Raw genomic sequence first — 49,305 nt, 5'->3', positions numbered from 1 at the left:
CTGGTGGTCAAGCAGCGCAAGGCGCAGGCGCTGGCGGTGCTGGGCCGGCTGTACGGGGCGCAGGCCGCGCAGGACACGCTGGGGGAGATCGAGGCCTCGCTGTCGGCCGACCACCACCGGCCGCGGCTGTCGGACCTGGTGAGCAAGGCCACCGGCAAGATCCGTCCGATCGTGTGGGTGGGCATCGGCCTGGCCACGTTCCAGCAGTTGGTGGGCATCAACGTGGTGTTCTACTACGGGGCGGTGCTGTGGCAGGCGGTGGGGTTCTCGGAGGCCGACGCGCTGCTGATCAACGTGCTGACCGGTGCGCTGAGCATCGGCGCGTGCCTGGTGACGGTGGTGCTGATCGACAAGGTGGGGCGCAAGCCGCTGCTGTGGGTGGGCTCGGCGGGCATGGCGGTGAGCCTGGCGCTGGTGGTGTGGGCGTTCGCCAGCGGGTCGCTGGTGGACGGTCACCTGCAGTTGTCCGATGCGATGGGCACGCTGGCGCTGGTGGCGGCCAACGTGTACGTGGTCTTCTTCAACGTGTCGTGGGGCCCGGTGATGTGGGTGATGCTGGGGGAGATGTTCCCCAACCAGATCCGCGGCTCGGGGCTGGCGGTGGCCGGCGCGGCGCAGTGGACGTCCAACTTTGCGATCACCATGAGTTTCCCGATCCTGCTGGCGGGGATCGGGCTGGCCTCGACCTACGCCCTGTACCTGGTGGCGGCGGTGGTGTCGGTGTTCTTCGTCCTGCGCTTCGTGCGCGAGACCAAGGGCATCAAGCTCGAACAGATGGAGGGGTGACCCGGCGCCTCCCGGCCCCCTCGCGGGGCTGGGAGGACGGCCCGGACACGCAAAAGCCCCGCCATGGCGGGGCTTTTGCGTCGGGCAACAAAAAACCCCGCGAGCGGGGTCTTCGGTGCTTCGCCGCACCTGGGTGGCGCTCCCTAGGGGACTCGAACCCCTGTTTTAGCCTTGAGAGGGCCACGTCCTAACCACTAGACGAAGGGAGCGTTGCGGGTGTCGCCGGCGAAGGCGCGCTAGTATATTCACGCGCCAGCCGGTCGGCAATCGCCCGGCCCGTCCCCGTTCACGGAAGTACGCCCATCGACCCGCAAGCCCTCCCGCTCCTCGCTCCACGCGCCATCCCGCGCGACCAGCACACGATCTCCCGCCGGGACATCAGCCCCAACGCGCTGCGCGTGCTCTACCGCCTGCGCGAGGCCGGCTTCGGCGCGTACCTGGTCGGCGGCGCGGTCCGCGACCTGCTGCTGGAACTGCACCCGAAGGACTTCGACGTGGCCACCGACGCCACGCCCGAGCAGGTGCGGCAACTGTTCCGCAACTGCCGGCTGATCGGCCGCCGCTTCCGCCTGGCCCACGTGGTCTACGGGCGCGAGATCATCGAGGTGGCCACCTTCCGCGCCAACAGCGACGACGGCAGCGGCGACCGCGAGCTGGAGGACGGCCGCCTGGTGCGCGACAACGTCTACGGCAGCATCGAGGACGACGCGGTCCGCCGCGACTTCACCTGCAATGCCCTGTACTACGCCATCGAGGATTTCTCGGTGCGCGACTACGTGGGCGGCTTCGAGGACGTGCAGGCGCGGACCATGCGCCTGATCGGCGACCCGGAGACCCGCTACCGCGAGGACCCGGTGCGCATGCTGCGCGCGGTGCGGCTGGCGGCCAAGCTGGATTTTTCCATCGAGCCGGCCACCGCCGCGCCGATCCCGGTGCTGGCCCCGCTGCTGGGCGAGGCCGCGCCGGCGCGGCTGTTCGAGGAAATGCTCAAGATGTTCCTGGCCGGGCACGCGGTGCCCAGCTTCGAGGGCCTGGAGCGGCACGGCCTGCTGGCCACGCTGTTGCCCGATACGGCCGCGGCCCTGCGCTCCAACCGCAGCGGCGCGCTGCGGCGGATGCTGCTCCAGGGCCTGGCCCAGACCGATGCGCGGGTGGCGGCCGACGAGCCGGTCTCGCCCGCGTTCCTGTTCGCCTTGCTGCTGTGGCCGGCCTATTGCCGCACCCTGGCCGGGCTGCAGGCCCAGGGCATGCCGGTGGAGGAGGCGCAGCGCCGCGCCGTCGACCGGGTGACCTTGCACCAGGTGCAGACCATCGCGCTGCCCAAGCGTTTCTCGCTGCCGATGCAGGAGATATGGCTGCTGCAGTCGCGCTTCTCCAGCCGCCAGCGCAAGCGCGTGTTCCGGCTGCTGGCGCATCCGCGTTTCCGTGCCGCCTACGATTTCCTCGTGCTGCGCCTGGTCGCTTCGGATGCGCATGCCGCCGACGTGGAGTTCTGGACGCAGGCGCAGGCCAGTTCCGGCGATGCGCTGTCGGCCAGCCTGGAGGCGGCCAGCGCCGCCGGCACCGACGAGGATGCCGAACCCGCGGCCCGCCGCCGGCGCCGGCGCCGGCGCCTGCCCGCCGCCGCCGCGGAATGACGGCCCAGGCCAACGCCTGCATCGGCCTGGGGGCCAACCTGGGACATCCGGAGGCGGCCCTGCGCCGCGCCGTCGACGCGCTGGCCGCCTTGCCCGACACCCGCCTGCTGGCCGTGTCCCGCTTCTACCGGACCGCGGCCTGGGGCCGCACCGACCAGCCGGACTTCATCAACGCCGCCGCCCTGCTGCGGACCGGGCTGGCGCCCCAGGCCCTGCTGGCGCAATTGCTGGAGATCGAGCGCCAGGCCGGCCGCCAGCGCGACGGCGATGCCGCATCCACGCGCTGGGGACCACGGGTATTGGACCTGGACCTGCTGCTGTACGGCGGCCAGGTGGTCGACGAGCCGGGCCTGCGCGTGCCTCACCCCTGCCTGCACGAGCGCGCCTTCGCCCTGCTGCCGCTGGCCGAGATCGCGCCGGCAGAACCGTTTCCCGGGCATGGCAGCGTGGCCGACGCACTGCGTGGCGTCGATACCGAAGGCGTGCTGGCGCTGGACGATGCCTGATCGGGGACGCTGCATGCCGCCGGCCGCACCGGCCCGTGCGGGGTTTTGCGCGATAATGCCGCGCCCGCCCCACCGGAAGCCGAAATGAGCGTACATGCCGAGCAAAAGCCATGGACCGTGCCGGCCCTGGCGCAGGCCAAGCGCCAGGGGCGCCGGCTGGCGATGCTGACCGCCTACGACGCCGGTTTCGCCCGGGTCATGGACCGCAACGGCATCGACCTGGTGCTGGTGGGCGACTCGCTGGGCATGGTGGTGCAGGGCCACGGCTCGACCCTGCCGGTCACGGTGGCCGACATCGCCTACCACACCGCGGCCGTGGCCCGGGGGCTGGACCAGGCACTGCTGCTGGCCGACCTGCCGTTCCAGGCCGACGCCACTCCCGAGCGGGCGCTGGACGCCTCGGTGGCGCTGCTCCAGGCCGGCGCGCAGATGGTCAAGCTGGAGGGCGCCGGGCCGAAGCTCGACGTGATCCGGTTCCTGGCCGAGCGCGAGATCCCGGTGTGCTCGCACCTGGGCCTGACCCCGCAATCGGTGCTGCGGCTGGGCGGGTTCAAGGTGCAGGGGCGCGAGGAGAAGGCCGCCGCGCAGCTCCTGGACGACGCGCGCGCGGTGGCCGCGGCCGGCGCGTCGCTGCTGGTGCTCGAATGCGTGCCCACCGGCCTGGCGCGCAGCATCACCGCGGCCGTGGACATCCCCACCATCGGCATCGGCGCCGGCCCGCATTGCGACGGCCAGGTGCTGGTGCTGCACGACCTGCTCGGCCTGGACAGCGGCCACCGCCGGCCGCGCTTCGTCAAGGACTTCCTCGCGCAGGGCGGCTCGGTCGCCGGCGCGGTGCGCGCCTATGCCGGGGCGGTGCGCGACGGCAGTTTCCCCGACGCCGAACACGCCTACGCCTGAGCACCGAATGATCGAGACCATCACCGCCCTGGACGCCCTGCGCGAACGCCTGCGTGGCTGGAGACGCGAGGGCCTGAGGGTGGGCTTCGTGCCGACCATGGGCAACCTGCACGCCGGCCACTACTCGCTGGTGGCCCTGGCCCGGCAGCATGCCGACCGCGTGGTGTCCAGCGTGTTCGTCAATCCGACCCAGTTCGGGCCGAGCGAGGACTTCACCCGCTACCCGCGCACCCCCGACGCGGACACCTCCGGCCTGGAGGCCGCCGGCTGCGACGTGCTGTGGCTGCCCACGGTCGAGTCGATGTATCCGTTCGGCGTGGAACTGGCGGCCAACGTGCACGTGCCGGGCGTCAGCGGGGTGCTGGAGGGCGAGTGCCGCCCCGGCCACTTCGACGGCGTATGCACCGTGGTCACGCGCCTGTTCAACCAGGTGCAGCCGGACGTGGCCGCCTTCGGCAAGAAGGACTACCAGCAACTGGCGGTGATCCGGCAGATGGTGGCCGACCTGCATTTCCCGATCCGCATCCTGGGCGGGGCGATCGTGCGCGAGGACGACGGCCTGGCGATGAGTTCGCGCAACCAGTACCTGGGCGCCGACGAGCGCCCGCGCGCCAGCGCGATCCATCGCCTGCTGCACCACATGCGCCAGGCGCACGAGGCCGGCACGTCCCGTGCCGTGCTGGAGCGGCAGGCCACCGCACGGCTGGACGAGCAGGGTTTCACGGTCGACTACACCGCGCTGCGGCGCCCCGACCTGAGCCTGCCGGACGACGGCGAGCCGGGGCCGCGGGTGGCACTGGTCGCCGCGCGGCTGGGCAACACGCGGCTGATCGACAACCTGGAGTTTTGAACGCCCGGCGGCCTGGCCGCATCGGACCGCTGCCGGTCCGGGGCGCCGCCGCCGATGCCGGACGCGCGCAAGATGCACGCCGCGCCGGCGGTTTCCGGCGCAACGCCGCGCGCGTTGCTAACATCCACGACGCAAGAGTTGAACGCACGATGCACCTGACCCTGTTGAAAGCCAAGATCCACCGCGCCACCGTCACCCATTCGGAGCTGAACTACGAAGGCTCGGTGGCGATCGACGGGCTGCTGCTCGACGCCACCGGCATCCGCGAGTTCGAGCAGGTGCACGTGTGGGACGTCAACAACGGCAGCCGCTTCTCCACCTATGCCATCCGCGCCGAGGAGGGCAGCGGGATCATCTCGCTCAACGGTGGCGCCGCGCGCCACGTGCAGGTGGGCGACCTGGTGATCATCGCCGCCTTCGCCCAGCTCAACGCGGCCGAGGTGGAGGGCTTCCAGCCCAACCTGGTGTACGTGGACGCCGCCAACCGCATCACCCATACCAACCATTCCATCCCCAAGCAGGCCGCCTGATGACCGCATCCTCTCCCGGTTTCGAACTTCTCCAGTCCCATGCCCAGCGCCTGTCCGGCACCGGCATCGCGCAACTGCTGGAAGCCGAGCCGGGACGGGTGCGCGAGCAGGCGCTGCGGGTGGGGCCGCTGTACGCGACCTTCGCCCGCCAGCGCTACGACGCCCGGGCCTGGGATGCGTTGCTGGCGCTGGGGCGCGGGCGCGACCTGGCCGGCGCCTTCCGGCGCCTGTTCGATGGGCACAAGGTCAACGTCACCGAGGACCGTGCCGCGCTGCACACCGCGCTGCGCGGCGACCTGTCGCCGGCCGCCGCCGCGCGCGAGGCATTCCGCACCGCGGCCGAGGTGCGCCAGCGCATGCACGGGCTGATCCAGGCGCTGGAAGCCGGCGACGTCACCGACATCGTCAGCGTCGGCATCGGCGGCTCTGACCTGGGGCCGCGGCTGGTGGCCGACGCGCTGCGCGGGCCGCTGCCGGGCCGTTTCCGCGTGCACTTCATCTCCAACGTCGACGGCGCCGCCGCGCAGCGCACGCTGGCGCCGCTGGATCCCGAGCGTACCGCCGCCATCTTCATCTCCAAGACCTTCGGCACCCAGGAGACCCTGCTCAACGGCGCCATCGTGCGCGACTGGCTGGGCGGCAGCGAGCGCATCTACGCGGTCAGCGCCAACCCGGAGCGCGCGGCGGCGGCGTTCGACATCGCCGCCGAACGGGTGCTGCCGATGTGGGACTGGGTGGGCGGGCGCTACTCGCTGTGGTCGGCGGTGGGCTTCCCGATCGCGCTGGCGATCGGCTTTGAGCGCTTCGAGCAGTTACTGGAAGGCGCGGCGCAGTTCGACGCGCATGCGCTGGAAGCGCCGCTGGAATCCAACCTGGCGGTGCGCCACGGCCTGACCGCGGTCTGGAACCGCAACGCCCTGGGCCTGGCCTCGCACGCGGTGATGACCTACGACCAGCGCCTTTCGCTGCTGCCGGCCTACCTGCAGCAACTGGTGATGGAGTCGCTGGGCAAGCGGGTGAGGCTGGACGGCAGCGCGGTGGCCGCCGACACCGTGCCGGTGTGGTGGGGCGGGGCGGGCACCGACGTGCAGCACAGTTTCTTCCAGGCCCTGCACCAGGGCACCGGCATCGTGCCGGCCGACTTCATCGGCACCGTGCGCAACGACGATCCGTACGCGCAGAACCACGAGGCGCTGCTGTCCAACCTGCTGGCCCAGACCGAGGCGCTGGCCAACGGCCAGCCCAGCGACGACCCGCACCGCGCCTATCCGGGCGGCCGCCCGAGCACCACGATCCTGCTCGATGCGCTGACCCCGCAGTCGCTGGGCGCGCTGCTGGCCATGTACGAGCACAGCGTCTACGTGCAGTCGGTGGTGTGGGGCATCAACGCCTTCGACCAGTTCGGCGTGGAGCTGGGCAAGCAGGTGGCCAGCACCCTGCTGCCGGCGCTGCGCGGGGAGTCGCAGGCGGCCGACGCGGTGACCGCGGAGCTGATCGCGCGCCTGCGCGGCTGAGGCCGGCCCTAGAGGGAGCGGGCCCGGGCGGTGCGGCGGTCAGCCGGTTCCGCGGCGGTCGAGGTATTCCTGCAGCAGCGCCAACTGCGCCTGCGCCTCTGGATGGCCGTCGGCAGCCGCGGCGCGGACCTGTTCCAGATCCGGGTGGCGCACCACCAGCACGATGTCCTCGCAGCGCGGGCACAGGTACTCGCTCAGGTCCTCGTGCGGCTGCAGGGCCGCCTCGCGGCTACCAATGCCGGGAAGCGGCCGGCCTGTCGGCGCAGCCAGGGGCCAAGGCCGACCGAGGTCTGGGCATGGCCGTCGCGGCCGCGTTCGCCCGAGCCGTGCAGGAACAGCACCACCGGCAGTGGCCTGGCGTCGGCGTCGGCCGGGACGAACACGGCGTAGTGGAACCGTGCGCCCTCGAAGTGCAGTTCGCACTCGACGAAGCGGCCGCCATCGGGCCGCTCGGACCGGGGCTGGCAGGCGCCCATCAGGGCCGGCAGGAGCAGCAGGGTGAACAAGGACCGGACGGAGTGCAGGCGCATCGTGGGGGTTCCAGGCGAGGCTACAGGGGAGGGTACGCAGCGGAGCGCGACCATACGCCGCTTCGGACCGGAGCGGGGCAAGGCGTCCGTGCTGCGCGGCCGCGTTCGGCGCCGCGCCTCAGTCCTCCGGGGGCTTCAGCAATTCGAGCACGTCGACCTCCAGTGCCGTCGCCAGCCGGTTCAGGCCGTCGATGCTGATGTTGGTCACGCAGCGCTCCAGTTGCGAGACGTAGGTGCGGTGGAAGTCGGCGCGTTCGGCCAGTTGCTCCTGGCTGAGCCCGTGGGCCTTGCGCAAGGCTTTGATGTTCCTGGAAATCCGCTGCCTGGCATCGTCCGGCGGCTGGCTGTCGGTGGTGACCATGCCGACCAGAGTCAGTGACTACCGCTTGACGATCTACAGCGTATTTAATCTAATTTTTTAAATCTCATCCGGCTTGGCCCGTTCTGGGTGGAGCCGGCACCGTGGCGGGGGAAGGCCGCCACCCAATCGAAAGAAGGAAACTCTCGATGATGATCGACTCCAAGGCCGGCTGCCTGGCCGTGCTTGCGACGCTGGCCATGGCGGTTCCGGCCCATGCGCAGAACTCCCCCTGGTGGGACGGGCACAAGGACGAAGCCGCCGTGCCCGGAACCGCGCAGTCGCAGGCCGCCGCCGCGCCCGGTCGTGCCGCACCGGCCGCCGCGGGCCCGGGCTACACCTATGTCGAAGCCGGCGCGGCGCGGCTGGACGTGGACATGTACGGCCTCGACGAGAGCGGCAACGGCGGTTACGCGCGCGGTTCGGTGGCCCTGCCGGACACCGACGGCTTGTACCTGTTCGGCGGCTACGACCGGGTCTCGCAAAGCTGGAACGCCGGCGACGAACGCCTGAAGGTGGCCATCGACCAAGCCGAACTCGGCTTCGGTGCGCGCCTTTCGCTGTCCTCGCGCACCGACTTCTTCAGTGAACTGTCGCTGCTGCGGCTGGGGGCGCGAGTGGACTACGAGGACCGCGCCTACCCACAGGAGGGCATCCGTGGCAGCGACCACCTGCAGGCCGGCAAGCTCATGCTGGGCATCCGCGGCAGGCCCTCGCCGCACGCCGAGCTATGGGCCAAGGCCGGCTACGTGCGGGTGGACGACAACCTGTTGATCGAAAGCTCGGCCGTCGGCAACGTCGGCGTCCAGTTCAAGATCACCCCAACCTGGGGCCTGGTGGGCGAGGCCGAGTTCTACGACGACCTGCGCTTCTACCGGCTGGGCGTGCGCGCCAGCTTCTGAGGCGGTGGCGGGCCGGCGTCGCACCGATGGGTGCAACGCCGCACGTCACCGAATCCCGCCTGTGCCGGGAACGGCGCAGGCAACGCGCCCGGCGCTCAGCGCACCGGATCGGGTGGCGGCGGTTCGTCGCGCACCCGTACGAAGCGGGCGAAGCGCGGCAGGCCGGTGGAGGTGAAGCCGTTGTAGCGGTACGTCACCCAGCTTCCCGGCGCAGGCGGCGCGATACGCTGGGCATCGGTGAAGCCGCTGCCGATGCGGAAGCTACGCCCCTCCGGCGTGCGTACCTGCAGGGCTCCCATCAGGCCCTGGTACTTCCCCTTGCCGGGCCGATGCGCGACCACCTGCGCTTCGGCGTCCTGGTGAGGCTTGTACTTGAGCAGCGCATCGCTGCGCCCGGCACGGTACAGGGCATCGTGCCGGTGGAGCATCAGGCCCTCGCCCCCCGCCGCGACCACCCGGGCCAGCTCGGCATCCAGTTCGGCGGCGGTGCCGAAACGCCGCTGGGGGATCATCGCCAGTGCCGGGTTGCCGGCGGCCGCCACCAGCCCGTGCATGCGTGCGACCCGGTCGGCGAACGGGCCCGGGTGCGCGGGCAGGTCGAACACCATGAAGCGCATCTCGCGCCAGGCCCGCGGGTCGGCCTCGACGCGGCGGACGGTGGCGCTGGCCTCGTCGAACCGGCCGCGCCCGATCCACAGTTCGCCATCCATCGGCTCGGCCGGCCAGCCGCGCGTGAACGCGGCCGGAGGACGGATCCGCGCGCCGCCGCGGGTCCACAACATCCGGCCGTCCCAGCGGCCGCGCACGCCGTCGAGCTTCTCGCTGACCAGGAACGCCGATACCGGCACACCGTCGCGGTAGGAGGTGGCCAGCATCGGTTCGGGCGGCGGTGCCGACAACACCGGGCAGGCCGGAAGGCACAGCAGGAGAAACAGCAAGGCGCGCATGGCGGCGCTCGGGAATGGGCATGGCCGCAGCTTCGCGTCCGCTGCCGGGCGCCGCCATCGGCGTACGCCGCCGCCGTGCGTAGGAAAAGCCCCGCCGCGATGCGGTTTCAGCGCAGCAGGAGCAGGGTGGCCAGCCCGAGGAAGGTGAAGAAGCCCATGGAATCGGTGATGGCCGTGAGGAAGATGCCGCTGGCCAGCGCCGGGTCGAAGCCCATCCGCTTCAGGGTCAGCGGGATCAGCACGCCGGCGGAAGCGGCCAGCAGCAGGTTGCAGGTCAGGGCGACGAAGATCACCACCGACAGGCCGATGTTGTGGAACCAGGCCAGCACGATCAGGCCCAGCACCGTACCCATCAGCACCCCGTTCAACAGGGCCACGCGCAATTCCTTCCACAGCAGGGTGCGCACGTTGGATGCGCCCACCTGGCCCAGCGCCAGCCCGCGCACCATCAGCGCCAGCACCTGGGTGCCGGCGTTCCCGCCCAGCCCGGCCACCATCGGCATCAGCACCGCCAGCGCCACCAGCTTGTCGATGGTGCCCTCGAACTGGCCGACCACGTTGGCGGCCACGAAGGCGGTGCACAGGTTGACGAACAGCCACACCAGCCGCCGCCGCATGGCGCGCCAGACAGGGCTGAACAGGTCCTCGTCCTCGTCCAGGCCGGCCGCGCCCAGGGCCTGGTGCTCGGCCTGCTCGCGGATGATGTCGACCACGTCGTCGATGGTGATGCGGCCCAGCAGGATGTTGTTGTCGTCCACCACCGGGGCGCTGATCCAGTCGTGGTCGGAGAACATGCGCGCCACTTCCTGGTCGGACTCGCCCACGTCGATCGCCGGCTGGCGGTCGTCGACCAGGCGGTTGATCGGGGTGGAGTCCTCGTGGGTGACCAGCGCGGCCAGCGCCACCCGGCCCAGGTACTGGTGGCGCCGGCTGACCACGTACAGGTGGTCGGTGTGTTCGGGCAGCTCGCCGCGCAGGCGCAGGTAGCGCAGCACGACGTCGACGTTGACGTCGGCTCGCACGGTGACCACGTCCGGGTTCATCAGGCGGCCGGCGGTGTCCTCCGGGTAGGACAGCACCTGCTCCAGGCGCTCGCGGTTCTCGCGGTCCATCGACTTGAGGACCTCGTCGATGACCGTGTCCGGCAGGTCCTCGACCAGGTCGGCCAGGTCGTCGATGTCCAGGTCCTCGACCGCGGCGACGATCTCGTCGGTGTCCATGTCGGCCAGCAGGCTCTCGCGCACCTCCTCGCCGACGTGGACCAGGACCTCGCCGTCGTCCTCGGGGTCGACCAGGCCCCACACCACCTGGCGCTTGCCTGGCGGCAGCGATTCGAGGAGGTTGCCGATCTCGGCCGGGGACAGGGTGTTGACCAGCCTCCGCACCGGGCCCAGCCGGCCGCTGCCCAGTGCATCGGACAGCATGCGCAGTTGGCGCGCGGTTTTGTCGTGGCGGACGGCTTCGGCCATGCGCGTCTCCGGTTTGTCGGGGCAGGGGCCGCGACGTGACGCGCGGCGGGTCAGGCGTTCATGGCCGCCATTATCCCCGTCGCGCCCGGCATTTGATAGGGCAAAAACCGGCGACGGACGATTCGCGCGCGGGTCCGACGGTAGCGCGGTCGCCCGGCAAGGTCCGTGGCCAGGGTGTCGGATGCGCTTCCGTCGCGGTCGCCGTGCGTGCGCGACGGAAGCGGCGTCACGCCGGGACGGCGGCCTGCAGCCAGCGTTCGATGGCGGCGCGGTCGCGTGCCTGCAGCAGCTTGTCGGCGCGCGCCTGCAAGGCGGACAGGTCGCAATCGCGGATCGCGCGGCGCAGTTCCAGCAGGTTGGCCGGGTGCAGGCTGAACTCGCGCAGGCCCAGCGCCAGCAGCAACGGCGCCAGCATCGGGTCGCCGGCCATCTCGCCGCATACCGCCACCGGCGTGCCGTGCCGCGCGCCGGCGCCGATCACGTGGGCCAACAGGCGCAGCACGCCCGGATGCAGCGGTGAGTACAGCCCGCCCAGGGCATCGTTGTTGCGGTCCACCGCCAGCAGGTACTGGACCAGGTCGTTGGTGCCCACCGACAGGAAGTCCACCGCGTCGAGCAGGCCGTGCACGCCGATGGCGGCGGCCGGCACCTCGATCATCGCGCCCATCGGCGGAGGCTCCACCGCCACGCCGCGCCGGCGCACGGCGGCCACCGCGCGGCGCAGGCGCCGGCGCACGATCAGCAGTTCCTCGCGGCAACTGACCATCGGCACCAGCACGCGCAGCGGTCCATAGGCGGCCGCGCGTGCGATCGCGCGCAACTGGGTGTCGAACACCTCGTCGTACAGCAGCGACAGGCGCACGCCGCGCACGCCCAGCGCCGGATTGTCCTCGTTGGCCAGGGCCAGCCCGGCGCGGTCGGCCTTGTCCGCGCCCAGGTCCAGGGTGCGGAAGGTGACCGGGCGCCCGCCCATGGCCAGCACCGCGTCGCGGTAGGCGAGGAATTGTTCCTCCTCGTCCGGCAGTTCCTCGCGCTGCAGGAACAGGAACTCGGTGCGGTACAGGCCCACGCCGGCCGCGCCGACCGCATGGGCGCGGGCCATGTCCTCGCGCGACTCGGCGTTGGCGTACAGCACGATGTCGGTGCCGTCGAGGGTGCGGGTGGGCTTGCTGCGCAGCCGCTCCAGGCCGCGCCGTTCGCGGGCTTCCTGCTGGCGGCGGGCGCGGTAGTCGCGCAGGTCGGCCGCGTCCGGGTCGAGCACGATCCGGCCACTCTCGCCGTCGACCATGAGCACGTCGCCGTCGTTGATCCGGTCCAGTGCCTCGGTGGCGCCGACCACCAGCGGCAGGTAGAGGCTGCGCGCCAGGATCGCGCTGTGCGAGAGCGGGCTGCCGGCCGCCGAGACGACCGCCACCACGCCCTGCGCCTGCAACTGGATCAGTTCCGACGGGGCCACGTTGTCGCAGACCAGGACCTCGCCGGCGGTGCTGCGCGGGGCCGGTTCGCGACGATAAAGGTGGGCGTGGATGCGACCGATGATGTGGTCCAGGTCGTCGAGCCTGGCCTTCAGGTAGGGGTCGTCCATGCGCTCGAACACCGCCGCCAGGCGGTCGCGCTGCACGCGCAGGGCGTAGCCGGCGGAGTAGCGTTCCTGGCGGATCAGCCCGTCCAGGGCCTGGATCAGTTCCGGGTCGTCCAGCAGCAGGGCGTGCAGGTCGACGAATTCCACCGCCTCGTCCGACAGCGCGCCCTGCAGCTTCTCGCGCAGCGCGCGCATCTCCTCGCGCGCCGCGTCCAGGGCGTGCTGCAGGCGCTGCGCCTCGGCCCCGACCTGCGCGGCGGGAACGTGGCGCTCGCCCACTTCCAGGGCGCGCGACAGGCGCACGCGTGCCCGGCCCAGGGCCAGGCCGCGCGAGGCGCCGTGGTCGGCGAAGACCTGCCTCATCGCATGCCTTGCGGACACCGGTGTCCGCAAGGCATGCGGGAGCCGGCCGGCCCGGACGGGCTCATGCGTCCTCGTCGAAGCGGCGTTCGAACAGCGCCGCCAGCGTATCCATCGCCGTGGCCTCGTCCTCGCCATCGGCGCGGACCGTGCCGGCGTGCCCTGGCCGGCGGCCAGCAGCATCACGCCCATGATGCTCTTGGCGTTGACCTCACGGCCCTTCGCCTGCAGGGTGACCGTGCAGCGGAACGGCGCCAGCGCCTGCACCAGCTTGGCGGTGGCCCGGGCATGCAGGCCCAGGCGGTTGGAGACGGTGAGTTCTCGTTCAAGCATCGTCGATGATCGCTCCGTTGCGCGTGCCCGCCGCGGCGGTGGCGGGCAGTTCGTCCAGTCCCTGTTCCGGGTAGTTCAGCACCCGCAGCAGCATCGGCAGGCTCAGCGCCGAGACCCTGCGCACCGGCGTGCCCAGCCGGGCCAGGCGCTGGGCCAGGTTGCTCGGACTGGCGCCATAGAGGTCGGTCAGCACCAGCACGCCTTCGCCGCCATCGACCCGGCGCAAGGCCGCCGAAGCCTGGGGAAGCAACTGCTCCAGGTCGGCGTCGAACGGCACGTCGAAGGCTTCCACCCGCAGCGGCAGGTTGCGCAGCAGGGCGGTCGCCACCGCCAGCAGCGCACTGCCGACGCCGGGATGGGTGATGAGGAGAATGCCACAGGCCATGGTGAGAAGTTAACAGAGCGCTATGACCGCCGTCAGTGGGTGTCGGCCACTTTGTTGCCGGCGGCCGCGGATGTCCCGGGACGGGCTCGCCGGGCGGTACCCGCTTCCCCGCGAGGGGCGGGTCAGTCCTGCTCGCGGTGGTAGGTGGCCACCTCGTCCCAGCCCTGTTCGCGGGCGTGGGCCGCCAGCCGTTCGGCCAGGTAGACCGAGCGGTGCTTGCCGCCGGTGCAACCGAAGGCCACGGTGACGTAGGCGCGGGTGTCGGTGCGCAGCTTCGGCAGCCAGGTGTCGAGGAAGGCGGCGACCTGGCCGGCGTAGGCCTCCACCTCCGGCTGCGCGTCCAGGTAGTCGCGGACCCGGGCGTCGCGCCCGGTCAGCGGACGCAGTTCCGGGTCCCAGTGCGGGTTGGGCAGTACCCGCGCATCGAACACGAAGTCGGCCTCCTCGGGCACGCCGCGGCGGTAGGCGAAGGACTCGAACAGCAGCGACAGCCCCGGGCTGTGCTCCAGGGCGAAGCCGGTGATGACCTGGCGCCGCAACTGGTGCACGTTGAGTTCGCTGGTGTCGATCACCGCGTCGGCCTCCTCGCGCAGCGGCCGGGTGACCTGGCGCTCGCGGGCGATGGCCTGCGGCAGCGACAGGCCCAGGCGGCTGAGCGGGTGCCGGCGGCGGGTGTCGGCGTAGCGCCGCAGCAGGATCTGGTCGTCGGCCTCGAAGAACAGCAGGCGCGCGTCCGCGCCCAGGGTGGAGGCCAGCGCGCGCCACTCGGCCAGCCGGCTCAGGTCGCTGTGCCGGCTGCGCACGTCGATGCCCACCGCGATGCGCTCGGGCAGGCCGTCGTCGCGGATCAGGCTGCGCACGAAGGCCGGCAGCAGTTCCACCGGCAGGTTGTCGACGCAGTAGTAGTCCAGGTCCTCGAAGGTCTTCAGCGCCACCGACTTGCCCGACCCGGACAGGCCGCTGACGATCACCAGGGTTGGCTTGGACGCGTTCATGCCCCGCGCCGCTCGAGCAGGTTGTTGTGCCGGGCGATGAAGATGGCCGCCGGGTCGATGCCCTTGGTGCGCAGGATGTGCAGGCGGGTGGCGGCCTCGGTCAGCACCGCCAGGTTGCGGCCGGGCATCACCGGCAGGGTGATCAGCGGCACGTCCAGGTCGAGCACGTGGCGGGTGCCCGAGTCGCCGGTCAGGCGCTCGTAGCCGTGCGGGTTGGGCTCGGTCATCGGCCGGGTCAGGTGCACGATCAGGCGCAGGTACTTGTTCTTCTTCACCGCGGTGTCGCCGAACATCTCGCGCACGTTCAGCACGCCCAGGCCGCGCACTTCCAGCAGGTCCTGCAGCAGTTCCGGGCAGGTGCCGTCGAGCACGTCCGGGGCGATCTGGGTGAACTCAGGGGCATCGTCGGCGACCAGGCGGTGGCCGCGGCTGAGCAGTTCCAGGGCCAGTTCGCTCTTGCCCGATCCCGCCTCGCCGGTGATCAGCACGCCGATGGAGTAGATCTCCATGAACACCCCGTGCAGGGTGACGCGCGGGGCGAGGGTGCGGGCCAGGTGGTAGGAGAGGTGGTTGAGCAGCTCATGGCCGCGCTTGGGCGAGATCCACAGCGGGGTGTCCGACTCCTCGGCCGCCGCGCGCAGGTCCTCGGGGCAGGACTGGTTCTTGCTGATCACCAGCGCCAGCGGGCGGAACTGGACGATCTTCTCGATCGTCTCCCAGCGCTGGCGCGAGTCCAGCGAGTCCAGCCAGGTCAGCTCCTCGCTGCCCAGGATCTGCACCTTGTTGGGATAGACCGCATTGAGGTAGCCGGCCAGCGAGGGGCGGCGGGCGTTGGTCTGGCCGGACTCGATCTCGCGGTGCTCGCCCTTCTGCCCGGCCAGCCAGCGCAGGCACAGCCTTTCCTGCTGCTGGTCGAACAGCTCGCGGGCGGTGATGCTGGCGTTTCTCATGCGACCCGGTCTCGGCGGCGGAGTCGCACGATTGTCGCCCAAACCGGCGGCGCATGGGCGCCGCCGGCCACGGCGCCCGGTTCTAGAGGGTGTCGGGCACCACCCGGGCGGTGTACTGCTGCTGCTTTTCCTTGTGCTTGACGACCAGGCGGTCGAGCTTGTCGGCCAGCAGGTCGATGGCCGCGTACATGTTCTCGCCGTCGGCGTCGGCATGCAGGGTCTTGCCGGGGACGATCAGGTCGGCCGCGGCGTGGTGGGCGGGCTTGCGCAGCCCCAACTGCACGCGCACCTCGATGGGCTGGTCGAAATGGCGGTCGAGGCGTTGCAGCTTGCTCTGCACGTACTCGTTCAGGGCCGGGGTGACCTCGAGCTGCTGGCCGTACGTTTCGATGCGCATCGTGAACCTCCTGGGTCTGCCGCGTGGGCGGCCCCGTGCGATGCGGATGCCGCGTTCTCAGCCAATGCGGACCCGATCGTGCGAAGCCGGAATGTTCATGGCTTCACGATACTTCGCCACCGTGCGCCGCGCCACCGGTATGCCGTCTTCCTTGAGCACGTCGGCCAGCTTGGCGTCAGACAAGGGCTTGCGCGGGTTCTCGTCATCGATGAGACGGCGGATCATGGCCTGGATGGCGGTGCTGGAAGCCTCGCCGCCGCCCTCGGTGTCGATGCCCGAGGCGAAGAAGGCCTTCAGCGGCAGGGTGCCGCGCGGGGTGCGCACGTACTTGCGGGCGATGGCGCGCGAGACGGTGGATTCGTGCACGCCGACCTCGCCGGCGATCTCGCGCAGGGTCAGCGGCCGCAGCGCCTGTTCGCCGAACTCCAGGAACGCTGCCTGCTGCCGCAGCAGGCAGCGCATCACCTTGAGCAGGGTGTCGCCGCGGGCCTCCAGGCTCTTGAGCAGCCAGCGCGCCTCCTGCAACTGGGTGCGCAGGTAGCCGGCATCGCCCTCGCCGCAGCGGCGGATCATCTGCTCGTAGCCGCGATGGATGGACACCCGCGGCAGCGCCTGCCGCGACAGCGCCACCTTCCACATCCCGCGCTGGCGCCAGATCACGCAGTCGGGCACCACGTAGCTGTCGTGGTCCAGTCCGGCCAGTTGCTTGCCCGGGCGCGGGTCCAGCGAGCGCACCAGGTGCACGGCCTGCTCGACCTCGGCCGGCGCGCAGCGCAGCTCGTGGGCGATGCCGTCGATGCCGCTGCGCGGCAGCCGTTCCAGCGGGCCGTCGACGATGCGCCGCGCCAGTTCGAGGCTGGGGGTGTCGCCGGCCAGCGCATCCAGTTGCAGGCGCAGGCATTCGGCCAGGCTGCGCGCGGCCACGCCGACCGGATCGAAGCGCTGCACCTGGTGCAGCACGGCCAGGATCTCGTCCTCGCCGGCATGCACTTCCGGCAGCAGGGCCTGGGCGATGGCCGCCAGTGGCTCGCGCAGGTAGCCGTCCTCGTCCAGCGAGTCGATCAGCGCCGCGCCGATGTGGCGGTCGCGCCCGGACAGGTGGGACAGGTGCAGTTGCCAGAGCAGGTGGCTGGACAGGTCTTCCGGCTCGCTCATGCGCTCGGCGGCGCCGTCGCCGTCCTCGTCGTCGAAGCCGCCGCCGGCCCAGGCCGGCTCGTCGCTGGACCAGTCGCCGTCGTCGGCGGCGTCGCCCGGCGCCGAGGACGCGTCCGCGTCCGTATCGGAAGGCGATTGCGCGTCGCCCGGGTCGCCGGCGACCGGCTCGTGCTGGGCCTCGTCGGTCCACTCCAGCAGCGGGTTGGTCTCGATGGCTTCGGCGACCTCGGCCTGCAGTTCGAGCGAGGACATCTGCAGCAGGCGGATGGCCTGGCGCAACTGCGGCGTCATGACCAGGTGCTGTCCCAGCGATGTCTGCAGCCGTGCCTTCATGTCCCTGCCAGGTGTGGGGCGGCGGGGCTGCCGGCCGGGGGCGGTTCCTGGGCGGGTGCCTACAGGCGGAAAGTGTCCCCGAGGTAGACCCGGCGCACGTCCGGGTCGGCCAGCAGCGCGTCCGGCGCCCCCTGCGCCAGTACGCTTCCTTCGGCGAGGATATACGCCCGGTCGCAGATTCCCAAGGTCTCGCGCACGTTGTGGTCGGTGATCAGCACGCCGATGCCGCGGTTCTTGAGGTGGGTGACGATGCGCTGGATCTCGCCCACGGAAATGGGATCGACGCCGGCGAAGGGCTCGTCCAGCAGCATCAGCCGCGGGCGCGCGGCCAGGGCACGGGCGATCTCGCAGCGGCGGCGTTCGCCGCCGGACAGGCTGGCGCCGAGCTGGTCGGCGACGTGGCCGATCTGCAGTTCGTCCAGCAGCGACGACAATTCGCGCTCGATGCCTTCGCGGTCCAGGTCGTCGCGCAGCTCCAGCACCAGGCGCAGGTTGTCGGCCACGCTCAGCTTGCGGAACACCGACGGCTCCTGCGGCAGGTAGCCCACGCCCAGGCGCGCGCGCGCGTGCATCGGCTCGGCGGTGATGTCGCGGCCGTCCAGGACGATGCGCCCGGCGTCGGCGGCGACCAGGCCGACGATCATGTAGAAGCAGGTGGTCTTGCCGGCGCCGTTGGGGCCGAGCAGGCCCACCACCTCGCCGGCGTCCAGGCTCAGGCCGAAGTCGCGCACGACCTCGCGCTGCCGGTAGCGCTTGCGCAGGCCCTGTGCGACCAGCATCAGCCGCCGCTCCCGGGCGCGTCCGGCGTGGCGGCCGGCTGCCGCGGCTGGATCACGGTGCGCACCCGGCTGCCGTCGCCGCCGCTGCGCATCTGCCCGCTGGCCATGTCGTAGACCATGCGCTGGCCGCTGTTGCTGCCGCGCGGCGAATCGACCTGGTAGTTGCCGGTCAGGGTCAGGGTTTCCTTCTTCGGCTCGTAGACGATGCGGTCGGCGCGCGCGTTCATGGTGGTGCCGTCGTCCATCTCCTGCTTCATGCTGGCCTGCTTGCCGGTCAGGATGACCTGCTCGGTCTCGCCGCTGCGCTGCAGGATCTCGGCGCGCTCGGCGCGGATGTCCAGGGTGCCCTGGACGATCACCACGCCGCCGGTGAACACGCAGCGCGAATTGGCGTCGGCAAGCTGGCTGCAGTCGGAGTTGTCCGAGTCCAGGGTCATCGGCTGGTTGCGGTCGGAGGACTTGGCCTGGGCCGGCGGCGCCGGTGCGAGCGCGCCGAGCAGCAGCACGCCCAGCGCGAGCGCGCCCGGCAGGAGCGCATTCGGCAAGGCAGCGCCCGGTAGGCCGGCGGCGCGCTTGGTGCACGCGCGACGGGGCCGGGGACTAGCGGCGCACGGAAGGTTCATAGCGGGTCCTGACCTGCGAAAGAAGTCGGTACTGGCGGGTCTTGAGGTTGGCTTCCAGCCCCGTGCCGGTCTGCATGATACCGGGCCGGGTCAGGGTGACCGGCGCGCCGGTGCGGACCAGGTCCTGGTCCGGCAGCAGTTCCAGGCGGGTGGTGCGGAAGGTGGTGGGCGGGCCTTCGGCCGGGTCGCTGTGGCCGGACACGTCGCCTTCCAGCCGGGCCAGGTCGCCGTCGGGGCTCACCCAGCCGCGGTCGGCGCGCACCCTCCACGGTCCCTGCGCCGCGGGGATCAGGAACACCGGCGCGTCGATGTCCAGGCTCTCGTCGTCGCGGCTGCGCTGCAGTTGCGGCGCCCGCAGCCGCAGCGACTCGGCGCCGTCCTTGCCCAGTGCCACCAGCTCGAAGTCGCGCAGCACGTAGTCGGAGCGCTGGGCCTGCGCCGCGGCCGGCGCGCTGCGGTCGCGCATGCGCCAGGCCGACCAGCCGCTGACGATGGCGGCCACCAGCAGCGCCAGGCCGAGGCCGGTGCGCCAGCTCATGCACGCCGTCCGTCGCGCGAGCCATGGCCGGCGAGGATGGCCGGCACGTGGCCCTGCGCGGCCAGCAGCACGTCGCAGACCTCGCGCACCGCGCCTTCGCCGGCGCGCGCGCGGGTGCGCCAGTGCACGATCTCGGCGATCCACGGGTGCGCGTTGGCCGGCGCCACCGCCAGGCCGGCCTCGCGCAGGCAGTCCAGGTCCGGCAGGTCGTCGCCGACGAAGCAGGTGCGTTCGCGCGACAGGCCGTGGCGTTCGATCAGATCGTCCATGCAGGCGAGCTTGTCGAGCACGCCGATGTGAGTCTCCAGGCCCAGGTCGGCGCCGCGCTTCTGCGCCACCAGGCTGGGACGGGCGGTGATCAGCGCCACGTGGAATCCGAACCGCAGCAACTGGGTCAGGCCCTGGCCGTCGAGCACGCTGAAGGACTTCAGTTCGTTGCCGGCGCTGTCGAAGTACAGGCGGCCGTCGGTAAGGGTCCCGTCCACGTCCAGGCAGACCAGGCCGATGCGGCCGGCGCGCTTGTGGATGTCGGGGGTGACGCTGGCGAGGGGATCGTAGGGCACGAAGGGCTCTTGGGGCATTGGGGGGTTAAACCACGCGCGCGCGCAACAGGTCGTGAATGTTGAGCGCGCCGACCGCGCGGCCGTCGGCGTCGACCACGATCAGGCCGTTGATCTGGTGGCGCTCCATCAGGTGCGCGGCCTCGGCGGCCATCTGCCCGGCGTCGACGGTGCGCGGGTTGCGGGTCATGAGCTGGGCGATGCCGGCCTGGCGCACGTCGATGCCGCGGTCCAGCGCGCGGCGCAGGTCGCCGTCGGTGAAGATGCCGGCCAGGCGGCCGTCGGCGCCGGCCACCGCGGTCATGCCCAGGCGCTTGCGGCTCATCTCCATCAGCGCCTCGGCCAGGCTGGCGTCTTCCCCGACCTGGGGCAGGTCCTGGCCGCCGTGCATCACGTCGGTGATGCGCAGCAGCAGGCGGCGGCCGAGGTTGCCGGCCGGGTGCGAGCGGGCGAAGTCGTCGGCGGTGAAGCCGCGCGCCTCCAGCAGTGCCACCGCCAGCGCATCGCCCATCGCCAGCGAGGCGGTGGTGCTGGAGGTCGGCGCCAGGTGCAGCGGGCAGGCCTCGGCCGGCACGCTGACGTCCAGGTGCACGTCGGCCTCGCGGGCCAGCGTCGACTGTGGCCGGCCGGTCATGGCGATCACCATGTTGCCCAGCCGGCGCAGCGCCGGCAGCAGCATCAGCACCTCGTCCGACTCGCCCGAATAGGACAGGGCCAGGACCGCGTCGGCGTCGGTGATCATGCCCAGGTCGCCGTGGCCGGCCTCGCCGGGGTGGACGAAGAACGCCGGGGTGCCGGTGGAGGCGAGGGTGGCGGCGATCTTGCGCGCCACGTGCCCGGACTTGCCCATGCCGGTGCAGACCACGCGCCCGCGGCAGGCCAGGATGCGCTGGCAGGCCAGGGCGAAGTCCGCGCCGACGCGCGCGCCGACCGCCTCCAGCGCCTGCGCTTCGATCTGGAACACGCGCCGGCCGCTGGCGACCAGGCAATCGGCATCGGTGGCGGAGGGGACGTGAGCAGGCATGCGCGTCGGCCCGGGCGGCCCCGGATTCGCTAGACTATGGCGCCTCATTCTAGGCCAAGCGCTCCATGGACGCCGACACCATCGCCCGCATGATCGAAGCCGGCCTGCCAGGGTCCCAGGCCCGGGTACAGGGCGACGATGGCGTGCACTTCGAAGCCACCGTGGTGTGCGCGGCGTTCGCCGGCAAGCTGCCGCTGGCCCGCCACCGCATGGTCTACGCCACCCTGGGCGAGCTGATGGGCGGGGCGATCCACGCCCTGGCGCTGAAGACCGTCACGCCCGAAGAGGCGACGGCCGGCGGCTGACGCGCCGTCCGCCGCCATCCCCATTCCCAATCTCCAGACCCCGCCTTCAATGCAGAAGATCGTAGTCAACGGCGGCGTGCCGCTTCGCGGCGAGGTCGCCATTTCCGGCGCCAAGAACGCCGTCCTGCCCATCCTGTGCGCCACCCTGCTGGCCGACGCGCCGGTGGAGGTGGTCAACGTGCCGCACCTGCACGACGTGGTCACCACGCTCAAGCTGCTGGGCGAGCTGGGCGCCGGAGTCGAATTCGACCAGGGCACGCTCTCGCGCGGCAGCGGCCTGGTGGTGGACCCGCGCCGGGTGAACCAGCACGTGGCGCCGTACGAGCTGGTCAAGACCATGCGCGCCTCGATCCTGGTGCTGGGGCCGCTGCTGGCGCGCTACGGCGCGGCCGAGGTCTCGCTGCCCGGCGGCTGCGCGATCGGCTCGCGCCCGGTGGACCAGCACATCAAGGGCCTGCAGGCGCTGGGCGCGGAGATCGGCGTGGAGGGCGGCTACATCAAGGCGCGCGCGCGGCGGCTGAAGGGCGCGCGCTTCGTGTTCGACATGGTCACCGTGACCGGTACCGAGAACGTAATGGCCGCCGCCACCCTGGCCGAGGGCACCACCGTGCTGGAGAACGCGGCGATGGAGCCGGAGGTCGCCGACCTGGCCAACTGCCTCAACGCGCTGGGTGCGCGGATCGAGGGCGCGGGCACCTCGCGGATCACCATCCACGGGGTGGAGCGCCTGAGCGGCGGCCGCCACGCGGTGCTGCCGGACCGGATCGAGACCGGCACCTTCCTGGTCGCCGCGGCGATGACCGGCGGCCGTGTCACCGCGCGCCGGGCGCGCCCCGACACGCTGGAGGCGGTGCTGGACAAGCTGCAGGAGGCCGGCGCGGAGATCACCGTCGCCGCCGACAGCATCACCCTGGACATGCACGGGCGCCGGCCGAAGGCGGTCAGCCTGACCACCGCGCCGTACCCGGCGTTCCCGACCGACATGCAGGCGCAGTTCATGGCGCTCAACTGCGTGGCCGAGGGCGTGGGCGTGATCAGCGAGACGATCTTCGAGAACCGCTTCATGCACGTCAACGAACTGCTGCGCCTGGGCGCGGACATCCAGGTCGACGGGCACACCGCGATCGTGCGCGGCGTCGAGCGCCTGGGCGGCGCGCCGGTGATGGCCACCGACCTGCGCGCCTCGGCCTCGCTGATCCTGGCCGGGCTGGTCGCCGAGGGCCAGACCACCATCGACCGCATCTACCACCTGGACCGCGGCTACGAGAACATCGAGGAGAAGCTCGGTGCGCTCGGTGCGCGGATCCGGCGGGTGTCGGGCCGGGGGGACGCCTGATGCTGCTGCGCGGCCGGCTGACCCGGCGCCGGAAGGTCCTGCTGGCGCTGCTGGCGGCGGCGTTGCTGGCGGTCGGCTGGGCCGGCTGGGCCGGCATGGCCGCCACCCGTGGCATCGCCACCGCCGACATGGACTGGAACGCGGACGGCACGGTGGCCCGCGGCGAGATACTGCAGGCGATGTACGCGGTGACCGCGCAGACGCGACGGGAAGGCAGCCGCGAGTGCACTACCTTTCGCTGGTACCGCAGCGGCGAGGCGATCCGGGTGGATTGCCGCACCGTGTTCGGCGAGGACGCCACGGAGGCGGGTCCCGCCGCCGCGCCCGCGCGGTAGCGGCGCCGGGCGCAGGCGGTTCAGTTCACCGACTGCAGGGTCAGGTCGATGGTGTCCTGGCCGTTCTCGCGCTGCAGGATGCGCGCGGGCACCGGCAGGCCGGCGACGATCCAGGCCACGGTCTCGCGCTTGTCGTCGCGCCGCACCACCTTGGTCGCCTGCCGCTGCTTGCCGGAGACGGTGATCTGCTCCTTGCCGGCCACCTCGTAGCGCATCGCCTTGGCCCGGCCCTCGTCGACCATGCGGTAGGCCAGCGGGTTGCCCGCGGCCACGTCGCGGACCACCGCCAGGTTGATCAGCAGCGCGTCCATGTCGCCGGGCTGCAGCGCCACCGGGCCGCGGCGCTCGGGCTTGACGTCGCCGCTCCAGGTGGCCTGCGCGGCCGACCAGTCGTAGTTGGCCGCCACTGACCGGCGCTTGATCAGCATCACCGAGCGGTCGCTGCTGCTGAGCGGGCGCAGCCGGCCCTGGTGCTCGTCGAACACGGTGGTCTGGGTCAGGTCGGCGAGCTGGTTGCGGACGTTGAGCTGGTACTTCCAGTTCCCGTCCTCGCGGGCCAGGGTCATGCGGCCGTTGGCCTGCATGCCCATGTAGCTGGCCTGGTAGCGCGCGTCGAACGGCGCCAGCGCGGCGGCCTGCACGGACGCGGCGGCCAGCAGCAGCCACGCCGCCAGGCAGGCCGGCACCAGGCTGCGGCGGAGGGAAGGGGTGCGGTTGCTCATCCTCGGGCTCCTCGGTATTCCACCAGTCTCAGGTCGATCTCGTCCCGCCCGTCCTTGCGCTGCAGGATGCGGATCGGGGTGGGCACGCCGCCGGCGACCCACAGCACGGTCTGGTCGCCGTCGTGGTCGGTGCGGGCCACGCGCAGCGCGTCGTAGCTCATGTCGGCCACGGCCAGTGTCTCCGGTTGCGCGGCGACGTGGTAGACGTGCTCGCGCACGCGCCCGCCGTCGACGAAACGATAATGCAGCACGGCGCCGGCGCGGGCATCGCGGATCACCGCCAGGTTGATCAGCAGCGCGCTCATGTCGCCCGGCTGCAGCGCCAGCGGGCGGCGCCGGTCCTTTTTCAGGTCGCCGTCCCAGTGCGCCTGCATCGTGCCCCAGTCGTAGGTGCCGGTCACCCGCTTGTCCAGCAGCATCGCCTTGCGCACGGTGCTCTGGCTCAGCGGCCGGTACCGGCCGGCGTCGTCCTCGAACACCGTGCTCTGCTCGATGTTGAGCCGGGCCAGCCCGGCCAGGCCGCGCGCGCCGCGGATGGACAGGTCCACCCGCCAGCGGCCGTCCCCGGCCTCGCTCACCTGCAGGCTGGCGTCGCCGGCCTGGCGGCCGCGATACCAGGCATCGTAGGTGGCCAGGAACGGTTCCAGCACCGCATCGGCCGGGGCTTCGCCGGGCGATTGCACGGCCGGCTCCGAAGCCGCCATCTCCGCATCCTGGGTGCGAGCGACCGCCGCGCATGCGCACAGGCAGGCGAGCAGCAGCAGGCGGGATGGAATCCGGAAGGGCGTGGTCGGGCTCATCGTCGGGGGGCGGGAGGAAGGTCGCGCCCCAGCATGCCCGGGCGATGGTGTCAGTCGCGTGAGTCCGGGTGCAGGACGCCAGCGGAATCTAGTCGCAGCGGTCTAAACAGGGTCTGACCATCCAGTTGGACCTGACCGTGGCGTTCAGCCAGGCGGCCGCTGGCGGCCAGCGCCATCACCGCGGCCACCAGCCGGTGCTCCTGCGGCAGCAGGCGCTCGGCCAGGGTATCGGCGGTGTCGCCGGGCAGTACCGGGATGCGGACCTGCGCGACCACCGCGCCGGAGTCCAGCTCCGGCACCACGAAGTGCACGCTGGCGCCATGCTCGGCGTCGCCGGCGCGCAGGGCGCGGGCGTGGGTGTGCAGGCCCTTGTAGCGCGGCAGCAGCGAGGGGTGCACGTTGAGCAGCCTGCCCTCGAAGCGGCGCACGAAGGCCTCGCCCAGGATGCGCATGTAGCCGGCGCAGAAGACCCAGTCCGGCGCGCAGGCGGCCACGGCCCGCGCCAGCTCCGCGTCGAAGGCGGCGCGGTCGGGGAAGGTGCGCGCGTCGGCGCTCCAGCGCAGCGCCGGCTCCACCCGGTCCAGCGCGGCGGCATCGGGGCGGTCGGAGAAGACGCCGGCGATGCGCGCGTCCAGGCGGCCGGCGCCGATCGCGTCGAGCAGGGCCTGCAGGTTGCTGCCGCGCCCGGAGGCGAGGACTGCGATGCGCGCGCTCATTCAGCCGATGCGCACGCGCTCGCCGGCGCCGGCGGCCACGACGACCCGGCCGATGGCGCGGTGCTCCAGGCCCTGCGCGTCCAGGGCGGCGGCCACCGCCGCGATGCCGTCGCCCGGGACCACCAGCACGAAGCCGATGCCGCAGTTGAATGTGCGCCACATCTCCGCATCGGCCACCGCGCCCTCGCGCTGCAGCCAATCGAACACCGGGGGGAGCACGATCGCCGAGGCTTCGATCTCGACCCCCAGGCCCTCGGGCACTACCCGCACGATGTTCTCGGTCAGGCCGCCGCCGGTGATGTGGGCCATGGCGTGGATCGCCTGGCCGTGTTCGCGCAGCAGGGCCAGCACCGGCTTGACGTACAGCCGGGTGGGCGCCATCAGCGCATCGGCCAGGGGCACCCCGCCCACGTGGACGTCGGCGGGCCGCCCGGCGCGGTCGTAGATGCGGCGCACCAGCGAGTAGCCGTTGGAATGCGGGCCGGAGGAGGCGATGCCCAGCAGCACGTCGCCCTCGCGCACCTTGCCGCCGTCCAGCAGCGCCGACTTCTCCACGGCGCCCACGGTGAAGCCGGCCAGGTCGTACTCGCCCGGGGCGTACATGTCCGGCATCTCGGCGGTCTCGCCGCCGATCAGCGCGCACCCGGCTTCCTCGCAGCCGCGGGCGATGCCGCCGACCACGGCCACCGTGGTCTCCACGTCCAGCCTGCCGGTGGCGAAGTAGTCCAGGAAGAACAGCGGCTCGGCGCCCTGCACCAGCACGTCGTTCACGCACATGCCCACCAGGTCGATGCCGATGGTGTCGTGGCGGCCCAGTTGCTGGGCCAGCTTGAGCTTGGTGCCCACCCCGTCGGTACCGGAGACCAGCACCGGCTCGCGGTACTTGCCCGACAGGTCGAACAGCGCGCCGAAGCCGCCCAGGCCGCCCATCACCTCCGGCCGGAAGCTGCGCCGCACCAGCGGCTTGATCCGCTCGACCACCTCGTTGCCCGCGTCGATGTCGACGCCCGCGTCGCGGTAGGTGAGGGGGACGGGCGGAGAGGTCTGGCTCACGTGCGGGGCCTGCGGGGAACGGGATCGGGGGCGGCGATTCTAGCAGCCGGCCCCGGCCCGGGCTCCCCGGCGCCGGATCGATTGGCGCCGCGCCGGCATTCGGGCAACAATTCCCGCAACTCCCCCTGCTTGGCAGCCGTCGAGGAACCCGCATGCGCGCGCGTCGTGTCCGTACCGGCCTGTTTTCCGCCTTTCCCCTGTGCCTGGCGCTGTGCCTGGGCGTGCCCGCGCCCGCGCACGCCTGGCAGGACGGCCTGCGCACCGAGGGCGACGTCGCCTCCGCGCAGGGCCTGTATTCCGGCGAGGTGCCGGTCACCAGCCAGACCGACCAGGCCCGCGAGGCCGGCTTCGCCCGCGCGCTGGCCCAGGTGCTGGGCAAGTTGTCCGGCGACGCCAACGTGGCCGCCCGCCCCGGCGTGTCCCAGGAACTGCGCAACGCCGCCGGCTACGTCGACGGCTACGACTACCGCCAGGACCAGGGTACCTCGCCGGGCGGCGCGCCCACCTTCCGGACCATCCTGGTGGTGCGCTTCGTGCCCGAGTCGGTGGACGCGCTGACCGCCGCGCTGGGCCTGCCGCTGTGGCCGCAGCCTCGGCCCAAGCCGGTGCTGTGGCTGGCCATCGACGACGGCAGCGGGCCGCGCCTGCTGGGCACCGGCCAGGCCAATGCCGCGCGTCCGCTGCTGGAGCGCGCCATCGAGCGCGGCTACCGCCTGGGCCTGCCGGCCGGCAGCGCCGCGGAGCAGGCCGCGGTCGGCGCGATCTGGCGCGACGACCCGGCCGCGGTGGCCCGCGCCTCGGCCCGCTACGACCCGCCGATGCAGCTCATCGGCAAGATGTACCGCGGTGACGCCGGCTGGGTGACCGACTGGACCTTCGTCGATGCCGGGCGGGTCCTGGCCACCCGCTCGGTCAGCGAGGGCGATCCGCGCCGCGCGCTGGCCAGCGGCGCGGACGTGGCCGCCGATGCCTTGATCAAGCGCTATGCGCGGGTACCGCCGTCCGAGCCGGCCGGCACCTACCGGGTCGCCTTCACCGGCCTGCGCAGCGCCGACGATTACCTTCGCGTATCGGCGCTGCTGCAGCGCCTGCCGGTAGTGCGCCGGGTGGCGCCGGTGCGCGCGGCGGCCGACCGGATCGAGTTCGACCTGGACCTGCTGACCGGCCTGTCCGGCTTCGAGCGCATGTTCGGCGCCGACGCGCCGGTGGTGGCGGTGGAAGGAGTGCCGGCGGAGTACCGGATGCGATGAACGAGGTCCAAGACACGCCCGAATTCGAGATTGCGCGCTTCCTGCGCCAGTTGAAGTGGATCCTGCTGGCCGTGGTGGCGGTGTGGCTGATGTGGATGCTGGCGCCGATCCTGACCCCGTTCGTACTCGGCGCGCTGCTGGGCTGGCTGGGCGACCCGCTGGTGGACAGGCTGGAACGCCGGGGGCGCTCGCGCAACGTCGCCGTCACCCTTGTGTTCGCGCTGATGACGCTGCTGCTGACGCTGGCACTGCTGATCCTGGTGCCGCTGCTCGAACGCCAGGTGAAGACCCTGATCGTCACCTTGCCCGCGTACCGCGACTGGTTCGTCGACACCGCGCTGCCGTGGCTGGAGGCCAGGACCGGCTTGGAGCTGCTGGTCTGGCTGGATCCGGACCAGTTGGTGGAGTGGGTGCGCATGCACTGGCAGCAGGCCGGCGGTTTCGCCGCGACCCTGTTCGGCTATCTCTCGCGCTCGGGTTTCGCGATGGTCGCCTGGGTGGTCAACGTGGTGCTGCTGCCGATCCTCACGTTCTACTTCCTGCGCGACTGGGACCTCCTGGTGGCGCGGGTGGCCGTGCTGGTCCCGCGCGACCACATCGACACCGTCTCGCGGCTGGCGCGCGAGTCCAACGACGTGCTGGCTGCGTTCCTGCGCGGGCAGTTCCTGGTGATGCTCGCGCTGGGGGCCATCTACGCCATCGGCCTGCAGTTGGTGGGGCTGAAGCTGGGCCTGCTGATCGGCATCGTGGCTGGCCTGATCAGCTTCATCCCCTACCTGGGCGCGACCACCGGCGTGGTGATGGCGGTCGCCACGGCGCTGGTGCAGGCGCAGGGCCTGGACCTGCAGTTGCTGCTGCTGGTGGGGGCGGTGTTCACGGTGGGCCAGTTGCTGGAGAGCTACGTGCTGACCCCGCGCATCGTCGGCGACAAGATCGGTCTGCACCCGGTGGCGGTGATCTTCGCGGTGATGGCCGGCGGGCAGTTGTTCGGCTTCCTGGGCATGCTGATGGCGCTGCCGGTGGCGGCGGTGGCCAACGTGCTGCTGCGCTTCGCCAGCGAGCGCTACCGCCAGAGCGACCTGTATACCGGCGAGCAGATCCCCATCGTGCTGGACTCCTACGTGGACCGCAGCAGCCTCGACCAGGCCACGTCCGCGCCGGCCGCCGCGCAGGCGCCGGACGGGGTGCGGGGCCCGGGGCCGGCATGAGCGCACGCCCCCCCGCGCCGCCCGCACGGGCCGGGGGTACGCCGCAGTTGCCGCTGGCCCTGCGCTACCCGCCGGACCAGCGGCTGGACAGCTACATCGGCGCCCCCGCCGGAGCCGTGGAACAGTTGCGCGCGCTGGCCCGCCGGCCGGGCGCGGACTGGCTGTACCTGGAGGGTACGGCCGGTTCCGGCAAGACCCACCTGGGGCTGGCGGCCTGCGCCGATGCGGAGCAGGCGGGCCGCCGCGCCGTCTACCTGCCGCTGCGCGCCGTGGCCGGGCGCCTGCGCGATGCGCTGGAAGCGATGGAAGCCGACCTGGTGGCACTGGACGGGCTGGAGGCCGCCGCCGGCCGTCGCGACGACGAGGTCGCCCTGTTCGATTTCCACAATCGCGCCCGTGCCGCCGGCATGGGCGTGCTGTACCTGGCCGCCGCCGCGCCGCCGGCGTTGCCGCTGGTGCTGCCGGACCTGCGTTCGCGGCTGGGCCAGTGCACCCGCATCGCGCTGCGGCCGCTGGACGACGACGCCCGCCGCCAGGTACTGCACGACCGCGCCCGTCGCCGCGGCCTGGTGCTGGAGACGGCGGCGGTCGACTGGCTGCTGACCCGTACCGGCCGCGACCTGGTGCAGTTGCTGGCGCTGCTGGACCGGATCGACCGCGAGTCGCTGGCCGCGCAGCGCCGGGTGACCGTGCCGTTCCTGAGGGGAATGCTCGGAAATGGCCGGGAAGGTGCCGGATGAGCCCGCGCGCCTCGCTGTCGTGTTGCCGCCGCGGGAGCCGGTATAGCCGGCGACCGGCATGCGGGTAGGGCCGGGCATGCCGGGTTTCGGCGCGATGTCGCCGGCTGAAGCCGGTTCCTACAACGGGGGGCGGGTCAACGACCGGTCCAGCTCGTCCAGGCGTTGCGGGGTGCCCACGTCGGTCCAGCGTCCAGGGTGGCGTTCGCCGGCGACGGCCGAGCGCGCCATGGACGCGCGTAGCAGCGGCGCCAGCTTGAAGCGCGGCGGCGAGCCGGGGACGCCGGTGACGGTGTCGCGCCAGCCGGCCAGCAGCGAGGGGCGGTACACGCCGATGCCGGCGAAGGTGAGCCTGGCGTCGCCCTCGGCGGCGAGCACGCCGTCGGCGCCGAGCGTGAAGTCGCCTTGCGGGTGGTGCACCGGATTGTCCACCAGCACCAGGTGCGCCTCGCCCCGGGGTTCGCGCGGAAGCCGGGCGAAATCGAAATCGGTCCAGACATCGCCGTTGACCGCGATGAACGGTGCCTCGCCCAGCAGCGGCAGCGCGTGCAGCATGCCGCCGCCGGTCTCCAGCGGCGCGTCGCCCTCGTGGCTGTAGCGCAGGCGCAGGCCCCAGCGGTCGCCGTCGCCCAGCGCTTCGGGAAAGCGCGCGGCCAGCCACGAAACATTGACCACCACCTCGTCCACGCCCATGGCCGCCAGCTTCTCCAGGTGCCAGGCGATCAGCGGCTTGCCGCCGGCCCGCAGCAGCGGCTTGGGGGTGTGGTCGGTGAGCGGGCGCATGCGCTCGCCCAGGCCGGCGGCGAAGATCAGGGCGCGCATGTCATCCCGGCCGCGGGCGGGTGATGTCGGCGTCGCCGATGGCGCGTTCGAGCAGTCGCACCATCGGGCGGATGTCCGGGTGGCGGCTGCCGACCTCGCGCACGTAGCGCCAGACCAGCGGCAGGTCGGCCAGGTAGCCGGGCTTGCCGTCGCGATACGCCAGCCGGCAGAACAGGCCCAGCACCTTGACGTGGCGCTGCAGGCCGGCCAGGTCGAACCAGCGGGCGAAGCGGGCCTCGCCGGCATCGGTCAGGCCCGCCGCGACCGCGCGCCGCCGGTAGGCTTCGCGCCAGGCGGCGACGCGCTCCTCCGGCCAGGCGATGTAGCAGTCGCGCAGCAGCGAGGCCAGGTCGTAGGCCAGCGGCCCGCGCATCGCACCCTGGAAGTCGATCACCCCGGGTGCGTTGTCGGCCACCACCAGCAGGTTGCGCGAGTGGAAGTCGCGGTGCATGAAGCGCTGCGGCTGTGCGTGGGCGGCGTTGAGGATGGCGCGGAAGGCCGATTCGAGCGGGTCCCAATCCTCGCATTCCAGGTGCAGGCCCAGGTGCCGGCGCAGGAACCATTCCGGCATCAGCTCCAGTTCCATCGTCATCCATGGCTCGTCGAACGCGGGCAGGCCGTCGGCGGATGCATGGACCTGCATGGCCAGGATCGCGTCGATGGCCTGCGCGTACAGCGCGTCCGCGCGGGTCTCGCTCAGCTCGGGCAGGTACAGGCGCTCGCCCAGGTCCTCCATCAGCACGAAGCCCAGGGCGGGGTCGGCCGCGCGCACCGCCGGCGTGTGCAGCCCCGCACGCGCCAGGCGTGCGCCGATCTCCAGCCAGGGGCCGACGTCCTCGCGGCCGGGCGGAGCGTCCATCACGATCCAGGTGCTTCCGCCGCTGGAGGTGCGCCAGTAGCTGCGGAAGCTGGCGTCGGCCGAGGCCACCTGCAGCGCCAGCGCCGGGTCGGAAAGGGCCTGGCGGGTCCAGGCCAGGCGCTGGTCGGCGCGGTCGGTGGCGGGCATGGGCGCGGGAAGGAGAGCGATGCGCACAGGGTAAACTCGCCGCCATCGTCAGGCGAGCCTGCGCAACGGTAGCGTCCCATGTCCAACCCCCAGCTTGTTCCCGTCCTGCTGTCCGGCGGGTCCGGCACGCGGCTCTGGCCGCTGTCGCGCGAGGCCTATCCCAAGCAGTTCCTGCCGCTGGTCGGGCGCGAGTCGCTGCTGCAGGAAACCTGGCGCCGGGTGGCCGGGCTGGCCGAGGCCGCGCCCTTGGCGGTGGCCAACGAGGAGCACCGCTTCATGGTCGCCGAGCAGTTGCGCCAGGCCGGCGCCGAGCCGGCGGCGATCCTGCTTGAGCCGGTCGGCCGCAACACCGCCCCGGCCATCGCCGCGGCGGCGCTGCAGGCCACCGCCGGTGGCGACGACCCGCTGCTGCTGGTATTGCCCTCCGACCACGCCATCGCCGCCGCGCCCGCGTTCCGCGCCGCGGTGCAGGCCGCGCGCGCGGCGGCGGAGGGCGGCGCGCTGGTCACTTTCGGCATCGTGCCGACCGGGCCGGAGACCGGCTACGGCTACATCAAGGCGGCCGCGGGCGAGGGCGTGCGCCGGGTGGAGCGCTTCGTGGAGAAGCCCGACGCGGCCACCGCGCGGGACTACGTCGCCTCCGGCGCGTACTTCTGGAACAGCGGCATGTTCCTGTTTCGCGCCTCGCGCTACCTGGAGGAACTGGGGCGCCATCGTCCCGACATCCTGGAAGCCTGCCGCCGCGCCTTCGCCGGCGCCTCGCGCGATGCCGACTTCGTGCGCCTGGAGCGCGAATCCTTCGCCGCCTGCCCTTCTGATTCCATCGACTACGCGGTGATGGAGAAGACCTCCGACGCGGCGGTGCTGCCGGTGGACGTGGGCTGGAACGACGTCGGCAGTTGGTCGGCGCTGTGGGCGGCGTCCGAGCGCGACGGCGATGGCAACGCCCATCATGGCGACGTGCTCGCACTGGAGTGCCGCGATACCTACGCCTGGACCGAGCGCCGCCTGGTGGCGCTGATCGGCCTGGACGACGTGGTGGTGGTGGACACCGACGATGCGGTGCTGGTGGCGCACAAGGACAAGGTGCAGCGGGTCAAGGACGTGGTCGCCGCGCTCAAGCGCGACGGCCGCGGCGAGGCGGTCCTGCATCGCAAGGTCTACCGGCCATGGGGCGCGTACGACTCCGTCGACACCGGCGACCGCTTCCAGGTCAAGCGGATCACGGTCAAGCCCGGGGCCGCGTTGAGCCTGCAGATGCACCACCATCGCGCCGAGCACTGGATCGTGGTGCGCGGTACGGCCAGGGTCACCCGTGGCGAGGAGGTGCTGCTGCTGTCGGAGAACCAGAGCACCTACATCCCGCTGGGGGTGAAGCACCGCCTGGAGAACCCGGGCAAGGTGCCGCTGGAGCTGATCGAGGTGCAGTCGGGCAGCTACCTGGGCGAGGACGACATCGTCCGGTTCGAGGACGTGTACGGGCGCAGCGCCTGAGGCCCGAGCGCCAGGGAGGGGGTCCGGGAGTGGCCAGGCTTCTTCTTCGCCCGGTTCCAGGGCGCGCGAGATGGCCTTCGCACCCGTTGCCTTCGCACCTTCGTAGGAGCCGACTTCAGTCGGCGGCAGGGCCTGCGCAGTCGCGGGGAAGCGTGGGCATGGCGGTTGCCGGCTGAAGCCGCCTCCTGCGGGAAACCGTGGACCATCGCTGCTTTTGGGGAAGCCGACATCGGCCGGCGACACCCATGCGCACCGGGCTTGCGCAAGGGCGCCCAAGGCAAAGGCCCCGCGTGCGGGGCCTTTGCGTATCGGACGGTGGCGTCGCTCAGGTCTTCTTCTTCGTCGCCATCCCATAGATGACCAGCAGGACGATGGCGCCCACCACCGCGGCGATGAAGCCCGCCGGTTCGCCCGGTGCGTACCAGCCCAGCGCGGCGCCGATGAAGCGCGCCAGCAGGGCGCCGGCGATGCCCAGCACGATGGTCCACAGGAAGCCGAGCTTGTCGTTGCCCGGCTTGATCGCGCGCGCCAGCAGGCCGGCGATGAAGCCGATCAGCAGGGTCCAAAGGATGCCGCCACCAAGGATCTGTTCCATCTGCATGCTCCGGTCGGGGTGAAGGGGTGACCGCGCGAGCGTACCTCAGCGCCGCCTGGCGTGCGCCATGCCGCTGCCGGGCGGGGTGACGCCCGGCATGCGGCCCGGCGCTTGCGCGCAGGGGCGAAGCACGGACGGCTCAGCAGCAGCCGTGCTCGCCATGCCGCTCGCCGCCGGCCACCGCGCCCGCCCCGACGGTCTCGCCGCGCACGCTGGCCCGATGGTGCGCGGCGATCACGTGCGCCACGCTCTGGGTCACCCGCTTGCCCATCGGGATGTGCAGGAACTCGTTGGGCCCGTGCGCGTTGGAGTGCGGGCCGAGCACGCCGGTGATCATGAACTGTGCGCCGGGGAATTTCTCCCCGAGCATGCCCATGAACGGGATCGTGCCGCCTTCGCCCATGTACATGGCCGGCTTGCCGAAGGCCGCCTGCGAGGCGTCGTCGATCGCCTCGGTGAGCCAGGGCGACTGCGCCGGCGCGTTCCAGCCGGTGGATGCCTTCTCCAGTTCCAGTTCGACCGTCGCCCCGTTGGGCGGGTCCTTCAGCAGCAGGTCCTTGAGCAGATCGCCCGCGCGCTTGCCGTCCAGGGTCGGCGGCAGGCGCAGCGACAGCTTCACCGAGGTATGCGGGCGCAGGACATTGCCGGCCGAGGACAGCGGCGGCATCCCGTCCACGCCGGTGACCGAGAGCGCCGGCCGCCAGGTGCGGTTGAGCACCATCTCGGTGAGGTCGCCGGACATCGGGCTCATGCCCTCCAGGAACGGGAACTTGCCGAATACCTCGTCGCCCAGCACGCCGGCGACCTTGCCGGCCTGCTCCTGGCGCTCCACCGGGATATCCACGTGCAGCCCATCGACCTTGATCCGGCCGGTGGCCTCGTCCTCCAGCCGCGACAGCAATTGCCGCAGCAGGCGGAAGCTGGACGGCACGATGCCCGAGGCGTCGCCCGAGTGCACGCCCTCGGACAGCACCTTGACGGTGAGGTTGCCGCCGGCCAGGCCGCGCAGCGAGGTGGTGCACCACAGTTGCTCGTAGTTGCCGCAGCCCGAGTCCAGGCACACCACCAGCGAGGGCTTGCCGATGCGGTCGGCGAGGTGGTCGACGTAGGCGGGCAGGTCGTAGCTGCCCGATTCCTCGCAGGCCTCGATCAGCAGCACGCAGCGCGCATGCGGCACGCCCTGCTCCTGCAGCGCCTGGATCGCGGCCAGGGAGCCGAAGATGGCATAGCCGTCGTCGGCGCCGCCGCGGCCGTACAACCGGTCGCCCTTGAGTACCGGCTTCCACGGGCCCAGGTCCGCATCCCAGCCGGTCATCTCCGGCTGCTTGTCCAGGTGGCCGTACAGCAGCACGGTGTCCTCGCGCGAGCCCGGGCCGCTGGCCGGGATCTCGGCATAGATCAGCGGCGTGCGGCCCTCCAGCCGCACCGCCTCGACCTGCAGGCCCGGGATGGCCTGCGCCCTGGCCCAATCCTCCATGAGCCGCACGGCGGCATCCATGTGGCCGTTGCGTTGCCAGTCTTGGTCGAACATCGGCGACTTGTTCGGGATGCGGATGTACTCGACGAGCTGCGGGACGATGTCCTCGTCCCACTTCCGGGCGATGAATCGCTCGGTGGAGGAGGGGTCCAGCCGGGTGCTGTCCATGGGGGCTCCAGGGCGAAAGGGGTTGGGCGGAGATTCTACGGCGGTCCCGGGGTAGGGTTTTTCCTACAGATGAACGGGGGGTTCCCCTGCTGTTTGCCTGCCGTTGCGGCGATAGGCTTCTTGTCGGTGGCGCGGAAGACTGGGTCTACCGAAGTTCCGGCAGGAAGCCGGTCTCGGGATACCCACCAACCAAGCTACAAGGAGTGTTGCCATGAAGTCGTTTTCCGTTCTTCTGAAGTCGCTGGTGCTGTCCGTGCTGCTGCTGGCCGGAACCGCGTTCGCCGCGGACAAGGTCGACATCAACACCGCCGATGCCGCTCAACTGGAGAGGGTCCTGGTCGGTATCGGATCTTCGAAGGCGGAAGCCATCGTCGAGTACCGCAGCGCAAACGGGCCGTTCAAGAGCGCCGATGAACTGGCACTGGTGAAGGGCATCGGACTGAAGACGGTGGAACGCAACCGCGACCTCATCGCGGTCGGCAACGCGGCTGGGCCGGTGCAGAAGGCCGGGTCCGCCGTCGGCGCGGCCCCCGCCAAGCCGGTGGTGCGCCGCTGACGGACGGCGGGTGGCGAGGTCCGTCTCGCCACCGGCCGAGGAATGCATTCCGGAAGGATGCCGGAGCATTGCAGGAATTGTAGAAATTTCAGGACCGGTGCAGCGCGGTCGCAGGTGTCGGATTGGCGGTTCGCCCGGGTAATTTGGAGTTGGCTCACGCAAGGACCGCGTGGTCAGCATCCACCAAGGCAGGGACGTATCGAACCAGGCAGGGAAGCCAACAAGGAAGTACCCATCGCCCGGTGTTGCACAGGGAGTGCAGCCGGGCGATGTCATTTGTGTCTACCGTCATGCCGGCCGGATACGGCAGGACCTGATCCTCGGCACGTGCGTGGATGTCCGGCCAGGGGGCTGGAGCGCGGCTGGCATGGCCGGCCGGCCCCGGAGGGCTCCTCTTGGTTTTCATCCCATGGGGCATGCCGGATAGCGGCCTGCGACGCACCGGCGCTACCGCCGCGCCGCAAGGTTGTCAGTAGACGTCGCGCCGGTATCGGCCCTCGATGCGCAGCGCGTCGCGCCGCTCTTCGCCGAGCGCCTGGGCCATCGCCGCATCCACGCCCGGCGCCATGCCGCTGGCGTTGCCGCAGACCAGAACGCAGGCGCCGGCGTCGACCCAGTCGCGCAGGATGTCGGCGGCGGCGTGCAGGCGATCCTGCACATAGGCGCCATCGCCCTCGTCGCGGGAGAAGGCCAGGTCCAGCCGCTCCAGCCAGCCCTGTGCCCGCCATTCCATGAGTTCGCCGCGGTAGAAGAAGTCGCGGTCCGCATTGCGTTCGCCGAACAGCAGCCAGTTGCGGCGCGCGCCAGCGCGGATGCGCGCGCGCAGGTGCGCGCGCAGGCCGGCGATCCCGGTCCCGTTGCCGACCAGGATCAATGGCCGTTCCGCCGGTGGCGGCTGGAAACCGGGATTGCCGCGCAGGCGCAGGTCGATGGTTCCGCCCAGCGGCGCATATCGGCACAGCCAGCCACTGCCCAGGCCCGGGCTGCCGTCGGCGCGCGGCATCTCGCGCACCAGCAGGCGCAGCCGGCCTTCCTCCGGGATCGAGGCGATCGAGTATTCGCGGTGGGGCAAGGGCCGCAACTGGGCGGCCAAGGCGTCCGGTGCCAACCCGGGCAGTGCCTGGATGTCCTCCGGCAGTTGCGAGCGCGCCAGCAGTGCGGCCAGCGTTTCCTCGCCGCCCGTGGCGGACAGCCGGGCGCCCCCGTCCAGGCCGAGCCGATCCAGCAGCGCCTGCACCCGTGCCGGCGGATTGCGCGGCCCGATCTCGGCGATATCCCCGGCCTGCCATGTCGGCAAGGTGCCGGTGGCCGGCTCCAGGGCCAGGTCGTGGACCGGCGCGCCCTGGCTGCCCGGGTTGAGCAGTTCCCGTGCCGCCAGCCGCCAGGACTCGTAGGCGGGCGGGCTCCAGTCGGCGAGGTCGGCACTGTCGGCGATCCGGCCCAGTTCGTACTGCCAGTGGCGCAGCGCCGCCTCGTCGGCGTTGTCGACCTCGACCCGGTCGAACAGCGGCTGCGCGCCGCGTCCACGCAGCCATTCGTCCAACTGGCGGCCGAAGGCGCAGAAGTGCGCATACTCGCGATCGCCCAGGGCCAGCAGCGCGTATTGCAGTCGCGGCAGCGCCGGCGACTGGCGCATGGTCTCGTGCAGGAAGTGCAGGGCGTGGTCGGGCGGGTCGCCCTCGCCGGTGGTGCTGGCGATGAACAGCGCGCGGCGGGTGTCCGCCAGGCGCCCGGCGTCGACCTGGTCCAGCGGCAGCAGCAGTACGTTGCCGCCGCAGTCGCGCAGCACCGCCGCGCTGCGCTCGGCCAGCGCGCTGGCGAAGCCGGTCTGGCTGGCCCACACCACCAGCAAGGGCGGTTCGCCCGCTATTGCTGTGTCCGGCAGCGATGCCCGGCGCGGCCACAGGAAGACGGCGCTGGTGCCGGCGTAGGCCACGACCACCAGTGCGCACAGCCACCAGCGGGAGGGCTGGGGCGCGGCCGGCCACCAGGCACCGCCATGCAGGGTCAGCAGGGCGCCGGCCAGCAGCGCGAGCACGGCAAGGACCGCCAGGTTGCCGAGCAGCGGGCGCGATGCACCGCCCGATCCGGTGCCGGAGCCGGGTGCGGCCATGGCGCTCATGCGGCCAGCCGCGCGCGAAAGGCGTCGGTCATCGATTCTTCCAGCCGGTCTCCGTCATGGGCGACGAAGCGCGCGGCCAGCCCATGCTTCTGGGCGAATGCCAGCCCGTCGCCGCGGCCCATCACCGTGAGCGCGGTGGCCCAGGCATCGGCGCCCATCGCCTGGCCGGCGACCACGGTGACCGATGCCGCCGCGTGGGCCACGGGCTTGCCGCTGCGCGGATCCAGGGTGTGCGCGTAGCGGGTGCCTTCCTGCTCGAACCGGTGCCAGCGGTCGCCGGAGGTGGCCACCGCCGCGTCGTCCAGCGCCAGCACGCGGGGCGGCAGGCCGGCGGAATCCGCGTCCTCGTCGGGCGTGGACTCGACCAGCACGTGCCAGGGCCGGCCGTCGGGCTTGCGGCCGTAGGCGCGGATCTCGCCGCCGACTTCCACCAGCGCCGCGGCGATGCCGCGGTCGCGCAGGTGCAGGGCGACGATGTCGGCGCCGTAGCCCTTGGCGATGCCCGACAGGTCCAGTTGCAGCCCGCCCGGCTGCAGCAACTCGCGGCCGCCCTCGCGGCGCTGCAGGCGCCGCCAGCCGGTGCGCCCGCGCTCGCGTTCGATGTCATCGGCCGCCGGCACCCGCCGCGGCGTGCCCGCGCTGCCGAAGCCCCATAGGTCCACCAGCGGGCCGAGGGTGGGGTCGAAGGCGCCGCCGCTGGCCTCGGCCACCGCGATCGCGCAGTCCAGCACGGCGGCGAACTGGGCCGGCAACCGCTGCCAACTGCCGGGCTCCGCGCGGCGGTAGCGGCTGATGTCCGAGTCCGCCTCCCAGGTGCTCATCTGCGCCACGACCAGGTCGAGGCTGCGCTGGATGCCGTCATGCAGCGCATGCAGGTCGGCACCGGGGCGCGCGGCCAGGCGCACGCTCCAGCGCGTTCCCATGGTCTGCCCGCCCAGGCTGGCGAGGCTCGAGGCGGTCGCCTGTTCCATCGTCGCTTGCTTGGCCTTCCGCGCTGCCGCTTACTGCGGCAGCACTTCCAGCGTCGCCACGTAGCTCAGGCGCCGCTGCTTGGCCTGCGGCAGGCTGGTCTTGTCGTCCTGGGTGGAGGCCTCCAGCCAGTACATCCCGGCCGCCGGCCAGGTGACGCTGAACTCGCCGCGGGCATCGGTGGTGGCCTTGATCTCGTCCTGCGCATTGCGGTAGCGGGTCTCGCCGCGGACGATCTCGAACTCCAGGCCGGCCGCCGGCTTGCCGTCGACCAGCACGCGGAACTTCGCCTCCTCGCCGGCGAACAGGTCGTTGGGATGGGTCAGCGGCAGCAGTTCGATGCCCTCGCCGGTGGGCTTGAGCGCGGTCCCGTTCGGCGAGCCGTTGGTGACGAAGGTCTCGTTGCGGCCCACGCTCTGCGAGACCCGCAGGTCCTTGGCGTCCTTCGGTACCTCGGCGGCGAAGGTGGCCGCGGTGCCGCGCCAGCGCTTGGGCTTGCCGTCCTCCTCCCAGTTGGCGAACAGGCCGCTGTTGACCACCGCGATGCGGTAAGTGCCCTGCTGGGCCAACTGCACGTCGAACACGCTGCGGTACTTGCCGGTGGCCGGGTTCTGCGGCTGCACGGCGGTGCCGTCCGGCGCGGTGATGACCAGGTTGTCCAGCCGGATCGGCACGTGGTTGAAGTAGAACAGGTCGTTGGACACCGCCGCGTCCACCGTGATCCACGGATCGGTGCCGGCCAGCACGGTCTGCGAGGGACGCAGCCAGGCCTTGTGCGCGGCGGCGGTGAACGGGACGGCCAGCGAGGCGATGGCGACGGCGAGGATCAGGGAACGCTTCATGGTGGTGGACCTCTCAGGGTGTCCGCGACGGATGCGGTGGGATGTGGGATATGCCTGCGCAGGGCGGGGCTCAGGGCTTGACCGACAAGGTGACGGCGCCGAGTTCGCTGCTGCCCTGCGCCTTGCCCGACTGCGGCGCCTGGGCCGGCCAGGCGAAGGGGACCTTGACCAGCTCGCGGCCGCCGACCTCGCGCGCGGCCTCCACCACCAGCGTGTACTGGCCCGGCGCCAGTTCCTTGAGCTGCGGCTGCGCGTCGGTGAAGGACAGCCCGTGCGTGCCGGCCGGCTTGGTCGGGCCGGTCACCCCGTCCACCGGCACCTGCAGGGTGCGGCCGGACTTGCGCCACCACTGGCGCAGGTCCGGCAGCCACTTGGTGCCGTGGCCCTCGGCGGTGTCCTTCATCTGGTACCACACGGCCAGGTTGGCGGCGACCTTCTGGTCGGCGCCCTCCAGCCAGATGGCCACGTAGGGACGGTGGTACTCGGCGACGTTGAGCTTGGGGATCTCGACGTTGACCTGCAGCTCGGCCGCGTAGGCCGGGAGCGTGAGCAGGCCGCTGACCGCGATGAACAGCTTGGCGCGCATCTTCAAGGGAACCTCGTCAGTGGATGAAGCCGTCAATGGATGAAGACCAGGGCGAGCAGCAGCGGTACCACCAGGCCCAGGCCCACCAGCGGCCAGGTCATGCGGCGCTGCCGCGCATGCAGGTGCAGCAGGAACAGCCCGGTGATGCAGAACACCAGGCAGGCGATGGCGAACACGTCGATGAACCAGCCCCAGGCCGGTCCGGCGTTGCGCCCCTTGTGCAAATCGTTGAGGTAGGAGACCCAGCCGCGGTCGGTGCGCTCGTACTCCACCGCACCGGTTTCGCGGTCGATGCTCAGCCATGCGTCGGCGCCGGGCGTGGGCATGGAGATGTAGGCCTCCGCCGCCGACCACTCCGCCGGACGCCGGCCCAGGGAGACCTCCAGCCTGTCCCCCAGCCAGGCCGCCACCTCGGCCGGCAGGGATGCGTTGCCTTCCTCCGGGGAAGCGGCCAGCGACGCCAGCAACGGCGCCGGCAACTGCAGGGCGTGGTTGTCGACTCTCGGTTTGGCCTCGATCTTCGCGGCGTGGTTGAGGGTCACCCCGGTGGCGGCGAACAGCAGCATGCCGACCAGGCACAGTGCCGAGCTGATCCAGTGCCACTGGTGCAGCGTGCGCAGCCAGAAGCCGCGACGGCGCTGGGCGGAGACCGGATCGGAATGGGAGGCGCTGGCAGGCACGGAATCGGAGCGATACGGGGATGGCGAAGTATAGGCTATCAATGAGAACAATTCTCATTGATAGCCAGGGACGCCAGGAAAACGCGCCAGGACCCGGCCGGTTGACATGCCGGGTCCCGCGCGGCCGGAAAGGATCAGAAGCTGAAGTTCAGGCTGACCCAGACGTTGCGGGCCTTGTCCTTGTTGTTGTAGTCGTCCTGCGCCGACAGCGTGTAGCCGCCGTTGCCGTTGTCGGCGAACGAATACTGGTAGCTGGTGAAGTCGCGGTCCAGCAGGTTGTTGATGCGGGCGTTGACCGTGACCCACTCGGCGACCTTGTACGAAGCGCCCAGGTGGAACACCTCGTAATCCTTCCAGTAAAGCAGTTCGCCGCTGGTCGCATCGACGCCGCGGTAGCGCTTGGAACGGAGCTCGGCGCTCAGGAAGACGTTGAAGCTGTCCGTGGCCTGCCAGTCGAGGGTGGCGTTGGCCATGTGCTTGGCGCTGTTGCCCAGCGGCCGGCCCTTGGAGGCGCCGCTCTTCTGCTCGCTGTCGGTGTAGGTGTAGTTGGCGCGGAAGCCGAAGCGCTCGGCGATCTGCCAGCGTCCGGCCAGCTCGGCGCCCTGGACCACCGCCTCGTCGATGTTGACCGGGACGCTGCCGGTGACATAGCCGAGGTCGCCGTATTCGCCGGTCGGGCAGGCCAGTACCAGACCGGGGCCGCAGCTTTCGGTGGAGAGCTTGTCGTCGAACGCGTTGTGGAACACCGTGGCGTTGAAGCTGTGGCCGCGCGGATGCTGCCAGTACACGGCCAGTTCTGTGCTGGTGCTGGTTTCCGGTTGCAGGTCGGGGTTGCCGAACAGCGGCAGGGTGCCCTGGCTGCCGAAGCCGATGATGCCGTTGTACAACTGGGTGGTCTTGGGGGTCTTGAAGCCGGTGCTGACGCCGCCCTTGACCGTCCACTGCTCGCTCGCGGTCCACACGCCGTACAGGCGCGGGCTGACCTGGTCGCCAAACACCTGGTGGTCGTCGTAGCGCAGGCCGGCGGTGATCGCCAGCGGCTTGACCACGTACCAGGTGTTCTCGGCGAACAGCGAGTACATGTTGTGCTCCTGCACGGCGCTGGGGGTGCCCGCTTCCATGCCGAACACGCCGTCTTCCAGTTCGCCGCGGATCACCTGGGTGCCCAGCACCGTGGTGTGCTCGCCGTTCCACTGCCACGGGATGTCGAGCTTGCCGTCCAGGGTGTACTGGCGGCTTTCCAGGGTGCGCTTGGGACGCGGCAGGAAGGTGGATTCGGCCAGCGCCCGGCGCTCGGCCGTGCTCATGCCGGCGTATGCGCCGGTGCCGTCGAACATCGCCAGCAAGTGCTCGCGCTCGGCCACGGTGAACGGCAGGGTGCGGCCGTCGTTGTTGGTGGCGATGTGGGCCAGCGAGACCAGGCTGTTGCCGAACTCCCACTTGCCGTCGTGGGCGACCGACCAGCTCTCGCGGGTGAACTCCTGGGTGGGGCCGTAGCCCACGTTCGGGTTGGCGCGACGGCCCCAGGTGCCGCCATTGGCGCCGCAGGCGCTGGCGTTGGCGCCGGCCGCGCCCAGGCAGGCGTTGCCCGCCTTCCAGATGCTGGCGATGCTGTCGACCGTGCCGACCGGGTATTCCTCCGCACCGGAATCGTTGATCTTGGTGCCGTTGTCGTAGGCCTGCTTGGAAGTGTCGTAGTCCAGGGTCAGGCTCTGGTTGTCGGCGACGATCCATTCCAGGCTGAAGCCGACGGCCTTGTTGGTGTTGTCCACGGTCTTGCCGCCGCTGCCGAAGCCCAGCGGGCGGGTGTGGGTCTGGCCGGCCGGGTCGGTGACCGGCGCGTACACCGGGTTGGAGGCGTCGCGCTCGTACCGGCTGCCGCGCGCGCTGAGGTTCAGCTTGCCCTTCACGAGCGGGCCGGTGACGAAGAAGTCCGCGGTGGCGTCGTCGCCGAACTGGTCGTCGGTTTCGAAGGTGCGGCCGAGGCTGACCGAGCCGCTCCAACTGTCCAGGTTCTTCTTGGTGATGACGTTGATCACCCCGCCCATCGCATCGGCGCCGTACAGGGTCGAGGCCGGGCCGCGGATCACCTCGATGCGCTCGATCGCGTCCAGCGGCGGGATGTGGTTGAACTGGTTGCCGCCGAAGTTGTTGGGGTAGATGTCGCCGTGGTTGTTCTGGCGCCGGCCGTTGACCAGGATCAGGGTGTAGTCCGAGCCCATGCCGCGCATGGAGATGGTGCCCTGGCCGGTCTTGTCGCGGGTCTCGCCCACGTCCACGCCTTCCAGGTCGCGCACCGCGTCCAGCAGGGTCATGTACGGGCGCTTGGCCAGTTCCTCGCGGGTGATGACGCTGATGCTGGCGGGCGCGTCGGTGATCTTCTGCTCGAAGCCGGCGGCGGTCACCACGACGGTGTCCAGGGTGTTGGGAGCGCCGGCGGGAGCCGGGGCGGCGGTAGCCGGCAGGGAGGCGGCCAGGACCAGGCCCAGGGCGGCGGCGAGCGGAGCGGGACGGAGGGGGTTGCGATGCGAATGCGACATTGGAATGGACTCTGGAGATAAAAAGATAAAAGGGCGGTCGCAGGCGTGCGGACGCGCGGCCGGGGCCGGCGCCGCACCTGCGGTGTGGTGGTGAAAGAGGTGGGTTCGAAGCGGGCAAGCGCCGCGCCGGCAGGCGCGCGCGGCCCTGTGCCGCCCGCGCGGGCGGCGGCCTGGAGACGCTCAGGCTTGGGGAGGTGCCTGGCCGGGGTGCAGGCGCAGCAGGGGATTGGGCGGCGACGGCGGCAACACGGTGGCGTCGAAGCCTGCCGACAGCCGCAGCACGTACGCAAGCGAGGGCGCGGGTTCGATCCAGGCCGGAAGGCGGTTGCCGCGGACCGGCAGCGTCAGCACGCCCAAGGGCATCGGCCGGCGCTTCTTGGCCAGCACCGGGCGATGGAGGATGTCGGACGGTTCGCGTCCGCCGGACCCGGCCTCATGGGCGTGGGCGGCGCCGGCCCAGGCCTGCAGGGATGGGTCCGGATACGGCCGCGCGTCCACGCAAGCGGCCGCCAGGATCGACAGCACCGCCATGGTGGCCAGGAGCAGCCAGCGCACGGAATTCCGCATGCGCGGCGACTGCGGGGCCACATGGCGATCGGCAGGGGCGTGGAGCTGGATCAACTGCGTTCCCGGAAGGGCGTACCGGCAGGGGCACGCCTAGCGGGACGGATATTAAACGGGAATGGTTATCAAATGCAATCGATGATGAATCCCGTTCTCTCTTCGGTGGAGGCTACATCTCGGCCCAGCGCCTGAGCAGGTTGTGGTAGACCCCCGTCAACTGCAGTACCGCGCCGGCGTCGTTGCCGCCGCGGCGCAGGGTCTCGATGGCGGTGTCCATCTCGAACAGCAGCCGGCGCTGGGCATCGTCGCGGACCATGCTCTGCACCCAGAAGAACGAGGCCAGCCGTGTGCCGCGGGTGACCGGCGTGACCCGGTGCAGGCTGCTGGACGGATACAGGATCAGGTCGCCGGCCGGCAGCTTCACCTCGTGCTCACCGTAGGTGTCGCTGACGACCAGGTCGCCGCCGTCGTATTCGTCGGGTTCGCACAGGAACAGGGTGCAGGACAGGTCCGACCGGACCTGGGTCCGCTGCGCGCCGGCGCCGGTGATCATCACCGCGCCATCGACGTGGAAGCCGTATTCGCCGCCGCCCGCATAGCGGTTGAAGCGCGGCGGCAGGGTGCGCAGCGGCAGGGCCGCGGCGAAGAACAGCGGGTTGCGTTCCAGGGCCGCCAATACCGCCTGTCCCAGCTCGGCCTTCAACGGCGAGGCGTCCGGCAACTGCTGGTTGCGCTTGACCTGTGCGCCCTGCACGCCGACCGTTTCGCGGCCGTCGGTCCAGTCCGCCGTTTCCAGCGCCTGTCGCATCCGGGCCAGTTCGTCGCCGGAGAGGACCTGGGGAATGTGCAGCAGCATGGGTATTCCTCGATGCCGCGGCCGGGGCGCGGGCGCCCCGGCCGGCCGGCGGTCAGAAGCGCAGCTCGGCGCTGAGCAGGAAGGTGCGCGGGGTGCCCGGAGTGTAGCGGTAGCCGCTCTTGTTGATGGACGCCACGTATTGCTTGTCGAACAGGTTGTAGCCGTTCAGGCGCAGCAGCAGGTGGTCGTTGACGGCGTAGGAGGCCACCGCGTCCCAGACGGTGTACGACTTGACGAACGCCGGGGTGCCGGCCGCGCCATCGGTGCCGCGCAGCATCTCGCCGGAGTAGCGCACGCCGCCGCCCAGGGTCAGGCCGAACGGCAGGCGGTAGGTGGTCCAGCCGGTGAAGGCGTCCTCGGGGGTGTAGGTGAGGTTGTAGCTGCCGTTCCGGGCTACCGGGGCGCCTTCCTCGACCCGGGTGTTCTGGTGGGTGTAGCCGGCCGAGATCGACCAGTTCTCGGTGAGGTTGCCCACCGCCGAGATCTCCACGCCCTTCACCTGCTTCTCGCCGGTCTGGGTGGGCAGGCCGGCGTCGTCGGTGACCAGGCTGTTGATCTCGTTGGTCACCTCGGTGCGGAACAGCGCCAGGTTCAGCGCCAGCGCGTCGTCCAGCAGGCTCCACTTGCTGCCGACCTCGAAGGTCTTGGTCTTCTGCGGGTCGGCGTTGATGCTGCTGGCGCTGCCGGCCGCGTCGCTGAGCTGGAAGTTGGCGCCGCCGGGGGGCAGTTGCGACAGCGCGTAGCCGGCGTACAGGCTGACCGCCTCGGCGGGCTTGTACACCGCGCCCAGCTTCCAGGTCAGCAGGGTGTCGTCGTCCTCGGTATCGACGGTCTGGACGATGCTGCCAGTGGGCAGGCTGCCGCAGGACACCGCGCCGCGGCCGGTACCGCCGCACACGGCGCTGTTGCGGTATTGGGTCTCGTAGCGGTCCGCGCGCAGGCCGGCGGTCAGCAGGAAACGCTCGCCGAACTTCAGCGTGTCGAACAGGTATAGCGCGGCGGTATCGGTACGGCCGTAGCTGCCGGCGCCGCTGCGCGCCCAGGCCAGGTCGCCGCGGTCGTTCCAGTCCGGGTCGTACAGGTTGGCCGCTGGGCGCGAGCCGGTGCTGGCGATGCCGTGGCTGTCCTGCTCCTCGCGGGTCAGTTCCAGGCCGGTGCTGAGGTTGTGCTGCACCGCGCCGGTGGCGAAGTCGGCGCGCAGGTTGAGCTGGTCGGTCAGGATCCGGTTGCGCTGGTCCTTGAAGGTGGAGTTGCTGCGGGCCAGGGTGTAGCCGGACAGGTCCGCCGGGTCGGTCCACTTGATGTTGCCGGCCCGCGGGTCGGCGACGGTGCCGCCGGTGGACATGAACGCGGTCAGCAGGTAGTCCTGCTCGGTCTGGCCCCAGCGCAGGGTGTTGCTCAGCTTCAGGCTGTCGGAGAAGTCGTGCTCGAAGCGGAACGTGGCCATCTGCGCGGTCACGTCGTCATGGTCGTCGCGGGTGCCGTAGAAGTTCTCCGGGTCGACCGGGTGCCCGGCCAGCCCTTCCAGGCCCGGCTGCGGCTCCCAGCCCGGCAGGCCGAGGGTCGGGACGAAGCCGTCGGGAATGTTGTCCTGCTCCACGTACAGCAGGTTGAGGTAGTAGCGGGTGGACGAATCCAGGCCGAAGGCCAGCGACGAAGCCAGGCCATGGCGCTGGTTGTCGACGCGGTCGCGGCCGGCGACGTCGCTGTCCTGCCACATGGCGTTCAAGCGCAGGGCGGCGCCGGGCAGGCCGGCGAAGGACCGGTTCCAGTCGGCGGTGGCGCGCTTCTGGCCGTCGTTGCCGGCGCTGAGCGTGGCCGACACCGCATCGTGCAGGTTGGCCTGCTTGCTGACCATGTTGATCGAGCCGGTGGGCGAGGAGCGGCCGTTGTCGGTGCCAGCCGGGCCCTTGGTGACTTCCACCTGCTCGGTGTTGAACACGTCGCGCGAGATCGAGCCCAGGTCGCGCACGCCGTCGGCGTAGATGCTGCTGGAGCTGTCGAAGCCGCGCATGTAGACGGTGTCGCCGGTGGAGGTGTTGCCGTTCTCGCCGGCGTAGAACGTGCCCACGCCGGGGCTGTTGCGCAGCGCCTCGGTCAGGGTGGTGGCGCCCTGCTGGTTGAACAGGTCGGCGGTGATGACCTGGATGGTCTGCGGCGTGTCCTGCAGCGTCTGGGTGAACTTGGGCGACACCACGCGCTCGGCCTTGTAGCCGTGCACGCCCTTGACCTCCAGGCCGTCCAGGGTGGTGGCGTTGCCGGAGCGGTCGGCGAGGTCGGCGGTGTCGGCGGCCGCGACCGGCGCGGCCAGGGCCAGGCCGGTGAGCAGGGTGGCGGTGGCCAGGCTGCATTGTGCGGCGGGGGCGTGCTTGCGGTTCCTGATGTGGCTCATGGTGTTTCCGTTGCAGGGAGGGTGGAAGGAAGCGGGAGGGCGGCGGCCGGGTGGCGGCGCGCCATCGGCGAAGCGCGCCGCGGCGATGCGCGGCGACACGGGGATGGCCGTGGTGTTCGGAGAACGGGGATGGGCTGCCGGGGCGCGCTCGCGCACCGGGGGCGGCTGGCTCAGGCGAGCGGAGGCGCCTGGCTGCGATAGCGTGGATGCGAGCGGCGCCCGGCGATTTGCGGTGCGGCCGCCGCGACGACGAGGCCGTCGGCGGACAGGCGGGGCAGGACCCGCGCGGCGGCCGTGGCGGATTCCTCCGCTTCCTGCGCGCCGAGCGGGAAATCGGCATCGGCCGGCAACGGCGGCGGCGCGGACAGGGCCGCCTCGGGACCGGAGGCGACGGCCGCGGCGGGCAGATCGGCCGCCGGGGACGAGACTTCGACGTCGGCCGGCGCGGTCGCCAGCGGCGATGCGGGCATCCCGGACACGGCCACCGCCAGCAGCATGCCGGCCAGCCAGACCAGGCAGGTCAGGCGCCGGAGGCGGGGGCGGGGGCGGGGGCGGGAGGGTGACGGATCGGGAGGCAAGGGGGCGTCGGTTGCCGGGACAACGGCCGGGAAGTCAATAATTGGTTATGATAATGAGACAGATTCCCGTTTGCAACAAGACGTGAAGCAAGTTTCGCCGGGCCTCCGGGTCCAGGCTTCCAGGTTCGCCGGCCTCGAAGAGGCCTTCGTCAGTCCCGGTCGTCCCGGGTCCACACCCCGCCGTCCTCGACCTTCACTGGGAACTTGGGCACTGGCGAGTAGGCCGGAGCGCACAGGGCACGGCCATCGCGCACGTCGAAGCGGGCGCCGTGCAGCACGCACTCGATGCTGCCCTCGGCCGGGTCGACGGCACCGGCGGACAGCTCGAAGTCCTCGTGGCTGCACCGGTCTTCCAGGGCGTAGAGTTCGCCGTCCAGGTTGATCACCAGGATCGGCACCCCGGTCGCCTCGTCGAATACAGGCTTCATCTCGCCGGGCAGCAACTCGCCGGCGGGGCAGACGAAGGTCCAGGCCGGGCTCATGCGGCCGGCTCCAGGCGCTTTTCCAGCACCTCGAAGCGCAGGTCGTCGCGCAGCGGGATGCCGAAGCGTTCGTCGCCATAGGGAAACGGCTTGTGGATGCCGGTGCGGACGTAGCCGCGGCGCTGGTAGAAGGCGATCAGGCTGTCGCGGATGTCGATCACGTTCATGCGCATGGCCGGCAGCCGCCATTCCTCGCGCACGATGCGCTCGGCCTCGGCCAGTACCGCCTTGCCCACCCCGGCGCCCTGCAGGCCCGGCGACACCGCGAACATGCCGAAATAGCCGGCGCCGTCCTCTTCGGCCACGTGCGCGCAGGCCAGCAGGCCCTGGCCTGGGAATGGGGCGTCGCGCTCGGCCAGCACGACCATACTGCGCGGGCGGGCGATGTCGGCGGCCAGCGCCTCCGGGTCGATGCGCTGGCCGTCGAGCATGTCGGCCTCGGTGGTCCAGCCCCGGCGGCTGGCATCGCCGCGGTAGGCGCAGGTGACCAGGCCGACCAGCAGCGGAATGTCGGCCTCGACGGCGTGGCGGAAGCGGAAGCTGGGCATCGGCCGGGAAGCCTAGCAGAGCAACTGGCGGACCTTGCGCAGCGCGGCGGCGAAGCGCTCGATCTCCTCGTGGGTGTTGTAGAAGGCCAGCGAGGCGCGCACGGTGGCGGCCACCCCGAAGAACTGCAGCAGCGGATGCGCGCAATGCTGGCCCGAGCGCACGGCCACGCCTTCCAGGTCGAGCAGGGTGGCCAGGTCGTGGGCATGGGCGCCGTCGACCAGGAACGAGATCACTCCGGCCTTGTCCGGCGCCGTGCCGAAGATGCGCAGGCCGGGGATGGCCTGCAGCGCCCGGGTCGCATGCGCCAGCAACTCCGCCTCGCGCGCGGCGATGTTGTCCATGCCGACCGACTCCAGGTAGTCCACCGCCGCGCCCAGGCCGACGAAGCCGGCGATGTTGGGCGTGCCGGCCTCGAACTTGTGCGGCGGGTCGTTGAACACGGTGCCCTCGAAGCTGACCTCCTTGATCATCTCGCCGCCGCCGATGAACGGCGGCATCGCTTCCAGGTGCTCGCGCCGCGCCCACAGTGCGCCGGTGCCGGTGGGCGCGCACATCTTGTGGCCGGTGACGGCGTAGAAATCGCAGCCGATGGCGGCCACGTCCAGCTTCAGGTGCGGGACGG

General features: G+C 71.4%; 52 protein-coding genes, 1 tRNA gene and 1 pseudogene (1 of these 54 running past the window's edge). 16 read left to right on the top strand and 38 right to left on the bottom strand.

Annotated features, from left to right (window positions below; translation table 11 throughout):
- Window positions 1–786, top strand: a 786-nt coding sequence (locus tag HNR76_RS09210; protein WP_183982200.1) for an MFS transporter, incomplete at its 5' end; no start/stop codon positions are given.
- A 134-nt stretch (window positions 787–920) separates the two neighbouring features.
- On the opposite strand, the gene HNR76_RS09205 is transcribed toward HNR76_RS09210, so the two are convergent.
- Window positions 921–995 (bottom strand) — tRNA-Glu (locus HNR76_RS09205).
- A gap of 126 nt (window positions 996–1,121) precedes the next feature.
- Here HNR76_RS09205 and pcnB point away from each other — a divergent pair.
- The 6 genes and pseudogenes from pcnB to pgi all read left to right on the top strand — a co-directional run.
- A pseudogene (pcnB, locus tag HNR76_RS09200) lies at window positions 1,122–2,423 on the top strand (polynucleotide adenylyltransferase PcnB); the annotation flags it as partial.
- Entirely contained in the window at window positions 2,420–2,929 is a 510-nt protein-coding gene (gene folK / locus HNR76_RS09195; protein ID WP_162312135.1) for a 2-amino-4-hydroxy-6-hydroxymethyldihydropteridine diphosphokinase, read from the top strand. The pseudogene pcnB and the gene folK, both read left to right, overlap by 4 nt.
- Before the next feature lie 84 nt (window positions 2,930–3,013).
- On the top strand, window positions 3,014–3,829 hold the full coding sequence (panB, locus tag HNR76_RS09190; protein WP_162312136.1) for a 3-methyl-2-oxobutanoate hydroxymethyltransferase: 816 nt from the start codon (window positions 3,014–3,016) through the stop codon (window positions 3,827–3,829).
- 7 nt (window positions 3,830–3,836) lie between these two features.
- Window positions 3,837–4,679: a pantoate--beta-alanine ligase gene (gene panC, locus HNR76_RS09185; protein ID WP_162312137.1), complete on the top strand. Its 843-nt coding sequence runs from the start codon at window positions 3,837–3,839 to the stop codon at window positions 4,677–4,679.
- Between the two features lie 149 nt (window positions 4,680–4,828).
- Window positions 4,829–5,209, top strand: coding sequence for an aspartate 1-decarboxylase (panD, locus tag HNR76_RS09180; RefSeq protein WP_162312138.1), 381 nt, complete (start codon window positions 4,829–4,831; stop codon window positions 5,207–5,209).
- Window positions 5,209–6,723, top strand: a complete 1,515-nt coding sequence (gene pgi / locus HNR76_RS09175) for a glucose-6-phosphate isomerase (protein ID WP_162312139.1) — start codon at window positions 5,209–5,211, stop codon at window positions 6,721–6,723. Before panD ends, pgi begins: the two co-directional genes overlap by 1 nt.
- A 39-nt stretch (window positions 6,724–6,762) precedes the next feature.
- Here pgi and HNR76_RS15600 read toward each other — a convergent pair whose 3' ends face one another.
- The 3 genes from HNR76_RS15600 to HNR76_RS09165 form a co-directional block, all read right to left on the bottom strand.
- Window positions 6,763–6,885 carry a hypothetical protein gene (locus HNR76_RS15600; RefSeq protein ID WP_281383378.1) on the bottom strand — a complete coding sequence of 41 codons (123 nt, stop codon included), beginning with the start codon at window positions 6,883–6,885 and terminating at the stop codon, window positions 6,763–6,765.
- A gap of 32 nt (window positions 6,886–6,917) precedes the next feature.
- Window positions 6,918–7,253: a hypothetical protein gene (locus HNR76_RS15750; protein WP_183982206.1), complete on the bottom strand. Its 336-nt coding sequence runs from the start codon at window positions 7,251–7,253 to the stop codon at window positions 6,918–6,920.
- Between the two features lie 118 nt (window positions 7,254–7,371).
- Complete coding sequence (locus HNR76_RS09165; protein WP_162312140.1) at window positions 7,372–7,614, bottom strand: helix-turn-helix domain-containing protein; 243 nt, start codon at window positions 7,612–7,614, stop codon at window positions 7,372–7,374.
- Between the two features lie 146 nt (window positions 7,615–7,760).
- On the opposite strand from HNR76_RS09165, the gene HNR76_RS09160 reads away from it, so the two are divergent.
- Window positions 7,761–8,513, top strand: coding sequence for a hypothetical protein (locus HNR76_RS09160; RefSeq protein ID WP_162312141.1), 753 nt, complete (start codon window positions 7,761–7,763; stop codon window positions 8,511–8,513).
- A gap of 95 nt (window positions 8,514–8,608) precedes the next feature.
- Here HNR76_RS09160 and HNR76_RS09155 read toward each other — a convergent pair whose 3' ends face one another.
- The 13 genes from HNR76_RS09155 to HNR76_RS09090 all read right to left on the bottom strand — a co-directional run bounded on the left by HNR76_RS09155 (window position 8,609) and on the right by HNR76_RS09090 (window position 20,943).
- Entirely contained in the window at window positions 8,609–9,460 is an 852-nt protein-coding gene (locus tag HNR76_RS09155; RefSeq protein ID WP_162312142.1) for a DNA ligase, read from the bottom strand.
- 107 nt (window positions 9,461–9,567) lie between these two features.
- Window positions 9,568–10,929 carry a magnesium transporter gene (gene mgtE / locus HNR76_RS09150; protein ID WP_162312143.1) on the bottom strand — a complete coding sequence of 454 codons (1,362 nt, stop codon included), beginning with the start codon at window positions 10,927–10,929 and terminating at the stop codon, window positions 9,568–9,570.
- 226 nt (window positions 10,930–11,155) lie between these two features.
- Window positions 11,156–13,204 (bottom strand): phosphoenolpyruvate--protein phosphotransferase, encoded by a 2,049-nt coding sequence (ptsP, locus tag HNR76_RS09145; RefSeq protein WP_246429067.1) that lies wholly within the window; start codon window positions 13,202–13,204, stop codon window positions 11,156–11,158.
- Window positions 13,197–13,589 (bottom strand): PTS sugar transporter subunit IIA, encoded by a 393-nt coding sequence (locus HNR76_RS09135; protein WP_162312145.1) that lies wholly within the window; start codon window positions 13,587–13,589, stop codon window positions 13,197–13,199. Before HNR76_RS09135 ends, ptsP begins: the two co-directional genes overlap by 8 nt.
- 122 nt (window positions 13,590–13,711) lie before the next feature.
- Window positions 13,712–14,584 carry an RNase adapter RapZ gene (gene rapZ / locus HNR76_RS09130; RefSeq protein WP_162312146.1) on the bottom strand — a complete coding sequence of 291 codons (873 nt, stop codon included), beginning with the start codon at window positions 14,582–14,584 and terminating at the stop codon, window positions 13,712–13,714.
- A complete protein-coding gene (gene hprK / locus HNR76_RS09125) occupies window positions 14,581–15,534 on the bottom strand; it encodes an HPr(Ser) kinase/phosphatase (RefSeq protein ID WP_162312147.1) in 954 nt (317 codons plus the stop codon). The genes rapZ and hprK overlap by 4 nt, the downstream gene beginning before the upstream one ends.
- 82 nt (window positions 15,535–15,616) lie before the next feature.
- The gene (gene hpf / locus HNR76_RS09120; protein WP_162312148.1) at window positions 15,617–15,931 is read right to left on the bottom strand and encodes a ribosome hibernation-promoting factor, HPF/YfiA family; all 315 of its coding nucleotides are present in this window, start codon (window positions 15,929–15,931) and stop codon (window positions 15,617–15,619) included.
- Window positions 15,932–15,988: 57 nt separating this feature from the next.
- Window positions 15,989–17,419, bottom strand: a complete 1,431-nt coding sequence (locus HNR76_RS09115) for an RNA polymerase factor sigma-54 (RefSeq protein WP_162312149.1) — start codon at window positions 17,417–17,419, stop codon at window positions 15,989–15,991.
- 59 nt (window positions 17,420–17,478) lie between these two features.
- On the bottom strand, window positions 17,479–18,198 hold the full coding sequence (gene lptB / locus HNR76_RS09110) for an LPS export ABC transporter ATP-binding protein (RefSeq protein WP_162312150.1): 720 nt from the start codon (window positions 18,196–18,198) through the stop codon (window positions 17,479–17,481).
- Window positions 18,198–18,743, bottom strand: a complete 546-nt coding sequence (lptA, locus tag HNR76_RS09105) for a lipopolysaccharide transport periplasmic protein LptA (RefSeq protein WP_246429066.1) — start codon at window positions 18,741–18,743, stop codon at window positions 18,198–18,200. Before lptA ends, lptB begins: the two co-directional genes overlap by 1 nt.
- Before the next feature lie 55 nt (window positions 18,744–18,798).
- Complete coding sequence (lptC, locus tag HNR76_RS09100) at window positions 18,799–19,359, bottom strand: LPS export ABC transporter periplasmic protein LptC (protein WP_162312152.1); 561 nt, start codon at window positions 19,357–19,359, stop codon at window positions 18,799–18,801.
- Complete coding sequence (locus HNR76_RS09095) at window positions 19,356–19,922, bottom strand: KdsC family phosphatase (RefSeq protein WP_183982198.1); 567 nt, start codon at window positions 19,920–19,922, stop codon at window positions 19,356–19,358. The genes lptC and HNR76_RS09095 overlap by 4 nt, the downstream gene beginning before the upstream one ends.
- Before the next feature lie 25 nt (window positions 19,923–19,947).
- A complete protein-coding gene (locus tag HNR76_RS09090) occupies window positions 19,948–20,943 on the bottom strand; it encodes a KpsF/GutQ family sugar-phosphate isomerase (RefSeq protein WP_162312154.1) in 996 nt (331 codons plus the stop codon).
- A gap of 65 nt (window positions 20,944–21,008) precedes the next feature.
- Here HNR76_RS09090 and HNR76_RS09085 point away from each other — a divergent pair, with 65 nt between their 5' ends.
- The 3 genes from HNR76_RS09085 to HNR76_RS09075 are packed head-to-tail and all read left to right on the top strand — an operon-like array spanning window position 21,009 to window position 22,919.
- Window positions 21,009–21,248, top strand: coding sequence for a BolA family protein (locus HNR76_RS09085; RefSeq protein ID WP_162312155.1), 240 nt, complete (start codon window positions 21,009–21,011; stop codon window positions 21,246–21,248).
- Between the two features lie 49 nt (window positions 21,249–21,297).
- Window positions 21,298–22,584, top strand: coding sequence for a UDP-N-acetylglucosamine 1-carboxyvinyltransferase (gene murA / locus HNR76_RS09080; protein ID WP_162312156.1), 1,287 nt, complete (start codon window positions 21,298–21,300; stop codon window positions 22,582–22,584).
- Window positions 22,584–22,919, top strand: a complete 336-nt coding sequence (locus HNR76_RS09075) for a hypothetical protein (RefSeq protein ID WP_162312157.1) — start codon at window positions 22,584–22,586, stop codon at window positions 22,917–22,919. The genes murA and HNR76_RS09075 overlap by 1 nt, the downstream gene beginning before the upstream one ends.
- A gap of 20 nt (window positions 22,920–22,939) precedes the next feature.
- Here HNR76_RS09075 and HNR76_RS09070 read toward each other — a convergent pair whose 3' ends face one another.
- From HNR76_RS09070 to purM, 4 genes are read right to left on the bottom strand one after another with little or no spacing between them, the layout of a single operon-like run.
- Window positions 22,940–23,641, bottom strand: coding sequence for a DUF3108 domain-containing protein (locus tag HNR76_RS09070; protein ID WP_162312158.1), 702 nt, complete (start codon window positions 23,639–23,641; stop codon window positions 22,940–22,942).
- Complete coding sequence (locus tag HNR76_RS09065; protein WP_425501833.1) at window positions 23,638–24,441, bottom strand: DUF3108 domain-containing protein; 804 nt, start codon at window positions 24,439–24,441, stop codon at window positions 23,638–23,640. Before HNR76_RS09065 ends, HNR76_RS09070 begins: the two co-directional genes overlap by 4 nt.
- Before the next feature lie 50 nt (window positions 24,442–24,491).
- Window positions 24,492–25,157 carry a phosphoribosylglycinamide formyltransferase gene (gene purN, locus HNR76_RS09060; protein ID WP_162312160.1) on the bottom strand — a complete coding sequence of 222 codons (666 nt, stop codon included), beginning with the start codon at window positions 25,155–25,157 and terminating at the stop codon, window positions 24,492–24,494.
- A complete protein-coding gene (purM, locus tag HNR76_RS09055; protein WP_162312161.1) occupies window positions 25,158–26,210 on the bottom strand; it encodes a phosphoribosylformylglycinamidine cyclo-ligase in 1,053 nt (350 codons plus the stop codon).
- Window positions 26,211–26,362: 152 nt separating this feature from the next.
- Here purM and HNR76_RS09050 point away from each other — a divergent pair, with 152 nt between their 5' ends.
- From HNR76_RS09050 to hda, 3 genes are read left to right on the top strand one after another with little or no spacing between them, the layout of a single operon-like run.
- A complete protein-coding gene (locus HNR76_RS09050; protein WP_162312162.1) occupies window positions 26,363–27,460 on the top strand; it encodes a DUF2066 domain-containing protein in 1,098 nt (365 codons plus the stop codon).
- Window positions 27,457–28,668 carry an AI-2E family transporter gene (locus HNR76_RS09045; protein WP_162312163.1) on the top strand — a complete coding sequence of 404 codons (1,212 nt, stop codon included), beginning with the start codon at window positions 27,457–27,459 and terminating at the stop codon, window positions 28,666–28,668. The genes HNR76_RS09050 and HNR76_RS09045 overlap by 4 nt, the downstream gene beginning before the upstream one ends.
- Window positions 28,665–29,408, top strand: a complete 744-nt coding sequence (gene hda, locus HNR76_RS09040) for a DnaA regulatory inactivator Hda (RefSeq protein WP_162312164.1) — start codon at window positions 28,665–28,667, stop codon at window positions 29,406–29,408. Before HNR76_RS09045 ends, hda begins: the two co-directional genes overlap by 4 nt.
- Window positions 29,409–29,525: 117 nt before the next feature.
- On the opposite strand, the gene murU is transcribed toward hda, so the two are convergent.
- A complete protein-coding gene (gene murU, locus HNR76_RS09035) occupies window positions 29,526–30,227 on the bottom strand; it encodes an N-acetylmuramate alpha-1-phosphate uridylyltransferase MurU (protein WP_162312165.1) in 702 nt (233 codons plus the stop codon).
- A gap of 1 nt (window position 30,228) precedes the next feature.
- Window positions 30,229–31,233: an aminoglycoside phosphotransferase family protein gene (locus tag HNR76_RS09030; protein ID WP_162312166.1), complete on the bottom strand. Its 1,005-nt coding sequence runs from the start codon at window positions 31,231–31,233 to the stop codon at window positions 30,229–30,231.
- A gap of 78 nt (window positions 31,234–31,311) precedes the next feature.
- Here HNR76_RS09030 and HNR76_RS09025 point away from each other — a divergent pair, with 78 nt between their 5' ends.
- Entirely contained in the window at window positions 31,312–32,727 is a 1,416-nt protein-coding gene (locus HNR76_RS09025; RefSeq protein ID WP_162312167.1) for a mannose-1-phosphate guanylyltransferase/mannose-6-phosphate isomerase, read from the top strand.
- 325 nt (window positions 32,728–33,052) lie between these two features.
- Here the strand turns inward: HNR76_RS09025 and HNR76_RS09020 are convergent, their stop codons facing one another.
- Both HNR76_RS09020 and HNR76_RS09015 read right to left on the bottom strand, forming a co-directional pair.
- Complete coding sequence (locus HNR76_RS09020; RefSeq protein ID WP_162312168.1) at window positions 33,053–33,322, bottom strand: GlsB/YeaQ/YmgE family stress response membrane protein; 270 nt, start codon at window positions 33,320–33,322, stop codon at window positions 33,053–33,055.
- A 139-nt stretch (window positions 33,323–33,461) separates the two neighbouring features.
- Window positions 33,462–34,967 carry a M20 family metallopeptidase gene (locus tag HNR76_RS09015; protein ID WP_162312169.1) on the bottom strand — a complete coding sequence of 502 codons (1,506 nt, stop codon included), beginning with the start codon at window positions 34,965–34,967 and terminating at the stop codon, window positions 33,462–33,464.
- A gap of 211 nt (window positions 34,968–35,178) precedes the next feature.
- Between HNR76_RS09015 and HNR76_RS09010 the strand changes: the two genes are divergently transcribed.
- A complete protein-coding gene (locus HNR76_RS09010; RefSeq protein ID WP_162312170.1) occupies window positions 35,179–35,523 on the top strand; it encodes a ComEA family DNA-binding protein in 345 nt (114 codons plus the stop codon).
- 469 nt (window positions 35,524–35,992) lie between these two features.
- Here HNR76_RS09010 and HNR76_RS09005 read toward each other — a convergent pair whose 3' ends face one another.
- The 13 genes from HNR76_RS09005 to HNR76_RS08945 form a co-directional block, all read right to left on the bottom strand.
- Window positions 35,993–37,645, bottom strand: coding sequence for a sulfite reductase subunit alpha (locus HNR76_RS09005; RefSeq protein WP_246429065.1), 1,653 nt, complete (start codon window positions 37,643–37,645; stop codon window positions 35,993–35,995).
- Window positions 37,642–38,616 (bottom strand): FAD:protein FMN transferase, encoded by a 975-nt coding sequence (locus HNR76_RS09000; RefSeq protein ID WP_162312171.1) that lies wholly within the window; start codon window positions 38,614–38,616, stop codon window positions 37,642–37,644. Before HNR76_RS09000 ends, HNR76_RS09005 begins: the two co-directional genes overlap by 4 nt.
- Window positions 38,617–38,646: 30 nt before the next feature.
- Window positions 38,647–39,456, bottom strand: a complete 810-nt coding sequence (locus HNR76_RS08995; RefSeq protein ID WP_162312172.1) for a DUF4198 domain-containing protein — start codon at window positions 39,454–39,456, stop codon at window positions 38,647–38,649.
- A gap of 70 nt (window positions 39,457–39,526) precedes the next feature.
- Complete coding sequence (locus tag HNR76_RS08990; RefSeq protein WP_162312181.1) at window positions 39,527–40,042, bottom strand: DUF2271 domain-containing protein; 516 nt, start codon at window positions 40,040–40,042, stop codon at window positions 39,527–39,529.
- Window positions 40,043–40,074: 32 nt separating this feature from the next.
- Complete coding sequence (locus HNR76_RS08985) at window positions 40,075–40,722, bottom strand: PepSY-associated TM helix domain-containing protein (protein ID WP_162312173.1); 648 nt, start codon at window positions 40,720–40,722, stop codon at window positions 40,075–40,077.
- A gap of 134 nt (window positions 40,723–40,856) precedes the next feature.
- Entirely contained in the window at window positions 40,857–43,262 is a 2,406-nt protein-coding gene (locus HNR76_RS08980) for a TonB-dependent receptor domain-containing protein (RefSeq protein ID WP_162312174.1), read from the bottom strand.
- A gap of 180 nt (window positions 43,263–43,442) precedes the next feature.
- A complete protein-coding gene (locus HNR76_RS08975) occupies window positions 43,443–43,829 on the bottom strand; it encodes a hypothetical protein (protein ID WP_183982196.1) in 387 nt (128 codons plus the stop codon).
- Window positions 43,830–43,995: 166 nt separating this feature from the next.
- Complete coding sequence (locus HNR76_RS08970) at window positions 43,996–44,682, bottom strand: Fe2+-dependent dioxygenase (protein WP_162312176.1); 687 nt, start codon at window positions 44,680–44,682, stop codon at window positions 43,996–43,998.
- A gap of 52 nt (window positions 44,683–44,734) precedes the next feature.
- Complete coding sequence (locus tag HNR76_RS08965) at window positions 44,735–47,074, bottom strand: catecholate siderophore receptor Fiu (RefSeq protein ID WP_162312177.1); 2,340 nt, start codon at window positions 47,072–47,074, stop codon at window positions 44,735–44,737.
- A 170-nt stretch (window positions 47,075–47,244) separates the two neighbouring features.
- Entirely contained in the window at window positions 47,245–47,571 is a 327-nt protein-coding gene (locus tag HNR76_RS08960; protein ID WP_162312178.1) for a hypothetical protein, read from the bottom strand.
- A gap of 230 nt (window positions 47,572–47,801) precedes the next feature.
- Entirely contained in the window at window positions 47,802–48,134 is a 333-nt protein-coding gene (locus HNR76_RS08955; protein WP_162309748.1) for a non-heme iron oxygenase ferredoxin subunit, read from the bottom strand.
- Window positions 48,131–48,682 carry a GNAT family N-acetyltransferase gene (locus HNR76_RS08950; protein WP_162309747.1) on the bottom strand — a complete coding sequence of 184 codons (552 nt, stop codon included), beginning with the start codon at window positions 48,680–48,682 and terminating at the stop codon, window positions 48,131–48,133. The genes HNR76_RS08955 and HNR76_RS08950 overlap by 4 nt, the downstream gene beginning before the upstream one ends.
- Before the next feature lie 12 nt (window positions 48,683–48,694).
- A protein-coding gene (locus tag HNR76_RS08945; protein WP_162309786.1) for a cysteine desulfurase crosses the window boundary here: on the bottom strand, window positions 48,695–49,305 show its end. It continues 655 nt past the right edge of the window; 611 of the gene's 1,266 nt are visible here — the last part of the coding sequence; its start codon lies off the right edge, out of view; it ends in the stop codon at window positions 48,695–48,697.

Source organism: Pseudoxanthomonas broegbernensis (assembly GCF_014202435.1).
In the GTDB taxonomy this organism is placed as follows: domain Bacteria; phylum Pseudomonadota; class Gammaproteobacteria; order Xanthomonadales; family Xanthomonadaceae; genus Pseudoxanthomonas; species Pseudoxanthomonas broegbernensis.
This window is presented reverse-complemented; position numbering and strand designations above follow the sequence as displayed.

What these genes read in the sequence shown, in the direction of transcription:
- folK (WP_162312135.1), top strand. Translation starts at nt 2,420, where the DNA reads ATGACGGCCCAGGCCAACGCCTGCATCGGCCTGGGGGCCAACCTGGGA.
- panB (WP_162312136.1), top strand. Translation starts at nt 3,014, where the DNA reads ATGAGCGTACATGCCGAGCAAAAGCCATGGACCGTGCCGGCCCTGGCG.
- panC (WP_162312137.1), top strand. Translation starts at nt 3,837, where the DNA reads ATGATCGAGACCATCACCGCCCTGGACGCCCTGCGCGAACGCCTGCGT.
- panD (WP_162312138.1), top strand. Translation starts at nt 4,829, where the DNA reads ATGCACCTGACCCTGTTGAAAGCCAAGATCCACCGCGCCACCGTCACC.
- pgi (WP_162312139.1), top strand. Translation starts at nt 5,209, where the DNA reads ATGACCGCATCCTCTCCCGGTTTCGAACTTCTCCAGTCCCATGCCCAG.
- HNR76_RS15750 (WP_183982206.1), bottom strand. Translation starts at nt 7,253, where the DNA reads ATGCGCCTGCACTCCGTCCGGTCCTTGTTCACCCTGCTGCTCCTGCCG.
- HNR76_RS09165 (WP_162312140.1), bottom strand. Translation starts at nt 7,614, where the DNA reads ATGGTCACCACCGACAGCCAGCCGCCGGACGATGCCAGGCAGCGGATT.
- HNR76_RS09160 (WP_162312141.1), top strand. Translation starts at nt 7,761, where the DNA reads ATGATGATCGACTCCAAGGCCGGCTGCCTGGCCGTGCTTGCGACGCTG.
- HNR76_RS09155 (WP_162312142.1), bottom strand. Translation starts at nt 9,460, where the DNA reads ATGCGCGCCTTGCTGTTTCTCCTGCTGTGCCTTCCGGCCTGCCCGGTG.
- mgtE (WP_162312143.1), bottom strand. Translation starts at nt 10,929, where the DNA reads ATGGCCGAAGCCGTCCGCCACGACAAAACCGCGCGCCAACTGCGCATG.
- ptsP (WP_246429067.1), bottom strand. Translation starts at nt 13,204, where the DNA reads ATGCTTGAACGAGAACTCACCGTCTCCAACCGCCTGGGCCTGCATGCC.
- HNR76_RS09135 (WP_162312145.1), bottom strand. Translation starts at nt 13,589, where the DNA reads ATGGCCTGTGGCATTCTCCTCATCACCCATCCCGGCGTCGGCAGTGCG.
- rapZ (WP_162312146.1), bottom strand. Translation starts at nt 14,584, where the DNA reads ATGAACGCGTCCAAGCCAACCCTGGTGATCGTCAGCGGCCTGTCCGGG.
- hprK (WP_162312147.1), bottom strand. Translation starts at nt 15,534, where the DNA reads ATGAGAAACGCCAGCATCACCGCCCGCGAGCTGTTCGACCAGCAGCAG.
- hpf (WP_162312148.1), bottom strand. Translation starts at nt 15,931, where the DNA reads ATGCGCATCGAAACGTACGGCCAGCAGCTCGAGGTCACCCCGGCCCTG.
- HNR76_RS09115 (WP_162312149.1), bottom strand. Translation starts at nt 17,419, where the DNA reads ATGAAGGCACGGCTGCAGACATCGCTGGGACAGCACCTGGTCATGACG.
- lptB (WP_162312150.1), bottom strand. Translation starts at nt 18,198, where the DNA reads ATGCTGGTCGCACAGGGCCTGCGCAAGCGCTACCGGCAGCGCGAGGTC.
- lptC (WP_162312152.1), bottom strand. Translation starts at nt 19,359, where the DNA reads ATGAGCTGGCGCACCGGCCTCGGCCTGGCGCTGCTGGTGGCCGCCATC.
- HNR76_RS09090 (WP_162312154.1), bottom strand. Translation starts at nt 20,943, where the DNA reads ATGCCTGCTCACGTCCCCTCCGCCACCGATGCCGATTGCCTGGTCGCC.
- HNR76_RS09085 (WP_162312155.1), top strand. Translation starts at nt 21,009, where the DNA reads ATGGACGCCGACACCATCGCCCGCATGATCGAAGCCGGCCTGCCAGGG.
- murA (WP_162312156.1), top strand. Translation starts at nt 21,298, where the DNA reads ATGCAGAAGATCGTAGTCAACGGCGGCGTGCCGCTTCGCGGCGAGGTC.
- HNR76_RS09075 (WP_162312157.1), top strand. Translation starts at nt 22,584, where the DNA reads ATGCTGCTGCGCGGCCGGCTGACCCGGCGCCGGAAGGTCCTGCTGGCG.
- HNR76_RS09070 (WP_162312158.1), bottom strand. Translation starts at nt 23,641, where the DNA reads ATGAGCAACCGCACCCCTTCCCTCCGCCGCAGCCTGGTGCCGGCCTGC.
- HNR76_RS09065 (WP_425501833.1), bottom strand. Translation starts at nt 24,441, where the DNA reads ATGAGCCCGACCACGCCCTTCCGGATTCCATCCCGCCTGCTGCTGCTC.
- purN (WP_162312160.1), bottom strand. Translation starts at nt 25,157, where the DNA reads ATGAGCGCGCGCATCGCAGTCCTCGCCTCCGGGCGCGGCAGCAACCTG.
- HNR76_RS09050 (WP_162312162.1), top strand. Translation starts at nt 26,363, where the DNA reads ATGCGCGCGCGTCGTGTCCGTACCGGCCTGTTTTCCGCCTTTCCCCTG.
- HNR76_RS09045 (WP_162312163.1), top strand. Translation starts at nt 27,457, where the DNA reads ATGAACGAGGTCCAAGACACGCCCGAATTCGAGATTGCGCGCTTCCTG.
- hda (WP_162312164.1), top strand. Translation starts at nt 28,665, where the DNA reads ATGAGCGCACGCCCCCCCGCGCCGCCCGCACGGGCCGGGGGTACGCCG.
- murU (WP_162312165.1), bottom strand. Translation starts at nt 30,227, where the DNA reads ATGCGCGCCCTGATCTTCGCCGCCGGCCTGGGCGAGCGCATGCGCCCG.
- HNR76_RS09030 (WP_162312166.1), bottom strand. Translation starts at nt 31,233, where the DNA reads ATGCCCGCCACCGACCGCGCCGACCAGCGCCTGGCCTGGACCCGCCAG.
- HNR76_RS09025 (WP_162312167.1), top strand. Translation starts at nt 31,312, where the DNA reads ATGTCCAACCCCCAGCTTGTTCCCGTCCTGCTGTCCGGCGGGTCCGGC.
- HNR76_RS09020 (WP_162312168.1), bottom strand. Translation starts at nt 33,322, where the DNA reads ATGGAACAGATCCTTGGTGGCGGCATCCTTTGGACCCTGCTGATCGGC.
- HNR76_RS09015 (WP_162312169.1), bottom strand. Translation starts at nt 34,967, where the DNA reads ATGGACAGCACCCGGCTGGACCCCTCCTCCACCGAGCGATTCATCGCC.
- HNR76_RS09010 (WP_162312170.1), top strand. Translation starts at nt 35,179, where the DNA reads ATGAAGTCGTTTTCCGTTCTTCTGAAGTCGCTGGTGCTGTCCGTGCTG.
- HNR76_RS09005 (WP_246429065.1), bottom strand. Translation starts at nt 37,645, where the DNA reads ATGAGCGCCATGGCCGCACCCGGCTCCGGCACCGGATCGGGCGGTGCA.
- HNR76_RS09000 (WP_162312171.1), bottom strand. Translation starts at nt 38,616, where the DNA reads ATGGAACAGGCGACCGCCTCGAGCCTCGCCAGCCTGGGCGGGCAGACC.
- HNR76_RS08995 (WP_162312172.1), bottom strand. Translation starts at nt 39,456, where the DNA reads ATGAAGCGTTCCCTGATCCTCGCCGTCGCCATCGCCTCGCTGGCCGTC.
- HNR76_RS08990 (WP_162312181.1), bottom strand. Translation starts at nt 40,042, where the DNA reads ATGCGCGCCAAGCTGTTCATCGCGGTCAGCGGCCTGCTCACGCTCCCG.
- HNR76_RS08980 (WP_162312174.1), bottom strand. Translation starts at nt 43,262, where the DNA reads ATGTCGCATTCGCATCGCAACCCCCTCCGTCCCGCTCCGCTCGCCGCC.
- HNR76_RS08975 (WP_183982196.1), bottom strand. Translation starts at nt 43,829, where the DNA reads ATGCGGAATTCCGTGCGCTGGCTGCTCCTGGCCACCATGGCGGTGCTG.
- HNR76_RS08970 (WP_162312176.1), bottom strand. Translation starts at nt 44,682, where the DNA reads ATGCTGCTGCACATTCCCCAGGTCCTCTCCGGCGACGAACTGGCCCGG.
- HNR76_RS08965 (WP_162312177.1), bottom strand. Translation starts at nt 47,074, where the DNA reads ATGAGCCACATCAGGAACCGCAAGCACGCCCCCGCCGCACAATGCAGC.
- HNR76_RS08960 (WP_162312178.1), bottom strand. Translation starts at nt 47,571, where the DNA reads ATGCTGCTGGCGGTGGCCGTGTCCGGGATGCCCGCATCGCCGCTGGCG.
- HNR76_RS08955 (WP_162309748.1), bottom strand. Translation starts at nt 48,134, where the DNA reads ATGAGCCCGGCCTGGACCTTCGTCTGCCCCGCCGGCGAGTTGCTGCCC.
- HNR76_RS08950 (WP_162309747.1), bottom strand. Translation starts at nt 48,682, where the DNA reads ATGCCCAGCTTCCGCTTCCGCCACGCCGTCGAGGCCGACATTCCGCTG.